The sequence below is a fragment of the Rahnella sp. WP5 genome, from assembly GCF_000745615.1.
In the GTDB taxonomy this organism is placed as follows: Bacteria; Pseudomonadota; Gammaproteobacteria; order Enterobacterales; family Enterobacteriaceae; genus Rahnella; species Rahnella aceris.
The window spans coordinates 1-47,444 of sequence record NZ_JQJR01000019.1; the positions used below are offsets into that span (position 1 = coordinate 1).

Annotated in this window: 43 protein-coding genes and 1 pseudogene; 20 read left to right on the forward strand and 24 right to left on the reverse strand. The window is 53.5% G+C overall.

Going from position 1 to position 47,444, the window contains the following annotated elements:
• Positions 1-151 (forward strand): annotated as a pseudogene (locus EX31_RS26020) (IS110 family transposase); the annotation flags it as partial.
• Between the two features lie 300 nt (positions 152-451).
• Here the strand turns inward: EX31_RS26020 and EX31_RS15520 are convergent.
• On the reverse strand, positions 452-1,657 hold the full coding sequence (locus EX31_RS15520; RefSeq protein WP_037035530.1) for a pyridoxal phosphate-dependent aminotransferase: 1,206 nt from the start codon (positions 1,655-1,657) through the stop codon (positions 452-454).
• 369 nt (positions 1,658-2,026) lie between these two features.
• Here EX31_RS15520 and nac point away from each other — a divergent pair, with 369 nt between their 5' ends.
• The 7 genes from nac to EX31_RS15555 all read left to right on the forward strand — a co-directional run bounded on the left by nac (position 2,027) and on the right by EX31_RS15555 (position 7,443).
• A complete protein-coding gene (nac, locus tag EX31_RS15525; protein ID WP_013576015.1) occupies positions 2,027-2,950 on the forward strand; it encodes a nitrogen assimilation transcriptional regulator NAC in 924 nt (307 codons plus the stop codon).
• Between the two features lie 140 nt (positions 2,951-3,090).
• Positions 3,091-3,531: an acetyl-CoA carboxylase biotin carboxyl carrier protein gene (locus tag EX31_RS15530; RefSeq protein WP_037035531.1), complete on the forward strand. Its 441-nt coding sequence runs from the start codon at positions 3,091-3,093 to the stop codon at positions 3,529-3,531.
• Positions 3,528-4,310: a LamB/YcsF family protein gene (locus EX31_RS15535; RefSeq protein WP_037035533.1), complete on the forward strand. Its 783-nt coding sequence runs from the start codon at positions 3,528-3,530 to the stop codon at positions 4,308-4,310. The genes EX31_RS15530 and EX31_RS15535 overlap by 4 nt, the downstream gene beginning before the upstream one ends.
• A 133-nt stretch (positions 4,311-4,443) precedes the next feature.
• Positions 4,444-5,193 carry an SDR family oxidoreductase gene (locus tag EX31_RS15540; RefSeq protein ID WP_013576018.1) on the forward strand — a complete coding sequence of 250 codons (750 nt, stop codon included), beginning with the start codon at positions 4,444-4,446 and terminating at the stop codon, positions 5,191-5,193.
• A gap of 50 nt (positions 5,194-5,243) precedes the next feature.
• Positions 5,244-5,939 (forward strand): amino acid ABC transporter permease, encoded by a 696-nt coding sequence (locus tag EX31_RS15545; protein ID WP_013576019.1) that lies wholly within the window; start codon positions 5,244-5,246, stop codon positions 5,937-5,939.
• 4 nt (positions 5,940-5,943) lie between these two features.
• The gene (locus tag EX31_RS15550; RefSeq protein WP_013576020.1) at positions 5,944-6,693 is read left to right on the forward strand and encodes an amino acid ABC transporter permease; all 750 of its coding nucleotides are present in this window, start codon (positions 5,944-5,946) and stop codon (positions 6,691-6,693) included.
• Positions 6,694-6,705: 12 nt separating this feature from the next.
• Positions 6,706-7,443, forward strand: a complete 738-nt coding sequence (locus EX31_RS15555) for an amino acid ABC transporter ATP-binding protein (protein WP_037035535.1) — start codon at positions 6,706-6,708, stop codon at positions 7,441-7,443.
• A gap of 109 nt (positions 7,444-7,552) precedes the next feature.
• Here the strand turns inward: EX31_RS15555 and EX31_RS15560 are convergent, their stop codons facing one another.
• The 3 genes from EX31_RS15560 to EX31_RS15570 all read right to left on the reverse strand — a co-directional run bounded on the left by EX31_RS15560 (position 7,553) and on the right by EX31_RS15570 (position 9,996).
• Entirely contained in the window at positions 7,553-7,906 is a 354-nt protein-coding gene (locus EX31_RS15560; protein WP_037035536.1) for an MmcQ/YjbR family DNA-binding protein, read from the reverse strand.
• 237 nt (positions 7,907-8,143) lie between these two features.
• Entirely contained in the window at positions 8,144-9,013 is an 870-nt protein-coding gene (locus EX31_RS15565) for an NmrA/HSCARG family protein (RefSeq protein ID WP_013576024.1), read from the reverse strand.
• Positions 9,014-9,042: 29 nt separating this feature from the next.
• Positions 9,043-9,996 (reverse strand): NADP-dependent oxidoreductase, encoded by a 954-nt coding sequence (locus EX31_RS15570; RefSeq protein WP_231576062.1) that lies wholly within the window; start codon positions 9,994-9,996, stop codon positions 9,043-9,045.
• Between the two features lie 84 nt (positions 9,997-10,080).
• On the opposite strand from EX31_RS15570, the gene EX31_RS15575 reads away from it, so the two are divergent.
• The gene (locus EX31_RS15575; RefSeq protein WP_037035538.1) at positions 10,081-10,956 is read left to right on the forward strand and encodes a LysR family transcriptional regulator; all 876 of its coding nucleotides are present in this window, start codon (positions 10,081-10,083) and stop codon (positions 10,954-10,956) included.
• A 225-nt stretch (positions 10,957-11,181) separates the two neighbouring features.
• A complete protein-coding gene (locus EX31_RS15580; RefSeq protein WP_013576026.1) occupies positions 11,182-12,495 on the forward strand; it encodes an NAD(P)/FAD-dependent oxidoreductase in 1,314 nt (437 codons plus the stop codon).
• 36 nt (positions 12,496-12,531) lie between these two features.
• Here EX31_RS15580 and EX31_RS15585 read toward each other — a convergent pair whose 3' ends face one another.
• From EX31_RS15585 to EX31_RS15625, 9 genes are all read right to left on the reverse strand, one after another.
• The gene (locus EX31_RS15585; RefSeq protein WP_013576027.1) at positions 12,532-13,188 is read right to left on the reverse strand and encodes a methionine ABC transporter permease; all 657 of its coding nucleotides are present in this window, start codon (positions 13,186-13,188) and stop codon (positions 12,532-12,534) included.
• Positions 13,169-14,323: a methionine ABC transporter ATP-binding protein gene (locus EX31_RS15590; protein WP_037035539.1), complete on the reverse strand. Its 1,155-nt coding sequence runs from the start codon at positions 14,321-14,323 to the stop codon at positions 13,169-13,171. The genes EX31_RS15585 and EX31_RS15590 overlap by 20 nt, the downstream gene beginning before the upstream one ends.
• Positions 14,324-14,334: 11 nt before the next feature.
• On the reverse strand, positions 14,335-15,177 hold the full coding sequence (locus tag EX31_RS15595; protein ID WP_013576029.1) for a MetQ/NlpA family ABC transporter substrate-binding protein: 843 nt from the start codon (positions 15,175-15,177) through the stop codon (positions 14,335-14,337).
• A 249-nt stretch (positions 15,178-15,426) separates the two neighbouring features.
• Complete coding sequence (opgB, locus tag EX31_RS15600; RefSeq protein ID WP_037035540.1) at positions 15,427-17,733, reverse strand: phosphatidylglycerol--membrane-oligosaccharide glycerophosphotransferase; 2,307 nt, start codon at positions 17,731-17,733, stop codon at positions 15,427-15,429.
• Positions 17,734-18,152: 419 nt separating this feature from the next.
• Positions 18,153-18,869 carry an ABC transporter ATP-binding protein gene (locus EX31_RS15605; RefSeq protein ID WP_013576031.1) on the reverse strand — a complete coding sequence of 239 codons (717 nt, stop codon included), beginning with the start codon at positions 18,867-18,869 and terminating at the stop codon, positions 18,153-18,155.
• The gene (locus EX31_RS15610; RefSeq protein ID WP_013576032.1) at positions 18,866-19,759 is read right to left on the reverse strand and encodes an ABC transporter ATP-binding protein; all 894 of its coding nucleotides are present in this window, start codon (positions 19,757-19,759) and stop codon (positions 18,866-18,868) included. Before EX31_RS15610 ends, EX31_RS15605 begins: the two co-directional genes overlap by 4 nt.
• The gene (gene livM, locus EX31_RS15615; RefSeq protein WP_173362108.1) at positions 19,756-21,042 is read right to left on the reverse strand and encodes a high-affinity branched-chain amino acid ABC transporter permease LivM; all 1,287 of its coding nucleotides are present in this window, start codon (positions 21,040-21,042) and stop codon (positions 19,756-19,758) included. Before livM ends, EX31_RS15610 begins: the two co-directional genes overlap by 4 nt.
• Before the next feature lie 13 nt (positions 21,043-21,055).
• A complete protein-coding gene (locus tag EX31_RS15620; protein ID WP_013576034.1) occupies positions 21,056-21,970 on the reverse strand; it encodes an ABC transporter permease subunit in 915 nt (304 codons plus the stop codon).
• Positions 21,971-22,159: 189 nt separating this feature from the next.
• Positions 22,160-23,284: a branched-chain amino acid ABC transporter substrate-binding protein gene (locus tag EX31_RS15625; protein ID WP_015690113.1), complete on the reverse strand. Its 1,125-nt coding sequence runs from the start codon at positions 23,282-23,284 to the stop codon at positions 22,160-22,162.
• A 415-nt stretch (positions 23,285-23,699) separates the two neighbouring features.
• On the opposite strand from EX31_RS15625, the gene EX31_RS15630 reads away from it, so the two are divergent.
• Positions 23,700-23,915 carry a YgdI/YgdR family lipoprotein gene (locus EX31_RS15630; RefSeq protein WP_013576036.1) on the forward strand — a complete coding sequence of 72 codons (216 nt, stop codon included), beginning with the start codon at positions 23,700-23,702 and terminating at the stop codon, positions 23,913-23,915.
• A 126-nt stretch (positions 23,916-24,041) separates the two neighbouring features.
• Here the strand turns inward: EX31_RS15630 and EX31_RS15635 are convergent, their stop codons facing one another.
• The 4 genes from EX31_RS15635 to EX31_RS15650 all read right to left on the reverse strand — a co-directional run bounded on the left by EX31_RS15635 (position 24,042) and on the right by EX31_RS15650 (position 30,776).
• Positions 24,042-25,871 (reverse strand): methyl-accepting chemotaxis protein, encoded by a 1,830-nt coding sequence (locus EX31_RS15635; RefSeq protein WP_037035541.1) that lies wholly within the window; start codon positions 25,869-25,871, stop codon positions 24,042-24,044.
• A 342-nt stretch (positions 25,872-26,213) separates the two neighbouring features.
• Positions 26,214-27,188 (reverse strand): porphobilinogen synthase, encoded by a 975-nt coding sequence (gene hemB / locus EX31_RS15640; protein ID WP_013576038.1) that lies wholly within the window; start codon positions 27,186-27,188, stop codon positions 26,214-26,216.
• A gap of 215 nt (positions 27,189-27,403) precedes the next feature.
• Entirely contained in the window at positions 27,404-29,503 is a 2,100-nt protein-coding gene (locus tag EX31_RS15645) for a peptidase domain-containing ABC transporter (RefSeq protein ID WP_037035542.1), read from the reverse strand.
• Positions 29,490-30,776, reverse strand: a complete 1,287-nt coding sequence (locus EX31_RS15650; RefSeq protein WP_037035553.1) for an HlyD family secretion protein — start codon at positions 30,774-30,776, stop codon at positions 29,490-29,492. The genes EX31_RS15645 and EX31_RS15650 overlap by 14 nt, the downstream gene beginning before the upstream one ends.
• A gap of 426 nt (positions 30,777-31,202) precedes the next feature.
• Here EX31_RS15650 and EX31_RS15655 point away from each other — a divergent pair, with 426 nt between their 5' ends.
• Positions 31,203-31,394: a hypothetical protein gene (locus tag EX31_RS15655; protein ID WP_037035543.1), complete on the forward strand. Its 192-nt coding sequence runs from the start codon at positions 31,203-31,205 to the stop codon at positions 31,392-31,394.
• 116 nt (positions 31,395-31,510) lie between these two features.
• Here EX31_RS15655 and EX31_RS15660 read toward each other — a convergent pair whose 3' ends face one another.
• From EX31_RS15660 to pspA, 6 genes are all read right to left on the reverse strand, one after another.
• The gene (locus EX31_RS15660; protein ID WP_037035545.1) at positions 31,511-32,578 is read right to left on the reverse strand and encodes a YcjF family protein; all 1,068 of its coding nucleotides are present in this window, start codon (positions 32,576-32,578) and stop codon (positions 31,511-31,513) included.
• Entirely contained in the window at positions 32,575-33,972 is a 1,398-nt protein-coding gene (locus EX31_RS15665) for a YcjX family GTP-binding protein (RefSeq protein WP_037035546.1), read from the reverse strand. Before EX31_RS15665 ends, EX31_RS15660 begins: the two co-directional genes overlap by 4 nt.
• Positions 33,953-34,198 carry a phage shock protein PspD gene (locus EX31_RS15670; RefSeq protein ID WP_037035548.1) on the reverse strand — a complete coding sequence of 82 codons (246 nt, stop codon included), beginning with the start codon at positions 34,196-34,198 and terminating at the stop codon, positions 33,953-33,955. Before EX31_RS15670 ends, EX31_RS15665 begins: the two co-directional genes overlap by 20 nt.
• 84 nt (positions 34,199-34,282) lie before the next feature.
• A complete protein-coding gene (gene pspC, locus EX31_RS15675) occupies positions 34,283-34,642 on the reverse strand; it encodes an envelope stress response membrane protein PspC (RefSeq protein ID WP_037035549.1) in 360 nt (119 codons plus the stop codon).
• Positions 34,642-34,869, reverse strand: a complete 228-nt coding sequence (gene pspB / locus EX31_RS15680; protein WP_013576050.1) for an envelope stress response membrane protein PspB — start codon at positions 34,867-34,869, stop codon at positions 34,642-34,644. The genes pspC and pspB overlap by 1 nt, the downstream gene beginning before the upstream one ends.
• Positions 34,870-34,958: 89 nt before the next feature.
• Positions 34,959-35,630 carry a phage shock protein PspA gene (gene pspA / locus EX31_RS15685; RefSeq protein ID WP_013576051.1) on the reverse strand — a complete coding sequence of 224 codons (672 nt, stop codon included), beginning with the start codon at positions 35,628-35,630 and terminating at the stop codon, positions 34,959-34,961.
• 232 nt (positions 35,631-35,862) lie between these two features.
• Here pspA and pspF point away from each other — a divergent pair, with 232 nt between their 5' ends.
• Entirely contained in the window at positions 35,863-36,870 is a 1,008-nt protein-coding gene (gene pspF, locus EX31_RS15690) for a phage shock protein operon transcriptional activator (protein ID WP_013576052.1), read from the forward strand.
• A gap of 220 nt (positions 36,871-37,090) precedes the next feature.
• Here the strand turns inward: pspF and zigA are convergent, their stop codons facing one another.
• Entirely contained in the window at positions 37,091-38,278 is a 1,188-nt protein-coding gene (zigA, locus tag EX31_RS15695; RefSeq protein ID WP_037035554.1) for a zinc metallochaperone GTPase ZigA, read from the reverse strand.
• Positions 38,279-38,522: 244 nt separating this feature from the next.
• On the opposite strand from zigA, the gene sapA reads away from it, so the two are divergent.
• From sapA to dtpA, 7 genes are all read left to right on the forward strand, one after another.
• Entirely contained in the window at positions 38,523-40,205 is a 1,683-nt protein-coding gene (sapA, locus tag EX31_RS15700) for an ABC transporter substrate-binding protein SapA (protein WP_037035550.1), read from the forward strand.
• Positions 40,202-41,167 (forward strand): putrescine export ABC transporter permease SapB, encoded by a 966-nt coding sequence (gene sapB, locus EX31_RS15705; RefSeq protein ID WP_037035551.1) that lies wholly within the window; start codon positions 40,202-40,204, stop codon positions 41,165-41,167. The genes sapA and sapB overlap by 4 nt, the downstream gene beginning before the upstream one ends.
• Entirely contained in the window at positions 41,154-42,044 is an 891-nt protein-coding gene (sapC, locus tag EX31_RS15710) for a putrescine export ABC transporter permease SapC (RefSeq protein WP_013576056.1), read from the forward strand. The genes sapB and sapC overlap by 14 nt, the downstream gene beginning before the upstream one ends.
• A complete protein-coding gene (gene sapD, locus EX31_RS15715; protein ID WP_013576057.1) occupies positions 42,044-43,036 on the forward strand; it encodes a putrescine export ABC transporter ATP-binding protein SapD in 993 nt (330 codons plus the stop codon). Before sapC ends, sapD begins: the two co-directional genes overlap by 1 nt.
• Positions 43,036-43,845 (forward strand): putrescine export ABC transporter ATP-binding protein SapF, encoded by an 810-nt coding sequence (sapF, locus tag EX31_RS15720; protein ID WP_013576058.1) that lies wholly within the window; start codon positions 43,036-43,038, stop codon positions 43,843-43,845. Before sapD ends, sapF begins: the two co-directional genes overlap by 1 nt.
• A gap of 207 nt (positions 43,846-44,052) precedes the next feature.
• On the forward strand, positions 44,053-45,255 hold the full coding sequence (locus EX31_RS15725) for a CMD domain-containing protein (protein ID WP_037035552.1): 1,203 nt from the start codon (positions 44,053-44,055) through the stop codon (positions 45,253-45,255).
• Positions 45,256-45,837: 582 nt separating this feature from the next.
• Positions 45,838-47,349 carry a dipeptide/tripeptide permease DtpA gene (dtpA, locus tag EX31_RS15730; RefSeq protein WP_013576060.1) on the forward strand — a complete coding sequence of 504 codons (1,512 nt, stop codon included), beginning with the start codon at positions 45,838-45,840 and terminating at the stop codon, positions 47,347-47,349.
• Positions 47,350-47,444: the final 95 nt, after the last annotated feature.

Below are 47,444 nucleotides of genomic sequence, written 5' to 3' on the forward strand. Positions count from 1 at the left end.
ACGACCTGAACACAATCAGGGGCGGCTGGCTGACTAGGTGAAGGCCCAGCTCTCGCGGCATCACTCGAACGTAGTGGCCTGCGGGTTAGCCAACAAACTGGCCCGAATAGCCTGGTCGGTGACAACCCATCGCACAGCTTTTATCCAATAAAAAGAGCCAACAGGGACGAACTGTTAGCTCTTAGGCATTACGCAGTGACTTTCTGGTTTTGCGACGACCGATTATTGATGACATGAACGGCACAGCGACCTGCGGATGAACCTGACATAAAAAATGGCTCTTTGAAGCCGTCCGCTTTTTAAGGTTCTGCAGGCGCGGACTTCATCATGGCGCGGGCAACGTAAGGTTGCCCATCAGACGCCGTATAGATTTAAGCAAGCCCATCATAAATCAAAATCAACGTTGCAAAAACGGGGGTGACCATAGATTTTTATGGTTCTGACTCAGACGTTATGACTTCAGCTCCGCACAAAACGCTGCTATCCGGTCGCAGCCGTCTTGCAAAACTTCCATGCTGGTCGCATACGAAATGCGGAAATACGGACTCATGCCGTAGGCCGCGCCCTGCACAGTGACGACGTGTTTTTCTTCGATCAGCGCCATCACGAAATCGGCATCGCTATTGATGTGACGCCCGCCTGCGGTGGTTTTCCCGATGCAGCCTTCAATGTTCACGAACAGATAGAACGCGCCCTGTGGTTTATGACAGCGCAGTTCATGCACGGACGTTAACCGCTCCAGCACGTAATCGCGGCGCTGGCGGTAGATTTCGGCGCGCTCTTTCAGTAAATCCTGCGGGCCGTTAAGCACCGCGACCGCCGCTGCCTGCGTGAGTGTGGTGACGCCGCCGCTGTTTTGCGTGTTCACGTTACTCATGGCTTTAATCAGATCTTGCGGGCCGCCGCAAAAACCTAAGCGCCAGCCGGTCATGGAATAGGCTTTCGACACGCCGTTGACCGTCAGCACGCGATCGAGCAAACGCGGTTCCACTTCGGCCAGCGTATAAAATGTCACGTCGTCATAGATCAGATGTTCGTAAATGTCATCGGTCAGGATCCACACGCCCGGATGGCGCAGCATTACCTCACCCATCGCCTGCAATTCCTGGCGGGTTGCCACGGAACCGGTCGGATTGCTCGGGTAATTCAGCAGCAGCCACTTGGTTTTCGGCGTAATCGCCGCGTCGATGTCCTGCGGATACGGCTTGAAATTGTTCTCCTCCGGGCAGGCCACCGGCACCGGAATACCGCCCGCGAATTTGACGATATCCGCATAGCTAATCCACGACGGCGTCGGGATCACCACTTCATCGCCCGGATTAATCGTCGCCAGCATCGCGTTAAAAATAATTTGCTTCGCGCCGCCTGCGGTGAGGATCTGGCTCACGTCGTAATTCAGGTTGTTATCGCGCTGAAATTTACGCGCAATGGCCGCCCGCAGCGCCGGGGTTCCGTCAGTTGGCGGATAACGGGTATCACCGCCGAGCGCGGCGGCGTAGGCGGCTTCCGTGGCGTGAGGGGGCGTCGGGAAATCCGGTTCACCGGTAGAAAGCGCAATGACGTTCACGCCTGCGGCTGCGAGGTCACGGGCCTTTTGCGTCATGGCGACGGAGGCAGAAACAGAGACATTTTTTAAGCGATCGGCGATATCAGGCATGGTCCTGGGGTTCCATTGTTTTTATCGAACGTAAAAAGACGGACAGCGATGAGGCACTTCAGGGGAAAGAGTAATGAGGAACGGACCGCGCCGACCAATAGCGCTTTGTTGTGGTGACATAACACAAAACAATGGCTGAACGCGCAAATCAGGCAATTTGCACCGGCGCAGTGCAGGCAGGGATTTTCATTATTCGGGAGGCTGCGCAAAGGCAGAAAACATCCGGCTATACAGTGAATAAATCGGCGGGTAAATCAGAAGGAAAACCGGATATCGGACATAAATCAGCCTGTTAGTGCGTGTTGGCACTCATCTTGCTTCATACACATTACTTATAACACCACTTGTTTCCGTGATGAGGATGCCATCGTGAATCTCCGCCGCCTTAAATATTTTATCAAGATTGTCGATGTGGGTAGCCTCACTCAGGCCGCAGATATCCTGCACATTGCGCAGCCTGCGCTCAGTCAGCAACTCGCGACGCTGGAAGGCGAAGTGAATCAGCAACTGCTGATCCGCACCAAACGCGGCGTGACGCCGACCGAAGCGGGCAAGATTTTGTATATCCACGCGCAGGCCATTTTGCGCCAGTGCGATCAGGCCCAGAGCGCGATTGACGGCTCGGCGCTGGCGCTTTCGGGCAGCGTTTCCGTCGGGCTTGCGCCGGGCACCGCCGCACAGCAACTGGCATTGCCGCTGATGGAAGAAGTCCACCGGCAATATCCGGGCATCGTATTGTATTTCAATGAAAACTTCGGCACCACGCTCAGCGAGCTGATCATGAATGGCCGGATGGATATGGCGGTGATTTACGGCAACCGGGAAATTCACGGATTACGGTTTATGCCGCTGATGAAAGAAGAGTTGTATTTCGTCTGCCCGCACGCGCTGAGCAAACCGCTGAAATCCGTCAGCCTGGCGCAGGTAGCAAAGTATGACCTGTTCCTGCCGCGCATTTACAACATCATGCGTAAAGTCATCGACGACGCGTTTATCCATGAAGCAGTGACGTACCGCGTGAAGTGCGAAATCGAATCGCAAACCACCCTCAATGCCGCGCTGGCGGCGGGGTTAGGCTGCACGATCATGCCGGAATCCGCCGCCCGCGCGATGCTCAAAGCCTCGGATTCGTGGATGGCGAAAATTGATAAACCGAATATTCAGGCGGCGCTGTCATTTTGTATGTCCGACCATCTGCCGCTGTCCCAGCCCGCCGAAGCGGTCAAAGCGATTTTGCTGTCGCTGATGGCCAGCCGCACGGTGGATAACCGGCCACTGACGCTGGTGGGGTAATAAGCGCACCTTATTACCGCAAAGCGAAATCCTCTTTCCTGACGTCGGCAGTGACACGATAGAGTGCTTTTACCGCCCGCAAAGCGGGTCGTTTTGTCGTCGTTATTGCGCGGGGACACTCTCTCTTCGACGGGAAGGATATGGAAAAAAAAGCACCAGCACTCAGCGAGTTGCGAGATATCGCACGAAAGATGCGTAAGTCCGGCCTGAGCCAGATTGAACTCAGCGGAAACGGCTTTCGGGTCAGCATGAAATACGCGCCAGTCTCCCCCGCCATTTTGCCATGCCGCAGGCCGGACGAAACGCCTGCGCTTCCCGCGCTGACCGCCCCCGACGCGGTGTGTGCACCTTTCCCCGGCATCGTGTTGTTACAGCATCCGCTCAACAAAATTCCGTTCACACAACCGGGTGAAAAAGTCGGGAAAGATGCGCTGCTCGGGCTGCTGAAAGTCGGCGTGATTTATCTGCCGCTGCGCAGCCCGGTGCAGGGCGTGGTGGCATCCCTGTCCGTGGAAGACGGTGACTGCGTGGAATACGGCGCGGAGATTTTCACTTTACGCTGCGAGGAGCTGGCCGCATGAAATACATCGATTTAAACGCCGATATCGGCGAAGGCTTTGGCGATTACACCATCGCCGACGACGCCGCGCTGATGCCGCTGATCACCTCCGCCAACGTGGCCTGCGGGTTTCACGCGGGGGACGCGGTGATTATGGCGAAAACAGTCGCGCTGGCGAAAAAGTATCAGGTAGATCTCGGCGCGCACGTCGGATTCCCCGATTTGTCCGGGTTTGGCCGCCGCCGGATGCACATCGAACCGGAGGTGATGGCGCATTACGTCACCTATCAGCTTGGCGCGCTTTCTGCTTTTGCGAAAGCGGCGGATTACCCGCTGACGCACATGAGTTTCCACGGTGCGCTGGGCAATATGGTGTCCGAAGACGCCCGGCTGGCGCGGGTGTTATTGCAGGCGGTGAAGAATTTCGATGCACAAATGATCATCAGCACGATGCCCGGCAACGCCGTCGAGCGCATGGCGCGGGCGCTGGATTTGCCGGTGATTTGTACGTTTCTCGCCGACCGCGCCTATGAAAGCAACGGCCTGCTGGTCAGCCGGACGAAACCGGACGCGGTTATTCATGACAAAGAACAGGTACGCGCGCGCATCCGCCAGTTGCTGCGCGAAGGCACGGTGCAAAGCATCGACGGCGTGACGTTGCCGGTGGATGCGACATCGATTCTGGTTCACGGCGATACGCCGGAATCCCTCGAAATGGTGCATACGCTGCGGGAAATTATTGCCGAAATGGACATCGCGCTGATGCCGCCAGCCCGGCAACGCCGCCTGATGGCAGGGTAAAACACGCTGTTATAAGCCCCTCTTATCGCCTCACACGGTTTATGTCTTATACCGTCTGAGAATTACTGGATACAGTCAGAAAACACCCACCGGCAGAACATGATGGAGCCGGCGGTTTAACAGGAGAGTCGCAATGCCATTTTCAGATTACAAAACCGCGCTGGTGACCGGCGCATCAGCCGGAATGGGTGAAGCCATTGTCGAACGCCTTTGTCAGGAAGGGATCACCGTTCATGCCGTCGCGCGCCGCGCCGATCAGCTGGCCGCCCTCGCCGCCCGCACCGGTTGTATTCCGCATGCGCTCGACGTCAGCGACCTCGACGCGGTGACGCGCCTGTGCAGCGAGATCAGCGTGGATATTCTGGTGAACAACGCCGGTGTTTCCCGCCCCGGCTCTATCCTGAGCGCCGATGAAGAATCCGTGGATACGCAGGTGGATGTGAATCTGCGCGCCGTTTTGCATCTTTGCCGCCTGCTGGTGCCGGGCATGATGGAACGCGATCGCGGCCACGTCATCAACATCACCTCGATTGCCGCGATTTATAACTTCGGCGGCAACTCGATTTATCACGCCACCAAAGCCGGGGTTCACGCCCTGTCGCGCCAGCTACGCGTTGACTGCTACGGCAAGCGTGTGCGCATCACTGAAATCTGCCCGGGTCGCGTGGCGACTGACATTTTCGGCAATGTTTCCGGCGATCACGAAGAAGCCCGCCGCCGTTTCATTGACGGTTTTGAACTGCCCGAAGCCAAAGACATCGCCGATTGCGTGGCGTTTGCCGTTTCTGCGCCGATTGCCGTCAACATCGGCAACATCGAAATCACCCCGACGTTGCAGGTTCCCGGTGGCCTTTCCACCATGCGCCCCGGCGAAGGTCTGTGATCTTTTTCCTATAAACCCACAGTTCAACCATTCAGGAGGGTGAAAATACGATGACGCTCGATTTCAGCAAAGTCCTGACCGGTCAGTTCGGGCAGATGATCGTCGATGGCATGGTTGTCACCCTCAAGCTGGCGCTGGGGTCCTGGCTGCTCGCGATGTGTATTGCCCTGCTGCTGGTCGTCATCCGGCTGACGCACAAACGCGCCGCCGAATATTTCGTCCGCGCCTATGTGTCGTATCACCGCAATGTGCCGACGCTTATTCAGCTGATGATGTGGTATTTCGCCATTCCGACGCTGCTGCCGGAATCTGTGCAGATGTGGATTAACGATTTCAACGCCGAGTTTCTGTTCTCGATGTTTGCGCTCGGATTGTGTCAGGCGGCGTATTTCTCCGAAGACATCCGCAGCGGATTACGCGCTATTCCTGAAGGGCAAACCGAAGCATCACGCGCGCTGGGCATGAGTTACACCCGATCGCTGCGTTCGGTTATTTTACCGCAGGGCATCCGCAACGCGCTGCCCTCGCTGCTCAACCACACCGTTTTACTGTTCAAAAACACCAGTCTGGCTATGGTCATTGGCGTAGCTGAACTGACTTACGTGACCCGTGATATTGAAAACCAGACGTTCCGGACTTTCGAATCGTATCTGGTGGCCTCTGCCGGTTATCTGTTCTTCTCTCTGCTGCTGATGGGTGCTGGCGCGTTGCTGGCCCGCCGGTTCCAGCGGGCCTACGCGAGGTAATCACATGCTCGAGATGTTCACGATTTTGCACGACAACGGGATGCTGTTCCTGATGGGGCAATATCCGCAGGGACCGCTTGGCGGGATACTTTGTACGTTACTGATTTCCCTGCTGGCCGTTTTGTTTGCACTGCCGGTGGGTATTCTGCTCGGGCTGGCGCGTTTATCGCCTTTCCGCTGGCTGAGCTGGCCCGCTGCCTGCTGGGTCTACGGCTTACGCGGCATTCCGCTGCTGATGGTGGTGTTCTGGACATATTTCTGCGTTCCACTGTTAATCGGTCACAACATCAGCGGCTTCAGCACCATGCTGTGTACGCTGGTGATTTATGAAAGTGCGTATATCGCCGAGATCGTGCGCGGCGGTATTCAGGCGCTGCCGGGCGGCCAGTACGAAGCGGCGCGCGCTTTAGGGATGAGTTATTTCAAAACGCTGCGTCTGATTATTCTGCCGCAGGCGTTATACAACACGCTGCCAAGTCTGGTCAGCCAGCTGGTTTCTATCATTAAAGACAGCACGCTGGGTTACGTCATTAATGTGCCGGAGCTGACCTTTGCCGCTAATCAGGTGAATAACCAACTGCTGACCAAACCTTTTCAAGTCTTCGCGATTGTCGCGATTGGCTATTACATCATCTGTTTCAGCCTGACGTGGCTGGCCAATAAGCTTGAAGCCCGTATCACGCGCAAACGGCAGAACCGGATGCCGGAAGCGGAGAAAATGACGAAGGCTCCACTGCTGAAGACTCAATCATAATAAGGAACGACGATGCGACCGATGATCTTATTTAATCAGGTTAATAAATGGTATGGCGAATATCAGGCGCTGACCGACCTGAGTGCAGAAATTAGAAGTGGTGAAGTCGTGGTGGTTTGCGGACCGTCCGGCTCGGGCAAATCAACGCTGATCCGCACCGTGAACCGGCTGGAACCTATTGAAGAGGGCCAGATCCTGTTCGATGGCATGGATATTCATGGCACCAGCACCCGCCTGAATCAGTTGCGCACGCGTATCGGTTTTGTCTTCCAGAACTTTAATCTTTTCCCGCACGTTTCGGTGCTGGAAAACATCATGATGTCGCCGGTAAAGGTACTCGGCGTGAAACGTCAGGAAGCGCGCAAGCACGCGGGTGAACTGCTGGAACGTGTCGGATTATCACACAAAGCCAATGCCTATCCGGCACAGCTTTCCGGCGGGCAGCAGCAACGTGTTGCCATCGCCCGGGCATTAGCCATGAAACCGCCGGTGATGTTGTTTGATGAACCGACGTCGGCGCTTGATCCGGAAATGGTCGGTGAAGTCCTGAATGTGATGCGCAGTCTGGCACGTGAAGGTATGACCATGATGTGCGTCACACACGAAATGAATTTTGCCCGCGACGTGGCGGACACAATCTGGTTTATGGATCAGGGGAAAATTCTGGAAAAATCCAAACCGGAAAACTTCTTCAATCATCCGCAACACCCGCGTGCCAGGAAGTTTTTAAGTGATCTGTTGCACCATTAATTATGCACGTGGCGTATTCCTTTGCAGCGCCTCGCCGCTCAGAGCTTATCCATCAAAGGGGGCTTAAGAAATAACGCCTGCATAGGTATCTCTGTCTTTGAATATATTATCAGCATGTCAGTTCATGACTGTCGGCAAGCAGCTCGTGTATTTCATCTGCCGACAGCGGTCCGGAAAGGATCACACTGACCCAGTGCTCTTTATTCATATGATAAGCAGGCAAAATGCCGTCTTTCTGACGTAATGAGCCGATGTGCTCCGGCCGGACCTTAACCTCAAGTATGTCGACTTTATCTTCCGTTTTCAGCCCCAGCTTGGTACCGGGTACATTCATCACGAGACCAAACCATTTATCACCATTGTGATGACGAAGCACGGCATAATCCGGCAGGTTACGCCAGAGATATTCCGGCTCCGAATTATAGTGTTCCCACGCGTACCTGAATAACGACTCTCTTTTCATAATCACTCCCGTATCGTCGGTTTATACCGTTCTGACCAGCCCGTTCCAGCGCCTGCGCGGGTATGCACAGAGTCGTATCCGGGGTGAAGCCTGTGCGGATGAGGAACTGCCGAACCCAGTACATACCGTATCCTCCTGAGAAGATGCCTGCAAGGTAACAAGTGCCTGACTGGGTTACGTTTACCGGTTGTTCGGCGGCGTACTGCCTGACAGTAAACCGCCCCTTTGCCTCGCGGTTTAGCTCCCGGCAACAGACTCGCGAACGAAATCTTCATAAGTGCGCAGCGGGTGCCCAATGAGAGCCTGTAGCTGTTCTGCGGTTCCTTCAGCAGCTTGCATGCCGAACGTCTGAATACCAGCCATCATCAGGCTCATGTCATAAGCCAGCCAGTTGGGACCGTACGAGGCGAGTTGCCCTTCAAACGCGGTGACGTCGTCTCCCCCGTAGGTAATCTCGCGACCCAGGGCTGAACTCCAAATCTTCGCCACGGACGCACCGGTCAGCGGTTGCGGCCCAATCAACTCCAGCGTGACAGGATCCAGCGCAGACGATGCCTTATCGCGTCGCAGCAACTCAGCCACGGCGACATCCGCGATATCGCGCGCATCAATCATTGAGACGCCCGCCGAGCCGACAGGCATCGGGTACACCGCGTAGTTCTGAATCGTCTGTTGAACCATCAGGTCGTTTTGCATGAAATAAGCCGGACGCAGAATGGTGGCGGGAATGTCATGACTTTTGATCATGCGTTCAACCGTATGCTTGCCGGTAAAGTGCGGAACGTTGGTGAATTTATCAGCATGGATCACCGACAAATAAACGATACGCTCAATGCCCGCCTCGCGGGCGAGGTTCAGGGCGATCAGGGCCTGAGTAACCTCATCGGGCGTAACTGCATTCAGCAGAAACAGCGTTCGTACCGATGACAGCGCGGCACGCATCGACGCGACGTCGGTCAGGTCTGCAACGACTTCCGTAACCCCTGCCGGAAACTCGCGCTTACCCGCCTGGCGTACCAGGGCTTTGACCCCGGCGCCAGCGTCAGCCAGACCCTGAATGATAAGTGAACCAATGGTGCCCGTGGCACCGGTAACGAGAATGCTCATATTTAACTCCTGCAAGATAGTGATAATGGTTAACGTGAGAAATCCGCAACGACCTTACCGGTCCGTGAAACGGTACGATTACGTTCGATTGCGTTGGGAATATCAGCGAAGCCCACTACGCCGCCAATTCTGGACTGTAGCGTGCCGCTGGCGACGTCGTTGGCCAGCTTCCCGAGTAATACCGGATCGGGCTTATTCATAAACCAGAGACCCCGGCGGTTTGCCGGCGTGCGGGCCAGAATGTCCGGCGACGATGTTCCGACCACAACGCCGTCCTCTGCCAGTACCGGCCAGGAACGGTCCAGCACTTCACCTCCGACGTAATCGAGCACCAGATGTATGTTTCGGGCGATGTCTTCAAAACGTTGGGACTGATAGTCAATGACATAATCGGCGCCCAGGCTGCGTACGAAATCCTGATCAGCCGTGCCCGCCGTGGCGAAGACCTCGGCACCGGCCCGTTTAGCAAACTGCACGGCGTAAGCTCCCAGTCCACCGGCTGCGCCATGAATGAGGATCCGCTGGCCCGGATAGAGCGGCCCTGCGTGGTGTAAGCTGTTCCAGGCCGAGACGGCGGCGACGGGAATGGCGGCGGCATGGATATCGTCCAGACCCTCAGGTGTCGGTGAAAGGTTTGCTTCATTGATCGTCACGAACTCGGCGTACGCGCCCAGCCCGCCGATTGCCCCCATGACGCGGTCACCGACACGAAAACGAGAGGCACCGGGGCCCACAGCGTCGATGACCCCGGCCATCTCGGCACCCAGGACGATGGGTAAAGGAACCGGAAAGGCATTACGTACCTGACCTTCACGGACTTTCCAGTCAATACCGTTCACGCCAGCGGCGAGAACCCTGACCAGAACCTGACCTTGTCCCGGTGCTGGCTTTTCAATCGCGGCCACTTGCGCGGCATCTGCCCCGCCGTAGTGCCGGATCAGTACGGCGCGTTGTAAGTTGTTCATTGCGGTTCCTCGTAGCAAGTTCTGATAACGAGACAATATTCCGTTGCAATTAAAAAACAAAGATCCTAAAACTTAGACACCTTGTCTCATAAATGGAACACCATGAACCTGAACGCGCTGTCTGATTTTATATTCGTCGCCACAAATGAAGGGCTGGGTAAGGCAAGCCGCGCAAGCGGCATTTCCAAAGCCACGCTATCGCGACGCATCGCAGATCTTGAGGAGCAACTGGGTGTGAGGCTGATCGAGCGAAGCGCTCGCGGTTTGAAGCTCACCGAAGCCGGGGCGACGCTGATCTCCCGGACTGAAGGCCTGCTGAGTGAGGTGACCGAAGCCATGACGGCGGTCGGTGATGGTGTTTCGACGCCTCGCGGACGTTTGCGTGTCGCCGCTCCGGTCCTGTTTTCCCAGCTTGCGATGGGGCGCATTGGTGCCGAATTCTGTGCGGCCTACCCGGAAATTGAAATTGAAATCGTGGCGGAAGATCGCATGGTAGATCTCGTCGAGGAACAATTTGACGTCGCAATCCGCATCAACCCAAGCCCCGACAGCAATTTAGTCGGACGGTGTTTCGCCAAAGACAGGCTGGTTGTCGTGGCCGCTCCTGAAATAATCAGGCCACTACCCGGCGCAATCAGGCCAGTGCCCGGCATCGTAACGTCGAGTTTCCAGCCTGCCCACTGGAGTCTCGATGGCGGGCAACTGGTCCTGGAGCCGATCCCAAAATTGCGCTTTTCTTCGTTACTGATGGTCCGCGATGCGGCAATCGCCGGCGGTGGGGCTGCCCTCATTCCGCAATCCATCGCATGGAACCAGCTTGCCCGCGGCGATTTAGTTCAGTGGGGCATCGTGTCGGGGGCAGAGCGGGAACTTTGGGTTTTGCATACTTCCAGGCGGCTTGCTGCGCCAAAAGTTCGCGCATTCGTCGATTTCCTGTGCGCCCGATACCCGGACATGTCTCTGGTTCTCAACGGATAGCGCTCTCAATTTTTTCTTTCGCGCAACAGGAGGATTTCATAGCCAACTTCCGGAGACAGGCGACCGGTCACCGGCAAAATTCTCAGGGGGTGGCAGACAGACCAGATTCAGCCGCTATCTGTGCAGTATTCAGCTCACCTTCTTTTGATAGCATTAATCCGCATTAGACATCTATACGTCTATCCCTTAGGATCATTGCACCCGGGATAACCACCTGACAGAACAATGAAAATTAAACATTTACCTCTTGATCAAAATATTAACGGCTGGGCGGCGCTGCGGGGTGATATTCCCCGCCATCCGGCTTTACGTGGAAAAGTCACGGCAGACTGGCTGGTGATTGGCGCAGGCTTTGCCGGGCTGGCATTTGCCCGTCGTATTGCCGAGCTTCGGCCGCATGAGCATGTTGTGGTACTCGAGGCGCTCGACGTGGCCGATAACGCTTCGGCCCGTAATTCGGGTTTTGTGATTGATTTACCGCATACCGTCGGCAGCACATCGGCTGAGCTGGAACACGCCAATGCGTACCGGCGTCTTTTACAGTACGGATTGCATCATCTGAAAGAGACCGTCGATAAACATGATATTGCGTGCGACTGGCTGAATTCAGGCAAATACCATTGCGCCGTGAGTGCGCAGTTTGACGGTGAAATCGCGCATTATCAGCAGGAACTCACCACGCTCGGCGAAAGCTTTGAGCTGCTGGACAGAGCCGCACTCCGTCAGCGTTTGGGCACCGGTTTTTACCGCAGCGCGGTGTACACGCCCAACTGTATTCTGGTGAATCCGGCGGCGCTGATCAGCGGGCTGGTGGCCACGTTGCCGGCAAACGTCACGGTCTATGCCAACTCACCTGCGTTGCAGATTGACACTCAGGGCACTATTCATGCAGAAACGCCGCACGGCGAAGTGCGTGCCGGTAAACTGATGCTGGCGATCAATGGAGCAGCACGCGGGTTACCGCTGTTCAAAGGCAACGTCTTCGCGATGTCGACGTTTGCAACACTGACTGAACCGCTGTCACCCGCACAACGTCAGCTTATCGGTGATATTGCGCCGTGGGGCTCGACGCCGGTGAATGCACTGGCGGGTGCGACGTTGCGCTATACCTCTGACCATCGCTTCCTGATCCGTGAGCACGTCAACTTTACGCCAGGTCTGGTGACCCGTGCGGTAGAAACCGGCCGTCATGCCCGCCGCCATCAGGCATTATTTGCCCGTATTTATCCGCAGTTACAGGACGTCAATATGGCGTACACCTGGTCGGGGCTGATCAGCATTACGCGCAACGGCGCGCCGGTATGGGGAAATATTGCGCCGAATGTGTATTCGTCAGCGGGATGCAATGGTTCCGGCAGTTCCAAGCAGAGTGCGTTCGGGCGGTTGCTGGCGGAACATGCGCTGGGAGAGGACAATCCGTTGCTGGCCGATATGCAGGGCATCGGACGCGCCAGTTATCTGCCGCCGCGCCCGTTCCTGGATGTCGGTGTGAAAGGATTTATGGCCCGTGAACGCTGGCGTTCACGCAGCGAGTTGTAGAGACTGAACATAGCCGGTTGCCGCATAACCGGCTTTTTAATGACGTTTATCGACGCGCGCCACGATACGATCCCCCAGCCACTGAATGCCGCAAACCATCACAATCAGCACGACGATCACTTCTATCATCACCACCGTTTCGAAACGCTGATAACCGTAACGGATTGCCAGATCACCCAGTCCGCCTGCGCCGATAGCGCCCGCCATCGCCGATGCGCCAATCAGCGCCACCAGCGTGACCACAAATCCGGACAAAATACCGGGCAGCGCTTCCGGGATCAGCACGTCCCAGACAATACGCAGTTTACTGGCACCCATCGCGCGAACGGCGTCAGTCAGTCCGCGATCCACGTCGCGCAGCGAGACTTCTGCCACGCGGGCGAAATACGGCGTGGCGGTAATCGACAGCGGAACAATCGCCGCCCAGGTGCCGAGCGATGTGCCCACCAGAAAACGGGTTACCGGGATCAGCGCCACCAGCAAAATGATAAATGGCAGAGAACGGAAACCATTGATGACCAGCCCGAGCGAGCGGTTAACCCAGCGATTTTCGGCAATGCCGCCGGGACTGCTCATCACCAGAATCAGGCCCAGCGGCAAACCCGCGATCAGCGAGAACAGGCCGGAAATTGCCGTCATCAGCAACGTTTCTTCGACGGCGTTAATCAGTAAATCAATCATTACCGGAGACATAACCTGTCAGCTCCACGGTGGCCTGGTGCTGTCGCAGCCAGTCTAAAACAACCTGCTCAGATGCCGTATCGTTTACCGGCACTGAGAAGAAGAAACGCACAACGGCATAATGCTGAATATGATCCACGCCGCCCTGGATCAGCCGGAATTTGCCCGGTAATGCCGTCGCCATTTGAGTGAGTATTTCGCCCTGCCGCCCCTGCTCCGCATACTGGACGCTGTAAATGGCCTCGCCCTGACGTACCGGCGACAACCGTTCAGCCAGCGCTTCCGGCAGTTGCGGCAATAATCCCTGTAACAGCGTACGGGTCAGCGCGGACTGCGGATGCGCAAACACCTGCCACACCGGCCCCTCTTCGATAATTTCACCGCCATTAATCACCGCCACGCGATGCGCGATTTTTTTAATCACCTCCATCTCATGGGTGATCAGCAAAATGGTGATGCCGAGTTTCTGATTGAGGGATTGCAGCAGTGCCAGAATCGAACGCGTGGTTTCAGGATCGAGCGCTGATGTCGCTTCATCGCAAAGTAAAAGTGCCGGACTGGCTGCCAGCGCACGGGCAATACCGACGCGCTGTTTCTGACCGCCGGACAACGCCGCCGGGTAGTTCTTTGCCTTATCTTCCAGCCCGACCAGCGCCAGCAGTTCGGCGACACGCGCCTGACGCCTTGCCTTGTTGTATCCGGCGATTTTCAATGGCAGCGCGACATTCTGCTCAACCGTTTTGGCCGACAGCAAATTGAAATGCTGGAACACCATCCCCACGCGGCTGCGCACTGATTGCAAGGCTTTCTCGCTCAGGCCGGTGATGGCATGGCCTTCGATTTCAATCACGCCGCTGTCCGGCTGTTCCAGTCCGTTCAGGCAGCGGATCAGGGTGGATTTCCCCGCACCGCTGCGGCCAATAATGCCCAGGATTTCGCCCCGCCGGACCGTCAGCGAGACATCTTTCAGCGCCTGAATTGTGCCGAACTGACGGCTTACATGGTCAAGGCGCACGACGTCATGCACCTCATCCTGATGCGTTTTCAGAGTGCCACCGGCAAACTGCCCGGCGTTAGCCGGGCGTGGAGGGACTTTTTCTGAAGGCGTCGCCGTGAACTGCGCACCGGTTTCAGAGATGATCGTCATGCTTTACATCCTTACCAGGCCGTCACGCCGGTGCCTTTATAGACCTTATCAAACACCTGTTTGACAGCCTCGTTCTGGTAAGAACTGACCAGCGTTTTCACCCACGGCGCATTCACATTTTCAGTTTTCACCGCGATGAAGTTGTTGTAAGGATTATTCTTTACCGGTTCCTGCGCGATACGATCCGCAGGCGTCAGGCCACTTTTCAGCGCCCAGTCGGTGTTCACAATCGCAGCATCCAGATCCGGCACGGAGCGGCCGATAATGCCGGAATCCAGCTCTTTAATGGTGACGTGGCGCGGGTTCTCAGTGATATCCGCCGTAGTGGCGAAAATACCGGCGCCCGGTTTGAGTTTGATCACGCCAGATTGCTGAAGCAGGATCAGCCCGCGCGCTTCGTTCGCCGGGTCATTCGGCACGCCAATCACCGCCCCTTCTTTCAGCTGGTCGGCAGATTTTACTTTTTTAGAGTACAACCCGATTGGCCACACAGCGGTATCACCCACGCGCACGATGTTGTAGTGATTCACTTTGATCTGGTTATCGAGGAAAGGCTGATGCTGGAAGGCATTGGCATCCACTTCGCCGTTTTGCAGGGCTTCATTTGGCTGGTTGTAATCGTTGAAAATCACCGGTTTTACCGTCAGACCTTTTGCTGCGGCCTGTCTGACCACTTCACGCCAGACATCTTCGTCCTCCCCGCTGATAATTCCGACCTTAACCGTGGTTTTATCGGCGGCCTGTGCCGCACTCAGCGGCGCCAGCACGCTGCCGGAAATGATCACTGCCGAGGTCGCAGCCAGTAAAACAGCACGGTGAATACGGGTCTTTGTTTTGTTGAATGTCTTGCGCATACGCTATCCCCAAAAGTGTGATGAGATGCCTGCTCCGGGCTGTGTTTCCGTGCAGGAATTTGGCGAGTATACCGATCGGCTTATTTCTTTATAATATTGTTTTAATGATAGTTATTCTTGAAATGAATAACCGAAATGGGATAGTAAAGCGATAAAAATGCTAAGTGTTTTTTCAATTGCCATTTCCCCAATTTGCTTCCAATAAAAAACCCGCCGGAGCGGGTTTTAGCGTTTAGGGTAAACAGCGGATTAAGACTGCGGATCCACCGGCTGAACTTCAAGAGAAACCATGCCGATGCCCAGTTTACGAGGCTGGAAGCCGCCGCTGGTGCCTTCAGTAGGTTCGGTCGGTTCCGGCGGCGTGATGACGATACTTTGCTCCGCTCCCGGATTGGTGAACTGTACTTTCACGATACCGTCTTTATCGCCGAAGGTGACAAACTGCTCCTGATCCCCGACACGGACGGAAACCGGCTTATCGATGTTATTGCCGTAAGCCCGTGCGCGGATCACCACATCAAAGGTGGCGGGCAGCGGTTTAACGTAATCAATTTTCACCGACGGTGCCAGATTAGCATCTGACCAGCGTCCCCAGTTTTCAACGGCTGAAACACCGGTAATCGCTTTTACCTGCTCGGGCAATCCCGGCACCATAAAAGCGATGGCTTTCGACTGATAAGTGGTGGCGGAATCATCAATGTTCAGCGTCTTCAGGGTTTGCTGATAAATCGCATTGCTGCCCGAGGTGTCTTTCACGAAGTCCACTTTACCTTTGAAGGTATCGCCGGTGACCTGCACGATCGTCGGCTTCGCCCCGAGGTTCCCCGATGCAACGCACAGACCGGTATTGAGCGACAACTCTGGTGCCCAGACGCGTCCCATTTCGTAGCATTTATCAACCCAGACAAAGTTATCGCTGGTCGCCAGTCCGGCCAGTTGTTTTTTCAGCGGCGTGGACAGATAGACATCAAACATCGGCTCAATTTTGTCTGCCGTGACCTTCAGAATAAACGGCGTTTTGATGGTCATGCCGGAGAAGGTGAAAGTGCTGTCTTTGGTATTCACCGCATAGTCTTTGATGCTGTTCGGGAAGCCCCACTGTTTGATGACCGCCGGTTTCCAGGCATTCACTTTGTCATCAATATTGAGGAACTGCGCAGTCATCGATGTCGCAGAAACACCGCTGCGTCCAAGACCGATGTAGTTGTCGCCGCCCATCATATCCAGTACGGTCGCGCCATTATCCAGGGTGCTGCGTTTCGCACCGTTCAGCTCCCCTGCCGGATGACGCCCGTCGAGTACGAAGAACAGGTCTTTACGGTTCTGTTTGGTCAGAATGTTGTAAGCCGTGTTGTTCATCGCCAGATGATCGGAAGACACCACAATGATGGTGTTATCGAAATAACCGGACTTTTTAATCTTATCGATAAATGCGGCAATCAGTTCCTGACTACAGGACACGGCGCTGAGTGACTGGTTGGCTTTACCGTTCACTTTATATTCCTTGCGGGTACAGCCGCGGGAAATAAAGCCGTCCGGATGATGCGTATCAACGGTCAGCGTGAACAGTGAGAACGGCTTACCTTCCTGACTCAGCGTCACGAATTTTTTGTACACCTCATCCAGCAAGGTGTCGTCATACCAGCCCCAGTCATTTTTATAAGACGGGTCCGCCACAGTCGGACGCAATTCGTTGTAACCATAAAGATGGTCGAAACCATGGGATTTCAGGAAGGTCCCTTTGCCTGCGAAAGCCAGTTCAGCGCCCTGATAGAAATAGTTGGTATAACCTGCACCTTTGAGCACATCGCCAAGACAGACGTTTTCAGGGTAGAAAGTCGCCAGTGCGCTGGAGGCATTACCATCAAACGGCGCAAACAGCGGGATCCCACACTGAGAAGCCACCATACCTGCGATGGTATAGCCAGTGCCCGGCAACTGTTTGGTGTTCGTAAAATCGGTACTCTGCGCTTTATGGCGGTTTAATTCGGTGGTCAGGCCGGGGAAGACTTTGTCATCAAAATACGTGCGTTCCAGACTCTCGCCGTAGATATAAACCAGGTTAGGCTTTTTCGCGCCTTTAATGGCTTTTTCGGGCACTTTGTAATAGGTACTAAAATCTGCACCGCTGCCTGAGATTTGCGTTTTGACCAGACGGGAGATGTTCTGGAATGCCTGTGTGGAACCGACAGAAAAGACCGCCAGCACCACGGCCAGCGCACTGTAGACCGCGCTGCTGTTTTTGGCACGACGCTGCTTCAGCCCCCACGCCAGCAAAGCAAATACGCTGACAAGCCCTGCCAGTAAACCGATAAATGGCAGGATATATTTATTGAGCCCCGCCCCTTTCAGGCTACTGGTGACGGTATATAACACCGCGTCCGTGATGCCTTCACCGGTGAAATAATTGCTGCCGATCAGGATGACGTTAAGAATGACGTAAAGCCCGAGGAAAAACAGCACCAGTGAAAACCAGACACGGCTGGCCGACGCCCGCGTGACGTAGAGAAAAATAGAAGAAAGAAATAATACGAAGGAAATTATCTCAGAAGCCATTTCAGCACCCTGTCTGATTTAAACAATAAACTCTACGACCCATTTCTGCTGTTTTGCGAGCAGCGCCGACGGTTCAACTCATCGAGCGAATGACCCGTTTGTCATTCACTTACTTCATCCCTGAGACAGGAAAATTCATGCCAAAAACGGATAGCGCTATATAGCCTGTTGATCCTGGTGGGTCAACGCCTTAACACGGCTTCAGGCCACTGATGTGCCCAAAAAAACTGACGTTTTACAAATTCATGACAGCTAATTCCGCATGATACCTCAGAAAATTAACTTTCCGGTCACCTTTCTGTAAGAATTGCATGATAGCGGAATACTGTGGGCGAAATGTGGAGGCAGGTTGAAAATGCGGAAAAAAGTTGGCGGGAACGCCCGCAATACGGGGTATCGCGGGCATTGAAGATGAAAAATCAGATTCCTCCGAGATAAGCTTTCCGCACCTCCTGATTATGTAAAAGTTCCTCGCCTGAACCGCTAAGACGAATTTGTCCGTTGACCATCACATAACCCCGGTCAGAAAGCCTGAGCGCATGATGCGCATTTTGCTCCACCAGAAAGATAGTCATGCCGTTTTTTGCCAGTTCGCGTAAGGTCTGGAAAATCTGTTTAACGATAATAGGCGCCAGCCCAAGACTCGGTTCATCGAGCAGTAACAGCTTCGGGCGACTCATCAGCGCACGGGCAATCGCCAGCATTTGCTGTTCACCACCGGACATGGTCATCGCCCGTTGTTTACGGCGTTCCTTCAGGCGCGGGAATAACTCAAACATGGTGTGCAGATCTTCTGCCGCGTGTTTATTCCCGACGGGAATGGTGCCCATCAGCAGGTTTTCTTCCACGGTCATATCCGGAAAAACACGTCGCCCTTCCGGCGATTGCGCTATGCCAGCCGAAGCCACAAAGTGTGTCGATTTGCGGCTGATATCTTCCCCGCGAAACAGGATCTGCCCGCTCTGTATACGTGGCTGGCCGAATATCGACATCAGCAGCGTTGATTTCCCGGCACCGTTGGCACCAATCAACGCCACCGTTTCCCCCTCACTGACCTGCAAAGAGACCTGCTGTAATGCCTGAATCGCCCCGTAATACACATTCACATCACGAAATTCCAGCATCGCGTCGCTCATAAGCTGACCTCGTCGTCTTCATCAGCACCCAGATACGCGGCAATGACTTTCTCATCGTTCTGAATAGCCTGCGGTATTCCTTCGGCAATCACGTCGCCGTGGTCGAGCACGATAATGTGGTCGGAAATGTCCATCACCATGCCCATATCATGTTCGATCAGCAGCACGGTGATGTCGTGATGATCACGCAGGAAGCGGATAATTTTGCTCAGCGTACGTGTTTCAACCGGATTCAGACCGGCTGCCGGTTCGTCCAGGCAAATCATTTCCGGCGCGGTACACATCGCACGGGCGATTTCCAGCCGGCGCTGCTGACCGTAAGACATTTCCCCTGCCAGCCGGTTGGCACAATCCACCAGTTCCACCACTTCCAGCCAGTAAAATGCGCGGTCCAGCGCCTGATTTTCCGCACGGCGATAACCCGGCGTATTGAGCACACCGGCAATCAGGTTGCGGTTGGTTTGCATGTGCTGAGCCACCAGCAGATTTTCAACCACCGACATTTCACGAAACAGCCGGATATTCTGAAAGGTACGCGCCAGCCCGGCGCGGTTAACCAGGTGTGTACCGCCGAACATTTTGTAGAAAATACGTTTGCCCAGTTGCGCCGGTTTTATCCAGTCATCAGGCTGAAATTTCTGCCCGAGCACCTGGATTACATTGGTCGTCCGGCGGCGCGTATTGAGCAAAATATTGCCGCCGGACGCTTTATAAAAACCTGTCAGGCAATTAAACACCGTGGTTTTTCCTGCGCCGTTCGGGCCGATCAGCGCGGTAATCGATCCGCGTTTCACCGCAAGATTCACATCGTTCAGCGCCTTAATGCCGCCGAAATGCATGCGCAAATGCTCGACACTCAGGATGTTGTTATCCGCTAACGCTTCGCTCATGGCGCGACTCCTTTACGCACGGCAAACCCGCTGCGGCTGATGCGGATCAACCCGCGTGGCCGCCAGATCATCATCACCACCATTAAAACGCCGAACAGCAATACGCGATATTCGGCAAAGCTGCGCAACAGTTCCGGCGCGACGGTCAGCACAAATGCCGCCAGCACCACGCCGATGGTTGAGCCCATACCGCCCAAAACCACAATAGCGAGAATCAGTGCAGATTCGAAAAAGGTGAAAGAGGTCGGATTAACGAAGCCCTGATACGTGGCGAAAAACACGCCCGCAATTCCGGCCGTGGAAGCCCCGAGGGTAAAGGCAGACAGCTTGACCAGCACATGATTCAGCCCCATCGCGCGGCAGGCAATCTCATCCTCACGCAGCGCTTCCCACGCGCGGCCAATCGGCATGCGGGTCAGCCGGTGTTTGATAAACAACACCAGCAACACCACCAGAACCAGCACGGCATAGATGAAGATAAATTTCATATTCGGGTTGTAGGTCAGATGGAAAAACTCGTGGAACGGCACGCCACCCTCCTTCGCCCGCCGGCCAAACTCCAGCCCGAAAAAGGTGGGCGGAGGCGCGGAAACACCGTTCGGGCCGCCGGTAAACGACAACCAGTTGGTCAGCACCAGCCGGATGATTTCACCGAAACCTAACGTCACGATCGCCAGATAGTCGCCGTGCATACGCAGCACCGGGAAACCCAGCAACGCACCGGCCAGCGCGGCCATCACCGCCGCCAGCGGCAGCATCGACCAGAAGCCGAGGCCGAGATACTGATACCCCAGCGCCAGCCCGTAAGCCCCGATGGCGTAAAACGCCACATACCCCAGATCGAGCAAACCGGCCAGTCCGACCACGATATTCAGCCCGAGGCCGAGCAACACATAAATCAGTCCCAGAATGGCGACCGTCAGAATGTATTTGGTGGCGACGAACGGGAAGAAAATGGCCAGCACAATCAGCAGCGGAATAACCCAGCGCAGATGACTTTTATAATCCGGCGACCGGACATAGACGCCCGCGCTGTCGGATTCGAAACGCGCACGCATTTTCTGCCCGGCCGTGGTTTCTAAAAATGCACTGAGCAGGAAGCGGCCCGTCATCACCGCAGCAATGATCCAGACCAGCCTCTGGCTATGAAAGTTAAAGCTGTAACCATCGAGCACCACGCCGACCACCGGCCCGAAAATAATCAGCGCCACCAGCCCGGCAAAAATGGCATCCAGCAGACAGCGTTTAAATGAAAATCCGCTGTTCACAGCAGTTTGTGACATCATTTTATTTCCCTCACACTTTCGTCACGACCGGACGGCCCAGCAGGCCCTGAGGGCGGAAAATGAGGATCACCACCAGCAATCCAAAGGAGAACACATCTTTGTAATCGGAATTCACCATGCCCGAGAACTGCGCTTCGGCAATCCCCAGGATCAGCCCGCCCAGCATCGCGCCGGGTAATGAACCAATGCCGCCGAGCACCGCCGCAGTAAAAGCTTTGATGCCGATGATGAAACCGGCGTAGAAATCAAACGTGCCGTAGTTCATGGTCACCAGAACCCCGGCCAGTCCGGCCATCGCTGCGCCAATCATGAAGACCAGCGAGATAATGCGGTCAGTGTTAATACCCAAAATGGAAGCCATTTTTCTGTCCTGCTGCACCGCACGACACATACGACCAAGTTTGGTATTACTGATAATCCACGATAAAACCAGCATGCCAGCCAGCGACGCCACCAGAATGAAAATTTTGGTGTAGGTCATCTGGACAAAACTTTCGCCGATATGAAAACGGAATGCGCCATCCAGCATGGTCGGAATGCCCTGCTGTCGCGGCCCCTGACTGATTTGCGCGTAATTTTGTAAGATAAGTGACATGCCGATAGCAGAAATCAGCGGTGCAAGACGGGTCGAATTACGCAGCGGCTTATAGGCAATGCGTTCAATCGCCCAACCATACACGCCGGTGACCACGATGGTGAACACCAGCGTGCCCAGGATCAGTAGCGGAAAAGAGTGAAGCCCGAAGAAGGAAAGCAGCGCCAGCGCGATGGCACAGAGGTAAGCCGAAATCATATACACTTCGCCGTGTGCAAAGTTGATCATGCCGATAATGCCGTAAACCATGGTGTAGCCGATGGCAATGAGACCGTAGACAGCACCGAGCGTAATGCCATTAAACAGTTGTTGCAGGAAGAATGAATCCATAAATACGCAGTCTCTTTTTGTGACCGCGCCTGGCTAAGGGCGCATTCATTAAAGCTGATAAAGCGTTATCGTTGCAGCCAGTTTGGACCCGGCCAGCGCACAAGAGCCGGAGCGTACATTAAGTACGTGAGCCAGTTCTTTCATAAAGAGTGAGCACTGCCCGGGTTCAAAATGGCAAATAAGAGTGCTTTATTCCTTAACTTCCTGATATTTGCCTTTGTCATCCCATTTATAAACCACGTAATCAGAGACTTTCAGGTCGCCTTTACTGTCCCAGGCTTTTTTGCCCATGACGGTATCGACGCTGTTGGCTTTAAGCCAGGCGCTGGCTTTGGCGGAATCGCTGCCGCCGGTGGCTTTGAATGCCGCGGCAATAGCCTGAACGGAGGCATAGGAGTAAAGGGTGTAGCCTTCCGGCTCGAACTTGCTGGCGCGGAATTTATCGATAACGACTTTGCCTTCCGGGATCAGACGCGGGTCTTTGCCGAAGGTCATCAGAATCCCGTTGGTATATTGCGGGCCGCCTGCGGCGGTGACCATTTCTTCGTTGACGATACAGTCGCCGGAGAAGAACGTGGCCTGCACGCCCTGCTCACGCATCTGGCGTACCAGCGGACCGGCTTCAGGATGGCAACCGCCGAAGAACACCACATCCGGTTTCTGCGCACTGATTTTGGTGACCAGCGCGTTGAAATCTTTTTCGCCGCGCGATAACCCTTCATACATCACTTCTTTCACGCCACGCTTGTTGAGCGCCGCTTTGGTGGCATCCGCCAGCCCCTGCCCGTAGGTGTCTTTGTCGTGGATAATGACCACTTTTTTGGCTTTCAGCTTGTCGATGATGTAATCACTGGCAACCTGCCCCTGCTGGTCGTCACGTCCGCACATGCGGAACATGTCGTTCATGCCACGTTCGGTGATTTGCGGGTTAGTGGATCCCGGCGTGATGGCGATAATTCCGGCATCGTTGTACACCTCAGATGCGGGCATGGTAGAAGATGAACAAAAATGCCCGACCACCGCCTGCACTTTATCCTGATCAACAAGACGGTTAGCGACCGCAACGGCCTGTTTCGGTTCGCAGGCATCATCGCCCTGCACCAGTTTGATTTTCTCGCCGTTGATTCCGCCAGCGGCATTAATGTCTTCAGCGGCCTGTGTGGCACCATGCCAGTACTGATCGCCATAGGTGGCATTCGGGCCGGTGAACGGGCCAGCAACGCCAATCACGATATCCGCACGCGCGGTAAACGCAGTGACCAGACAGCCTGCCAGCAATAAAGAAAGAGGACTTTTAATAAATTTCATCGACATCATCATGATCCTTAGGACAGAGTTTATGCAAAACGGGTTATGGAAAACGCATGTAGCAAAAACACCAACACGAAGTCGTAATCAGAAAATCTGAAATTTAACGCTTAAGCCTTAAGACTGAGGGTTTCCCGCTTATCTCCGGGGGTGAAAACATCAAAGGTAAAAAAACATAAGCAAAATATCTGCCATTGTTACTCAACCTCTGAGAATGTGACGGGTTATGTGAGTATAGATAGCGACGGGAGAGCGTTACGGGCAACTGACAGAAACAACGACGGGATCACATCGCACCGTGCTGGTGCACAAGCACGGTTTTGCACGCACGCTTACGCCTGGTGACATTTTTATTCTTTGCTTCTTGCGGCGGGTTGTTTTGTAATATGGGCAGATGATTGCAACGGGAAACTACTGAACAATGAAGAAATTATCCTGCCTGACGGCTGTGGTTCTGGCTCTGTCGTTAACTGGCTGCGCCAGCGATTATGTGATTAACACCAAATCCGGTGACCAGTTTTTCGCCCACGGCGAACCGGATCGTGACCGCAATACCGGCATGACCAGCTACACCGACATGAATGGCGATTATCATCTGATGAACACCAATGATATTGCGGGCATTGTGAAGAAGTAGGGTTACGGATGGGAATTGCATTTATCTCAAAACCTGGCCGACGACACGCATGGTCGGCTTAACAAAACAGTCATGCTATGTGGTGCACAAACGGCACGCAATATCACGACTGTTTTGAAAATCAGATTACTCAGTAATAAAACGTGAAACAGACGCAGCAAGATTTTGTGCCTGATCTCGCAGCGCATTGGCGGCAGCAGAAGACTCTTCCACCAGGGCCGCATTTTGTTGAGTCACGCTGTCCATTTCCACTATTGCCTGCCCTACCTGAGATATTCCCCTGTTCTGTTCATCCGATGCCTGAGTAATTTCATTCAGTATTTCGGTAACATTAGCCACTTTGGTCACTATGTCATGCATGGTAGTCCCCGCCTGTTCTACCAGATCTGACCCTGCATTAATTCGCTCTACCGATTCACCAATTAAACCTTCTATTTCTTTTGCAGCCTGAGCGCTTCTCTGCGCAAGGCTTCTCACTTCGCTTGCCACAACAGCAAATCCCCGCCCCTGTTCGCCAGCACGCGCCGCTTCAACAGCCGCATTGAGAGCCAGAATATTGGTCTGAAAAGCGATGCTATTAATTACCGTCGTAATCTCAGCAATTTTTGCTGAGCTTGCAGTAATTTCATTCATAGTTTTCACCACATGAGAGACGAGTTGCCCGCCTTTATTCGCCGTTTCTGAAGTACTGCCCGCCAGGCGGCTGGTATGATGAATATTGTCCACGTTCTGTTTAACCGTCGCAGTTAACTGCTCCATGCTCGCTGCCGTTTCTTCAAGCGCAGCAGCCTGTTCCTCAGTGCGTGCGGATAAATCATTATTACCTGCCGCAATTTCTGCGGAGGCATGGCTCACCTGCGTCACACCGGTACGAATATCCCCGATGATACGGCGGAGATCGGTGTTCATCTCATCTACAGCTTGCATCAGTTCTCCCAGTTCATCACGACGCGTGGTATTGAGATGGGCTCTTAAATCACCGCGCGCTATCTGTCTGGCGACGTCAAGCGTGTCAGCCAGAGGCTTCACAATTTGGCGGGAAATAATCAGTGCAATGCCAATACTTAATAAGACTGCTGCTACCAGGAGTGAAGTCATCCATATAACTGCATTTCTGATATCGTCATGCGCCGCGCTCAGCTCCGATTCAAATATATTGTCACTCAGGGTAGTCAGCTTGCCGCCTGCTTTCGCAAGCAACTGAGTCGCTTCCTGCTCAGCAATATAGGATTGGAGGTAGTTTCCGGCACTCGCCTTTTTGGCCGAGACCGAGCGTTCAATTTCTTCAAGTATGCTGACATCAGCCGGATTTAACTGGGATTTGACGGCATCCATTTGCTGAATCGATTCATCCATAAAACCTGTTAAAGCCTGAAGGGATTCCTCAGTATTCTCAAACTGGAGGAGTTTTACACGTGTCGCCACCCCATCAATGTGTCTGACGATATCCCCTAACGCGATCGCGGTGACAGCACGTGCGGGATCTCGTGCATAGGACTGAGCCAGACTGTTAATCTCAGATTCTTCGCGTGTCAGCACAAAACGACTGACAACAAGATCACGTTGTTGGGTCTCGCGGACCGTTTGAGCACGCTTGTCACGATACGTCTTCATGACCTCTGACATTTCATTAAGCATCTTCAGGTGCTCTGTATCCCAACGAAGCAACCTGAGACTTTCAATTTTTTTATCAACCTGCTGTAAGTTCACCTCATTCATTGTGATGTATTTTTCATCGTGCGTTTTCACATATTCCAGTCTTTCAGACTTCGCCATAGCAAACTGGTCAGTTATCACTTTAAGCTGGCTTATTTTCTCAGCTCGAATGGAAATATCATTCAGATTTTTAATACCACATAAAGCAACTGCAATACTCAGCAATAAGATAAGTCCGAAACCTAATGCTAATTTTTTCCCGACTTTTAGATTTTCAAAATATGACATAAATATTTTCATAGCGCATGGCTCTCCATTATTTTTATAAATACAATTGTATGTGAAGCACATGGGGTATCGGCAGGCTATAAAAATTAGTTAATAAAAAACTCAGTTTATTAAGTTACAAAAGTCAGTAATTTAACCGCTGTAAAACCTTATTCTTTGTATGAATACTTTTTTATTAATTACACCCTATTAATGGTGAGGTAATTCTCTATAAAAAAGCATTATTTTAATTTTCTGCTATTCTTAAATATTAAAGACGTTATCTGAACATACATCGCGCAGTATCAGCTTCCGACGCGAGGACATAAAAAAACCGGGCGGAAGCCCGGTTTTGGTTTGCAGCGAGAGCAAAAATTACAGCCCGTTTTCGGCAATATCCATCGCGAAGTACGTCAGGATAATATCTGCGCCCGCACGTTTAATCGCGCCCAGACTTTCACGTACGACGGCACGCTCATCAATAGCACCGGCTTGTGCAGCGAATTTGATCATCGCGTATTCACCGCTGACCTGATACGCCGCCAGTGGCAAACGGGAGGCTTCGCGGATATCGCGGATCACGTCCAGATACGCACCGGCCGGTTTCACCATCAGCGCATCGGCGCCTTCCTGCTCGTCCAGCAACGATTCACGCACGGCTTCGCGGCGGTTCATCGGGTTCATCTGATATTGCTTGCGGTTGCCTTTCAGTACACTGCCGCCCGCTTCGCGGAAAGGCCCGTACAGGGAAGATGCAAACTTGGTGGAATACGCCATGATTGAGGTATCGATAAATCCGGCTTCATCCAGCGCACTGCGGATGGCCTGCACCTGACCGTCCTGCGCGGCGGATGGCGCGATGAAATCTGCACCGGCGGCCGCCGCCACGACAGCCTGTTTACCGAGGTTGACCAGGGTTGCGTCGTTATCCACGCCGTGGTCGTGCAACACACCGCAATGGCCGTGTGAGGTGTATTCGCAGAAACAGGTGTCGGACATGACAATCATTTCGGGCACGGTGTCTTTACAGATACGCGCCATTCGCGCGACCAGACCGTTTTCGTTCCAGGTATCGCTGCCGGTGGCATCCATGTGATGCGAAATACCGAACGTCATGACAGAGCGGATACCGGCGCGGGCGTAACGTTCGATTTCAAATGCCAGGCGGGATTCAGGGATGCGCAACACACCCGGCATGGCTTCGATGGGTACGTATTCAGAGGTCTCTTCTTCTACGAAAATCGGCAGTACCAGATCGTTGACGCTAAATTCAGTTTCCTGAAAAAGAGTGCGCAGGGATTCGGACTGTCTCAGGCGGCGAAGGCGTGAGCTCGGGAACTGATTCGACATGAAAACTCCTAAAAATTAATCTGTTGTGCTGATATTTTTTAGAAACAGGAGCACAGACAGTTCAGACGGCAGGAGGCGATGCAGCGCCGTCAGACGATGAAGCCCGCATTTTATAATAACTTTTAAACAAATGATGAACTTTCCGTGAGGAGATGTAACAGAGGCCGCAATTTTGGAAAGGCGATCCCGGAACAGGGATCGCCTTAAGGAAGGATTTAACCGAGCTTGATCTCGCGATCTGCTGAGGCAATCGTAGACGGACGGTGGGCGATAAATATCCGCGTAATGTCCAGTTCGCTGATCGCCTGATTGATGCGCATTTCATTGTCCAGATCCAAATGGCTGGTGGCCTCGTCGAGGAACAGTATCGCCGGACGGCGGTACAGTGCGCGGGCAATCAGCAAACGCTGTTTCTGCCCCCCCGACAGGCTGCCGCCCAGTTCGCTGATCAGCGTTTCATAGCCCATCGGCATCCGTTCGATATCGTCATGGATGTTACAACGGCGGGCGCAATCAATAATACGCGCTTCATCTTTCTGCTCATCAAAGCTGGCAATGTTCTCGGCGATAGATCCGGCGAACAACGTGTCATCCTGTAACACACAGGCGATGCAACTGCGGTAATTGTTCAGTCCGGCGGTGGTGATATCCATACCGTTAATCAGAATGCGGCCTTCGGTGGGCGTCAGCAAACCGGTCATGATCTTCATCAGCGTGGTTTTACCCTGCCCCGACGGCCCGGTGATCGCCACACTTTCGCCCGCTGCCACCGACAGGTTCAGCCCGTTGATCAGCGGTGCGGAAAGGCTGTCGTACTGAAACACCAGATCCCGCACCTCCAGCGACGCTGCCTCGCCCGCCCGCAGCAGCTCACGTTCCGGCAGTGATTTCTCGGTGCCGGTCAGCGCGATATCCGCGATACGGTCGCGGTGCAGGGAAAGCATCCGCAGTTGCAACACCATATTCAGCAGACTGGCAGCACGTTCGGAGAACTGCCCGCGATAGGTGTTGAAGGCCACAAACATCCCGAGCGTCATATGGCCGTCAATCACCTGCGTCGCCCCCAGCCACAGCAGCGCGACCTGATCGAGCGTGGCGATCAGCGTGTTGCCGCCGGTAAACATCATCTCAAACTTAGTTTTGCGCACCGTCGCATTGGCGTTATCAATGTTCAGATTGAGCCAGAAATTGGCGCGAGCTTTCGATAAACCCAGTGCTTTCAGCGTGCTGATGCCGTAGAGCGTTTCCATAAAGTGCGAACCGGCACGCGCACCTTTAACGATTTGCTCCTCGGAAACCTGGCGGTAAGCGTTATACGTGGTCAGGCGGAAGATGACATAAATCGCCGTGAAGCCAAGAATCACCCAAATCAGCCAGCCGCCATACAGCACCATCATCACGATTAACCCGACCGACATAATGCCGTCGATAATACTGTTGACCACGTTGGTGGTCAGCGTGGTGCGCAGCGTATCGAGGGAAGTAAAACGCGACTGAATATCCCCGAGTTTGCGTTTCTCAAAATAATCGAGCGGCAGTTTCATCAGATGATCGAACAGCCGCGCTTTCCATTGCACATCAATCAGCGTACTCATCACCAGCGATGTCCAGGCGCGTAACATGCTGACGCCGGTGCGGAAAATGATGAAGAACAGTAAGCCAAGGCAAATCAGGGTCAGTAAATCCGGGTCTTTCGCCGGGATCACATGGTCCATCACCAGTTGCATGCCGACCGGCAGCAGCAGGTTGACCGATTCGATCATCAGCGAGAGGCAGAAGATTTTGGTCAGCGCCGGAATAAGGCCGCTGACGTTGCCCATCATTTTGCGCAGATCCAGCCGCACACGCGGTTTCTCGGAGGTAAAACCGTTGTCCGGCCACAGCTCGAGTGCCACGCCAGTGAAGTGCTCGGACACCTCGCGCATGCCAAGCGAACGGCGGCCAAAGGCCGGATCGTGAATAATCACTTTGCCCTGTTTAACGCCAACCAGCACCACGAAATGATTGAGATCCCAGTGCAAAATACACGGCGTTTTCAGCGCGTTCAGCTCATCGATATCCAGCTTTAATGCGCGGGATTTCATCTCATTCGCTGCCGCGATATCCATCAGCGTGCGCAGCGTCGCGCCCCGTGAAGATATGCCATAGCGCTGACGCAGGCTTTGCAAATCGACGTGTTTGCCGTGATAGCCAAAGACCATTGCCAGACTGGCCAGTCCGCACTCGGCGGCCTCGGTTTGAATAATCTGCGGCACCCGGTGGCGCCAGCTAAAGTGCAGGCGGTCAGCCAGCTCCCGTACGTTATCGAGATTCATTGATTGGCCCCACCACGCTTTTCTTCATGCTGTAATACGGAGACAACATCCACTGATACAGCGGCCTTTTCTCCAGGAATAACGTCGACTCGGCTTTCATGCCGCTGGATAAATTCAGCGTTTCGCCATGCCAGTTCATGGCTTTTTTATCCAGTGAAACAATCACTTTGTAATACGGCCCGCTGACCGTGCCATTGGCCGTTCTCGGCGCACTGGCGTAAGAATTCAGCTCCTGTTCGGAAACCGGCGCAGAGGAAATCGATTCCACCTTGCCGGGGAACTGACCATATTTTTCAAACGGATAGGCTTCGTACCGAATATTGATGTGCTCGCCAGCTTTCACGTACGGCACGCTTTCATTAGGCAGCCAGGCAACGAGAAAGAACGGGGAATTACTGGCAGGCACCAGTTGCGCGAGGCTGTCACCCGCATTAACCATCTGACCGGGCGTGACACTCAGCGAAGAGATTTTGCCGGAGGTCGGCGCGGTGATCAGCAAGGAACCTTTAGCATCGGCCTGCGCCAGCTGGCGTTCGAGGTCATTGCGCTGGTAGCCGTACTGTGAAATCTGGTTATCAAACTCGGCGGCGCGGGTGACCAGTTCGCTGCGCAGATTGGTGATTTGCAGCGCTTCCTGAATCGCCTGGGTGTTCAGGCTCTGGAACGATGTCTGCTGCTGGTAAAACAGGTAACGCTGATTATTCAACTGGTCAGTATTGATCAGGCCCTTCTTCTGATATGCCCCGTAGTTCTGCATGCTCTTTTTCATGGCATCCAGCCCTTCCTGCGCCGAATCCACCATGCTTTGTGAGACTTCATGCGCCTTCTGATATTGATCGAGTTGCTGTTGCAGGTTTTGCAGGGTTTCCTGCTTATTGTGTTCCAGCTGGGCAATAATGGAATCGATTTGCTCGCGCTGCTTTTTAATAGCAGCGAGCGTGGTGGTACTGACATTCCCCGCCTGCGTCACACGGCTGACGTCGATTTCATATAAAGGCTGGCCTTTTTTTACGGGTTTGCCGGTATCGACATACAATTTGGTGACCACGCCCTGCTCAGGGCTGAATAAATTAATGCTGTGCGGCTGAGTAATGATTTCACCGCTGACGTTGATGCGACGTGTGTAGTTAGCGAAGATCAGGAATATCAGTAAAGCAAACAGGAAGAGGGCCGTGAGTGTCGTGACAATCCATAAAGGCCAGCCAGCGAGCAATAAAGCCTTACCCGCCCAGTGACTTTGCTGATGTTCATTTACCTCTTTACGAAAGAGCATATTTAAGCGTTCCAGAAAAACCGGCTGTAAAAACAGAATCTTTGAAAGATAGCAGCACATAATCACGCTGCCACCGCGATTACTCTGAAACACCGGATGAAGTTATTACCACGCAGGGATAATTGCGCAGTAATATTAATTTCAATGTCTTATAAAAAATAACCACCTGACGTCTGGTTCGATTATTTTTTGCACATTGCATTAATTATTCAGATTTAAAAATATCTTAATAATGTTTTCAAACAATGAGTTACATATCTAAATCCACATAGGAGATTATTCCTAGTCAAATTCCGTCCGCAGTACTCTAGGCTTAATCCCTGTGAAGACATTGCGTAGAAATTATCTCTATAGACTTACTCAATGTTTTCATCGCCCCCGTTATTTAAGGGGACTTGCTTTAACAGATTAAAAGGAAGGCCTAAGATGAAACAATTAACAGAACATGATATTGAAATGGTTAATGGTGCGGGTTGGTCGGAAGATGTTAATAAGGTTGCCGATCGCCTATCAAACTTTGGTCAGGACACGGTGAGTGACACCAGTAATGCGGTGAACAAGGCGTATTCACAAATTTCCGATGGTCTTGCTAAAGCACAGAACTATCTGACAACCTAAGTTTATAAACAGCTTTTGTTGTACCGAAAGTTAATTTATAAGCAACTTAGTCAGAGTAATACAAGCCCCCGTTAATTTGGGGGCTTTTTTATTGGCAGTTTAAAACTGCAGAAATATCAGACGCCTGATTTAGTTTTATCGCTTTTCACCATGCTGTTTTTCAGCTTGCCGACAAGCTCACGGCGAAAATCACCGAGTTTAGGTTTATCGCCTTCCAGCCACGGCAGCGGACGGCAGAGTTCCATGGTTTTGATGCCCAGACGCGCAGTCAGCAAACCGGCACCGATGCCTTGTGCCGCACGGGCTGAAAGACGGGCAGCAAGGTCCTGTGACATCCAGTCCATGCCCACTTCACGCACCAGTTCGGATGCACCGGCGAATGCCATATTCAGCAGCACCAGACGGAACAAACGAATACGGCTGTAATAGCCAAGTTCGATGCCGTACAGCACCGCGATACGGTTAACCAGCCGCAGGTTGCGCCAGGCGATGAAGGCCATATCCACCAGCGCCAGCGGGCTGACAGCGATCATCAGAGCAGATTCGGCTGCTGAATGACTGATTTCACGCCGTGCCTGCGCATCGAGAACCGGCTGAACCAGACGGGCATACAGTTCAACCACTTCCCTGTCATTTTGGGTTTCATGCAGTGAGGCCTGCCAGCGTTGCAGCGCCGGATGGCTGTTATCCAGCCCGGCCTGCGCCGCCAGTTTTTCGCAGAATACACGTCCCTGCCCTAATCCATGACTGTGCATTAATTCGCGTGCCGTATTGCGCTCGTCGGCGCGCTGACGCAGGCGGTACAAGCGTCGCCATTCGGTCGCAACGGAACCGACACCGGCGACAATAATCAGCCCGCCTGCGGTGCAGGCACCAAGCGCCACCCAGTCCTGCTGGATCCACGCTTCGTGTACCCATTGCACGCCCTGCGCGACCACGCTGATGCCCAGCACCGCCACGCCGAGGCGCACAATTTTTCCCCACAAACTGCGACGCGGTTTCAGCGCACGGTTGAGCACCGCTTCCGCCTCGCCCTCTTCCTGCTGTTCATCCGTTTCAACGGAAACCGGAATAAAACGTTCTGACATTTGCTCATCAAACGCCAGCGCCGGTTTGATCACCGGATCGACCGGGGCCTTTAATTCCGTTTCAAAATCGATACGCGGTTTAATCGGTTCGCTCATCGCATTTTATCTCCCAGTAAAAACTCCATCACCGCATCCAGACGGATGTGCGGCAACGGGGTGTCCACGCTCATTTCACGCGGACGAAACTCATCAAAATGGAAGCCCTGTTTTTGCCAGAACGCATGACCCGGCAGACGTGCAGGCACTTCGCCGGGGAACACGGTCAGCGGCGCGCCATCCTGCAAACGGTGGCCTTTCAGCGCGGGCAGACTTTGCCCCTGATATTCCACCATGCCGGTTTCCGTCGCCTGCACCGAAGCCAGCCCGGCGCAATCCATACTGATGCCTTCGAACGCCGCATTCTGCCAGGCCTCCTGCACCAGTTGTTGTAACAGCGACACCAGATTAGCGTGCTGATCGCCGGTAATATGGTCGGCTTTAGTGGCGGCGAACATCAGTTTATCGATGCACGGATTAAACAGACGGCGGAACAGTGTGCGTTTACCGTAATGGAAACTTTGCATCAGCTGCGTCAGCGCGAGGCGCATATCGTTAAATGCCTGCGGCCCGCTGTTAAGCGGCTGCAGACAATCGACCAGCACAATCTGGCGGTCGAACTTCACGAAATGGTCTTTATAAAAACCTTTCACGATGTGCTGACAGTAATAGTCGAAACGTGCGCGCAGCATGCCGAGATTGCTGTTTTTATATGCCTGCGCCAGTTGCGCATCGGAATAGCGGTTCAGCTCCGGCCACGGGAAAAATTGCAGCGCAGGCGCACCGGCCATATCTCCCGGCAGAACAAAACGCCCCGGCTGGATAAAGTGCAAACCTTCGGTCTTGCAGCGCACCAGATAATCGGTGTAGGCCTGTGAAATTGTGCCCAGCAGATTTTCATCCGCCGGGGCCAGCGGATCACATTGTTCACACAGCGTCAGCCACGGCTTCGCCCATTCTGCACGATCGCCCTGCAACAGCCCCGCCATCTGGCGCGACCAGTCGAGATAGTTTTGCTCCAGCATCGGCAAATCCAGCAGCCATTCGCCGGGATAATCGACGATCTCCAGATATAACGTGGAGGTGTCTTTGAAGTGACGCAGCAGGGAATCGTTGGATCGGTAACGCAGTGCCAGACGGATTTCGCTGACGCCACGGGTCGGCGTGGGCCACGCAGGCGGCGTGCCGTAGAGTGACGCCAGCCCTTCGTCATAAGCAAATCGCGACACCCCCAGATCACGCTGGGGAACGCGTTTCACGCCAAGCAGACGCTCTTCGCGGGCAGCCGAAAACAGCGGTAAACGTGCGCCGCTGTGCATGTGTAAAAGCTGGTTAACGAAGGCGGTGATGAAAGCGGTTTTTCCGCTGCGGCTTAAACCGGTGACAGCCAGCCGCAGATGTCTGTCCATGCCGCGATTGATCAGTGAATTAAACTCATTTTGTAGTCTTTTCATTGCTCTCCCTGGCGTAGCGCCCAAACAGCGCGGTCAAAATACGTTTGAATAATGGTTCTAATAATAGTGCTAAAACATACCTCATTGGCCCTTTTCCCACCACGCCCAACACACGCGCTGCCAGCCCGGCAGGGCCAAAGGTCAGCGCCAGCGTAATGATCACGCTGAAAATTTTCGAAAACAGGCTGCGCTTACCCGGCAGCGAGGAATTCAGGTAACGGGTCATAAAGATTCCTTAAGCGGGAGATGAGAAGGAAAACAGCAGCCGGAGCAACGTCCGGCGGCCAGAGGCAAAGCGATGAATAAAGAATTAAAGCTGGCGGAACCGGCTACGCACCCCGAAGGTTTCAGAGGTGACATAGCGTTCGACCTGGCGTAAACGCTGCTCGCTGGCTTTCAGCTCGCGGTCGGCTTCTTCCAGCAAGTTACGCGGCGATGGCGCAGTTTCATCGTCATATTCACTGGCCGGTACCGGATCCAGCACGTAGCTGAGAATGATATACGCCAGGACGGTGAACATGAATAAACCAAAGAAAATCGACAGCACGGCCATAATCCGCAGCAATTTTACCGGCACGCCCAGATAGTGCGACAGCCCGGCCAGTACGCCTTTTATTACGCCCTCTTCCGGCACGCGGTAGAGTTTTTTCTCAGACAGACGGGTCGCCATTATGATTGCCTCCAGCCCGGATGTTCGGCATCAAGAATTTCTTCCAGTGCCTGAATACGTTCGCGCATACGTTGCGCTTCATGAGTCAGGCTGGTGAGATTTTGCATTTCATGCTGACTAAGCTGACTGCCATTTTGCTGGCGATTGCTGTAGTGAAGCCACAACCAGACGGGCGCCACGAATAAAACGAAAATAGTCAGCGGAATAGCTAAAAACAGGAAGCTCATTGTCTCTCCTTATGAGTCTTATTTATTACCGGTTACGGCGTTAATCCTGCAACAACCTGCCTGCGAACAGGCAGGTTTAATGGCAAACATTATGCGTCCTGATTGCCGTTCATTTTAGCTTTCAGCGCAGCAATTTGTGCGCTGATTTCATCGTCGGCTTTCAGTTCGGCAAATTGCTGATCCAGCGATTTCTTTTTACCAATGCTGACGCTTTCTGCTTCCGCTTCCATATGATCGATGCGGCGTTCGAACTGCTCGAAACGCGCCATCGCTTCATCAATTTTACCGCTGTCGAGCTGACGGCGGACGTCACGCGAGGACGCGGCGGCCTGATGACGTAAGGTCAGCGCCTGCTGACGCGCACGGGTTTCGGTCAGTTTGCTTTCCAGCTCACCAATTTCTGACTTCATGCGATCCAGCGTTTCTTCTACCACGTTCACTTCGTTTTTCAGCGTGGTCACCAGCTCAGACAGCTTTTGCTTTTCGATCAGCGCCGCACGCGCCAGATCGTCTTTATCTTTACGCAACGCCAGTTCGGCTTTGTCCTGCCATTCACTCTGCTGGGATTCACCCTGATCGATACGACGGATCAGTTGTTTCTTTTCTGCCAGCGCACGGGCGGAGGTAGAACGCAGTTCCACCAGCGTGTCTTCCATTTCCTGAATCATCAGACGAACCAGTTTTTGCGGATCTTCTGCTTTATCCAGCAAGGTGTTGATGTTGGCGTTAATGATGTCAGCGAAGCGAGAAAAAATACCCATAATCGAAATTCCTCTTTGTTTCTGTTGGTTTCCGGCCAAATGATTACCGGTTAAATCCGCAGGATAATTTTTCACTGCGGCGATAAACCTATATCAGGATCCGTGCCAACTTTTTAAAATCATTATCTGCATGAATAAATTGAATTTTTTACTTTTGTCTCTGCTATGCTTATTTTTCGAGATGATTATTTTCACTAAGTGTTAGTGTGTTTCACCACACAAGGAAAGCCAAATGACGGATAACACAGACAATTTACTCGGTGAAGCCAACGCCTTCATCGAAGTGCTGGAACAGGTCTCACAACTGGCGAAGCTGAATAAGCCGGTTCTGGTCACCGGCGAACGCGGCAGCGGAAAGGAACTGATTGCGCATCGTCTGCATTATCTGTCGCCCCGCTGGCAGGGGCCGTTCATTTCGCTCAACTGTGCGGCGCTCAATGAAAACCTGCTGGATTCCGAGTTGTTCGGCCATGAAGCCGGCGCGTTTACCGGCGCACAGAAACGTCATCTCGGACGCTTTGAACGTGCGGATGGCGGCACGTTATTTCTCGATGAGCTGGCGACAGCGCCCATGCTGGTGCAGGAAAAACTGCTGCGCGTGATTGAGTACGGTCATCTGGAGCGCGTCGGCGGCAGCCAGCCGTTACAGGTGGATGTCCGGCTGGTGTGTGCGACCAACGATGATTTACCGGTGCTGGCCGCTGAAGGAAAATTTCGCGCCGACCTGCTGGACCGGCTGGCGTTTGATGTGGTGCAACTGCCGCCGCTGCGTGAACGCCAGCAGGACATCATGTTGCTGGCGGAACATTTCGCCATTCAGATGTGCCGCGAACTGTCTCTCCCGTTATTCCCCGGCTTTACCGACTATGCGCGTCAGACGCTGATGGCCTACCGCTGGCCGGGCAATATCCGCGAGCTGAAAAACGTCGTCGAACGCTCGATGTACCGCCATGGTACCAGCGATTTTCCGCTCGATAATATTATCCTGAACCCGTTTGCGCAGCGCACTGCCACCGTGGAAACGGCTGACGTCAGTCCACACGACACGCTGCCGACGTTACCGCTGGATCTTAAGCAATGGGTGACCGGACAGGAAAAAAATCTGATTGAGCAGGCTTTACGGCAGGCACGCTTTAATCAGCGTAAAGCCGCAGAGTTGCTGAACGTGACTTATCATCAGTTGCGCGGAATGTTGAAGAAACACGCGATTCAGGTCAATTCGCAGGAAGGGGCTGAATAACAGGCAAAAAAAAGCCAGCACCCGAGCTGGCTAAGTAATACTGGACGCAATGTGAGCAATGTCGTACCTCGCGATTAACGTCCCTGGCGGGCCGCCTCTCGTCCGGTGAAAAGAATGATAATAGTTCTCAGTATCGTCTGTAAAGCACTTTGTTGAGAATATTTCTCATTACCACACTGATATTATGGCTACTTTATGAACACCTTAAGGTCACTAAGGACTACCATTCGGGGAACGGATCGGCCATGTTGACCCAGTGTTCGATGCCTTCTGCCATCTGCTCTTCGCTTAACAGACACGCATCCAGCTGCCGGATAATCTCTTCTTTATTCAGGTGCTGGCCGATAAACACCAGTTCCTGGCGCATATCGCCAAACGGCTCAACCCATTTCTCCATAATGTGTTCACGGGTCTCCTCGTCCTGCGGCCAGTCGCTTTCCGGCAGCGAACGCCAGAAAATACCCGCCATGCCATAGCGCGCTATGCCGCCCGCCTGACTCCACTGCCCGGCAAAGCGCGGACGCGACGCCAGCCAGAAAAAGCCTTTGGAACGCAGTAAGGTACCGCCCCCCCAGTCGCCGTGCACCACGCGGTAAAACTTATCCGGATCAAACGGCCTGCGGGCGGTGTAGACAAAACTGCTGATGCCGTACTCTTCGGTTTCCGGTGTGTGTTCACCGCGTAACTCTTTCAGCCAGCCCGGCGCCTGCTGTGCTTTGGCGAAATCAAACCGGTACGTATTAAGCACGGCTTCAAGCGGCAGGCTGCCGGGGGAAATCGGTATAATGTGCGCATCGGGATTGAGGCTTTTCAGTAGTGCAATCACTTCCCGCTGTTGCAGGCTGTCGAGAAGATCGGTTTTGCTCACCAGCAGCACGTTGCAGAATTCTATCTGGTCGATCAGCAAATCCGTCACGCTACGCGCATCGTCCTCGCCCAGACTTTCACCGGCCTCCTGCACACTGCGCGCTTCCTGATATTGCTGCATAAAGTTGACGCCATCGACCACGGTCACCAGCGTATCCAGTCGTGCGAACTGCGACAGACTTTCACCGTTTTCATCTTCGAAAGTGAAGGTTTCCGCCACCGGCAGCGGTTCTGAAATACCACTCGATTCAATCAGCAGATAATCAAAACGTCCGGCCTGTGCCAGCTCACGCACTGAAATCAGCAAATCTTCCCGCAGGGTACAGCAGATGCAACCGTTGCTCATTTCCACCAGTTTTTCCTGCTGACGGTCGAGCGTGATTTCACTGGCGACCAGTGCGGCGTCAATATTCACCTCGCTCATATCATTGACGATCACCGCCACGCGCAATCCCTGACGGTTGTTCAGAATGTGGTTGAGAACGGTAGTTTTACCTGCGCCAAGAAAACCGGACAGCACGGTAACAGGGAGTAAGGACATCATTAACCTCATATCTCAGGACAGTGCAGGAATACTTCGCCTGCGATTATTGTTATAATATAATATAACATAACAATAGCAATCCAATTTCAAGGGTTTTATTGATACATGCTCTTTTTTTGCCGGAAAACGAACGGTTTTTGCGCGAAGTGCCGCAGTCCCGCACGCTGATTTGCTCAATGGATTGGGGTACCTCGCAGAGTACGGTACACTTAAGCTATTGCACCTTAACTTTGAAGCCTTTATGCGTCGTCTAACTTTGTGGATGATTTTACTGAGTGGCTTGTCCACGACAGTTTTTGCTGAGACTGCTCCAACACACGCCAGCCCGCCAGTCGTCAGTGCGCCGGTGAAAGATATTCGCCAGAGCGGCTTTGTCTATTGTGTTAACGGCATGGTCAATACCTTTAACCCGCAGAAAGCCAGCAGCGGGCTGATCATTGATACGCTGGCCGCACAGTTATATGACCGCCTGCTGGATGTCGACCCTTATACCTATCGCCTGATCCCCGAACTGGCACAAAGCTGGGAAGTGCTGGATGATGGCGCAACCTACCGTTTCCATCTGCGCAAAGATGTGCCTTTCCAGAAAACCGGCTGGTTTTCACCGTCGCGCAAGATGAACGCCGACGATGTGGTGTTCAGCTTCCAGCGCATCATCGACCCGAATAATCACTACCACGCTGTAAACGGTGAAGAATATCCGTATTTCGACAGCCTGCAGTTTGCCCATGCGGTGAAAAGCATCAAAAAACTGGACGACTATACCGTTGAGTTTCGCCTCAATAATCCTGACGCTTCTTTTCTCTGGCATCTTGCCACGCATTACGCACCGGTGCTTTCGGCTGAATATGCCGCGAATCTCATCAAATCCGGCAACGAAGAAGAGATTGATCGCCAGCCGGTAGGCACCGGCCCGTTCCAGCTTGGTGAATACCGTACCGGGCAATATGTGCGGCTGGCGCGCAACGGACAGTACTGGAAAGGCACACCGCGTATGGCACAGGTGGTGATTGATATGGGCGTTGGCGGCACCGGGCGTTTGTCGAAATTGCTGACCGGTGAATGTGATGTGCTGGCGTATCCGGCGGCCAGTCAGCTGTCCATACTACGTGAGGATCCGCGCTTGCGTCTTTCCCTGCGCCCGGGGATGAACGTTGCCTACCTGGCTTTCAATACCAACAAAGCCCCGCTCAATGATCCGCGTATCCGTCAGGCGGTGGCGCTGTCGATCAACAATCAGCGCCTGATGCAGTCGATTTATTACGGCACCGCTGAAACCGCTGCGTCTATTTTGCCGCGTGCGTCCTGGGCTTATGACAGCAACGCGCAGGTAACGGAATACAATCCGGATAAAGCGAAGCAAATCCTGAAAGACCTCGGGCAGGAAAAGCTCAACCTGCATTTATGGGTGCCGACGGCGTCGCAGTCCTTTAACCCCAGCCCGCTGAAAACCGCCGAACTGATCCAGGCCGATTTGGGACAGGTAGGGATTAAAGTCACCATTGTCCCGGTCGAGGGACGTTTCCAGGAAGCCAAGCTGATGGAGATGAATCACGACCTGACGCTGTCTGGCTGGTCAACGGACAGTAATGACCCGGACAGTTTCTTCCGCCCCATGCTCAGTTGTGCAGCGATTCATTCGCAGACCAACTATGCTCACTGGTGTAACCCGGAATTTGATGAATTGCTGCGTCAGGGGCTGTTGTCACAGCAACTTTCCCAGCGTATTGAGTTTTATCAGCGGGCGCAAAAAATCCTTGAGCAGGAACTGCCGGTGTTGCCACTGGCGTCTTCCCTGCGTCTTCAGGCTTACCGTTACGACATCAAAGGGCTGGTACTGAGCCCGTTTGGCAACTCCTCGTTTGCCGGCGTCTTCCGTGATGATGAAAAAAGTCGTGATAATGAAGGAAGGAAAGTTCCATGATTATCTTTACGTTACGCCGCATTTTGCTGCTGCTGGTGACCCTGTTCTTCCTGAGCCTTGTGGCGTTCAGCCTGAGCTATTTCACGCCGAATGCGCCACTGCGCGGCGCGTCCTTGTGGGACGCCTACCGCTTCTATTTTGCGGGTCTTTGCCAGTTTGATTTCGGTGTGTCGAGTATCAACGGCGAAGGCATCTCTTATCAGTTGAAAGCGGTTTTCCCGGCCACGATGGAATTGTGCGTGCTGGCCTTTGCGCTGGCATTAGTCGTCGGGATCCCGCTGGGCATTCTGGCGGGAGTGATGCGTGGAAAATGGCCGGATGTCGCCATCAGCAGCATCGCCCTGCTCGGCTTTTCCATTCCGGTGTTCTGGCTGGCGGTACTGCTGATGCTGTTCTTCTCGCTGCAACTGGGCTGGCTGCCGGTTTCCGGTCGCCTGGATTTACTCTATCAGTTGAAAAGTGTCACCGGCCTGACGCTGGTTGATGCGTGGCTTTCTGATTCGCCATACCGCCATGAGATGATCATGAGCGCTATCCGCCATATGATTTTACCGATCGCCGCGCTGGCCGTGGCGCCGACGACCGAAGTGATCCGCCTGATGCGCATTTCCACCGACGATGTGCTGGAGAAAAACTATGTGAAAGCCGCCGCAACGCGCGGTTTATCACGCTTTACGATTATCCGTCGCCATGTATTACACAACGCGCTGCCGCCGATTATTCCCAAGCTCGGCCTGCAATTTTCGACCATGCTGACGCTGGCGATGATTACTGAGGTGGTCTTTAACTGGCCAGGCATCGGGCGATGGCTGATTAACGCTATCCGTCAGCAGGATTACGCGGCGATTTCAGCCGGTGTGATGGTCGTTGGCTCGCTGGTAATTGTGGTTAACGTGCTTTCAGACATTCTGGGCGCACTGATGAATCCATTGAAACATAAGGAATGGTATGCCCTTCGATAATGTATACCGCGAAAAACAGGTCCCGAGTCCTCTGCGCCATACGTGGGGGATTTTCTATCGCGACACACTGTCGATGATCGGTTTCTACGGCGTGCTCGGCTTGTTATTGCTGTGCATATTTGGCCATTTATTAGCGCCTTACGCGCTCGATCAACAATTCCTTGGTTATCAGTTGTTGCCGCCCTCCTGGTCGCGCTACGGCAATGTGTCGTTCTTCCTCGGCACCGACGATCTTGGCCGCGATTTACTCAGCCGGATGCTTACAGGCGCTGCGCCGACGATTGGCGGCGCACTGGTGATAACCCTCGCGGCGTCTTTATGTGGTGTGATCATCGGCGTACTGGCGGGGATCAGCCGTGGCCTGAAATCGGCCATTCTGAACCATATTTTCGATACGCTGCTGTCTATCCCTTCCCTGCTGCTGGCGATTGTCGTCGTCGCGTTTATCGGGCCGAAACTTGAGCATGCGATGCTGGCCGTCTGGCTGGCGCTGTTGCCACGCATTTCGCGCACGATTTACAGCGCCGTGCATGATGAGCTGGAAAAAGAGTATGTGGTCGCCGTACGACTCGATGGTGCCTCCACCTGGCAGATTCTGCGTTATGCCGTTCTGCCAAATATCGTTGCGGTGCTGGCAACGGAATTTACCCGCGCACTGTCGATGGCGATTCTGGATATCGCCGCGTTAGGCTTTCTGGATCTGGGCGCACAACTGCCGTCACCGGAATGGGGAGCCATGCTCGGCGATTCGCTGGAGCTGGTGTATGTCGCACCGTGGACCGTCATGCTGCCGGGTGCCGCCATTCTTATCAGCGTGTTGCTGATCAACCTGCTGGGTGACGGTGTGCGTCGGGCGATTAATGCGGGAGTGGAATAATGCCGTTACTCGATATCCGCAATCTGACCATTGAATTTATGACCGCCGATGGCCCGGTCAAAGCTGTGGATCGCGTCAGTATGACGCTCAACGCCGGGGAAATTCGCGGGCTGGTGGGCGAATCCGGTTCGGGTAAAAGCCTGATTGCCAAGGCGATTTGTGGCGTTACCAAAGACAACTGGCGCGTGACGGCGGACCGGATGCGCTTTGATAACATCGAGCTGTTGCAACTGACGCCACGCGAACGACGTAAACTGGTCGGGCAAAATGTGTCGATGATTTTTCAGGAGCCGCAGTCCTGTCTGGATCCTTCTGAAAGCATCGGCCGCCAGCTTATTCAGGCCATTCCCGGCTGGACCTACAAAGGCCGCTGGTATCAGCGCTGGAAGTGGCGCAAAAAACGCGCCATCGAGCTGCTGCACCGCGTCGGCATTAAAGATCACAAAGACGTTATGGCCAGTTATCCGTATGAACTGACCGAAGGCGAGTGCCAGAAAGTGATGATCGCCATCGCGCTGGCGAATCAGCCGCGTCTGCTGATTGCCGATGAACCGACTAACGCCATGGAGCCGACGACGCAGGCGCAGATTTTCCGCCTGCTGGCGCGACTCAACCAGAACAATAACACCACCATTTTATTGATCAGCCACGACCTGCAAATGATGAGCAAATGGGCGAACCGTATCAACGTGTTGTATTGCGGACAAACGGTTGAAAGCGCAGCGTGTGAAGAATTGCTGGCCACGCCGCATCATCCTTATACGCAGGCGCTCATCCGCGCGATGCCTGATTTCGGCCGCTCACTGCCACATAAAAGCCGTCTGAATACGCTGCCAGGTGCCATTCCTTCGCTGGAACATTTGCCGATTGGCTGCCGTCTGGGGCCACGCTGCCCTTACGCGCAGAAAAAATGCATCGAAACGCCGCGCCTGCGTCTGGCAAAAACACATGCTTACGCCTGCCACTTCCCGCTGAACATGGAGGAGCAATAATGGGCGAAACCCTGCTCGAAGTCCGTAATCTGAGCAAAACGTTCCGTTATCGCACCGGACTGTTCCGCAAGATGAATCTCGAGGCCGTGAAACCGGTCAGCTTTACCCTGCGCGAAAAACAAACGCTGGCGATTATTGGCGAGAACGGTTCAGGCAAATCGACGCTGGCTAAAATGCTTTCCGGCATGGTCGAGCCGAGCGACGGCGAAATTCTGATTGATGATCATCCGCTGACGTTTCGTGATTATCGTTTCCGCAGCCAGCAAATCCGCATGATTTTTCAGGACCCGAGCACCTCACTTAATCCACGTCAGCGTATCGGGCAGTTACTCGAAGCCCCCCTGCGACTGAACAGCGAAATGGATGCACAACAGCGCGAACAACGCATCAACCAGACATTGCGGCTGGTCGGCATGCTGCCCGATCACGCCAATTATTACCCGCATATGCTGGCGTCGGGTCAGAAGCAGCGCGTGGCACTGGCACGTGCACTTATCCTGCAACCCAAAGTGATAGTGGCTGATGAAGCGCTGGCGTCTCTGGATATGTCGATGCGTTCACAAATCATCAATATGATGCTCGAATTACAGGAAAAACAGGGCATCTCGTACATCTACGTGACGCAGCATCTGGGCATGATGAAACACATCAGCGATCAGGTACTGGTGATGCACGAAGGCGAGGTGGTGGAACGCGGAAATACGGCCGAAGTTCTGGCGGCACCGCTGCATGACCTCACCAAACGGTTGATTTCGAGTCACTTTGGCGAAGCGCTGACTGCTGATGCCTGGCGTCGTGACGGTAATTAACGCCCTTTCTGCATAATAAACGGGCAGATTCACCCCCTGAACGGTGTCAGGAAACTGATGCCGTTTTCTTTATTATGCAAATCCACCCTCTTCTATTCCTTTTCGATATGATTTATCGCTTAACATTATTTTATATCGGCAGCAGTATCGGCAACGATAGGGTCTGATAATTTGCCTGAGTAGCAGGCTTGAAGAAAGGACCCGTTCATGGAACAACAACGCAAGGCCGCGCACAGCGGCTGGTATCATGAAACACAATCCAGCCAATATGGTCATCTGCCGCTCGATCCGCACGCTGCGTTGGTACAGGATCGCTTTCTGCTGGGCCTTGATGCTCAACTTGACCCGACACTTCGCCAGTTACTTAACGACCGCCAGCGACTACTGAGAGCCTCCCGCGCCTGTTATGAGGTACTGTTTCCTGACAATCTGCAGGTTTCACGTACCGAAACATTATCCTTGTATGACCGTCTCTGTAGTGCGCTGACGGTGGCACAGGTCAGCGGCGTACAGACACTTTGTAGCCATTACGCTGCCCGTCTCGCCCCGCTTCCCAGCCCTGACGCCTCCCGTGAAAGTAACATCCGCCAGACCCACATTACCCAGTTCGCACGATTACTCGCAACCCAGCCAACGCTGATTACTGCACCGATGCTGCATCAGCTTTATGACGTGGGTTTCAGCACGCGCGATATCGTGACCTTTACGCAAGTGATTGGCTTTGTCAGCTATCAGGCACGCGTACTGGCGGTTCTGAATGGTTTACGTGGTCGCGCCGCCGCCGTATTGCCAGGATTTCCTTCGCCGGAAGGTTGCGGGCAGAAAGGGTTTTCACTGGCGATGTTGCAATGGACGTCGCGTTTACCTGAAGTGGTGCCGGAAAATGCCAGCCAGCATCAGCAGGATGTACTGGATTTAATCGCGCCAGATGCGCGTTCTTCCTCTTTCTATACATTGCTGGTGCATGACGCCGACGCGCTGAGCGAATTTTCTGCGGTATTTAATAATATTATGCAGGCAGGTGCGCAGCCGGTAGCCGCGTGGCGTGAACTGGCTGCCGTAGCCACGTCGCAGCTGAACGGTTGTCTGTATTGCGCCGGGATCCACGGACGTTTGTATCTTGAAGCGGGTGGGAATGAGCTGCTGATTAACGAATTATTCGCAGAAAATCACCGCGATGATGCCGTTGATACGCTGTCGAAAAATCTGCAAGACAAAAAAGAGATTGCTTTGCTGGAAACGGTAGTCGCCCTGACCCGTACCCCGGAACGTTTTGATGCACGCCAGCTGCATAGTTTGTCTGATGCAGGTTATACGGCAACACAATCTCTGGATATTCTGCTGACTGCGGCGCTGTTCAGCTGGTCAAACCGTCTGATTCAGACGCTGGGCGATACCCTGAATCAGTAGTTCTTCACCTGTTTACCTTCATTCTTTCTCCCCTCATTCCGGCAGGATATTCCCCTGCCGGTGATGCCAATTGTAAATACCTGCACCACCTAACCGGCATAAGTCGTATTAATCTTATTTTCAATCGAAAATTTAGTGTTAAAACGAGAAACGGATCACATTACACTGTGCGCCGTTCTGGTTGCGTCTTCAGCAGCAAACAAGCCATTCATAAACCACCATATAAAGCACAACACACCAGAGATATTCACTACATAATCACGCCAAATCAGACAAATAAACCACTTAAGTATTTCCCTGTAAAACAATGGCACTATAAGAGTAGTGATTACAATTCGTGCAACATATTCATATTGTCTATTTAGAAAACATAAACATTAATTCTGCATAACATTTCGAACATAGTTTAATCACGTCGGATAAGTTAAATGTAACAGCATATGTCAAACTCCTTGCCACATTTACGAAGATAGTGAACATTACTTGCCGTCATCCCATCTTATAACAATGCAAAGGGTGCTTATTTCGCGCCACTTATGCGTTTCCGCCACATACGGCCGGAAGGAATAAACAGAGGTACGAGTGTCAACTGCAAACAAAACACCAAACAATGAAAGCGTGAGTCTTAACGCCTTCAAACAGCCAAAAGCGTTTTACCTGATCTTCTCCATCGAATTGTGGGAACGTTTCGGTTACTACGGCCTGCAAGGGATCATGGCGGTTTACCTGGTCAAAATGCTTGGCCTGAGTGAAGCCGACTCCATCACCCTGTTCTCATCATTCAGTGCGCTGGTCTATGGCTTCGTCGCTATCGGCGGCTGGCTGGGCGATAAAGTGCTGGGTTCAAAACGCGTGATCGTGCTTGGCGCGATTGTGCTGGCGCTGGGTTATTCATTCGTTGCCTATTCCGGCCATGAAATTTTCTGGGTTTATCTGGGTATGGCGACTATCGCCGTCGGTAGCGGCTTGTTTAAAGCAAATCCATCCTCACTGCTTTCTACCTGCTACGAAAAAGATGACCCGCGTCTCGATGGCGCATTCACCATGTATTACATGTCGGTGAACATCGGTTCGTTCTTCTCCATGCTGGCAACACCATGGCTGGCCGCGAAGTACGGCTGGAGTGTCGCGTTCTCCCTGAGCGTTGTGGGTATGCTGATCACCATCGTGAACTTCCTGTTCTGCCGCAAATGGGTCAAACGTCAGGGGTCAAAACCAGACTTCGCGCCGCTGCAGTTCAAAAAACTGCTGATGGTGCTGGTCGGTGTTGTCGCGCTGGTGTTCCTGTCAAGCTGGTTACTGCATAACCAAACCATCGCACGTATGGTTCTGGGTGTGGTTTCCGTCGGTATCATTATTGTGTTTGCGAAAGAAACGTTCTCAATGAAAGGCATCGCCCGCCGGAAGATGATTGTGGCGTTCCTGCTGATGATGGAAGCGGTGGTGTTCTTCGTGCTGTACAGCCAGATGCCAACGTCGCTGAACTTCTTCGCTATCCACAACGTAGGCCACGATTTGCTGGGTATCAGCTTCCAGCCTGAGCAGTTCCAGGCGCTGAATCCATTCTGGATCATGGTTGCCAGCCCGGTTCTGGCGGCGGTCTACACCAAGGTCGGTGACCGTATGCCAATGCCGCACAAGTTTGCGATGGGTATGGTGCTGTGTTCCGGTGCGTTCCTGGTGTTGCCGTGGGGTGCGAGCCTGGCGAATGAGCAAGGCATTGTGTCAGTAAACTGGCTGGTACTGAGCTACGCGCTGCAGAGTATCGGCGAACTGATGATTTCCGGTCTGGGTCTGGCGATGGTTGCTCAACTGGTTCCGCAGCGTCTGATGGGCTTCATCATGGGTGCCTGGTTCCTGACCACCGCAGCCGCTGCAATTATCGCGGGTTACGTGGCCAATCTGACTGCCGTGCCTGCTGACATTGATGACGCGCATGCTTCACTGGCAATTTATAGCCACGTGTTCCTGCAGATTGGTATTGCAACGGCTGTGATTGCTGTGCTGATGCTGGTCACTGCATCTAAACTGCACCGCATGACGCTGGATCGTGAAACTGATGAGAAACAACCTGAACTGGCTTCTGCTCAGTAAACGCGCAAGCGTCTGATGAGGGCTGACGAACGCCTCCTCCGGGAGGCGCTTAATAAGATGGTCACCCCCACCCTGTGAGCGGTACGCTGACAGGG

Coding starts and splice junctions, on each gene's coding strand:
- EX31_RS15520 (WP_037035530.1), bottom strand. CDS start 1,657: ATGCCTGATATCGCCGATCGCTTAAAAAATGTCTCTGTTTCTGCCTCC.
- EX31_RS15530 (WP_037035531.1), top strand. CDS start 3,091: ATGGAAAAAAAAGCACCAGCACTCAGCGAGTTGCGAGATATCGCACGA.
- EX31_RS15535 (WP_037035533.1), top strand. CDS start 3,528: ATGAAATACATCGATTTAAACGCCGATATCGGCGAAGGCTTTGGCGAT.
- EX31_RS15540 (WP_013576018.1), top strand. CDS start 4,444: ATGCCATTTTCAGATTACAAAACCGCGCTGGTGACCGGCGCATCAGCC.
- EX31_RS15545 (WP_013576019.1), top strand. CDS start 5,244: ATGACGCTCGATTTCAGCAAAGTCCTGACCGGTCAGTTCGGGCAGATG.
- EX31_RS15550 (WP_013576020.1), top strand. CDS start 5,944: ATGCTCGAGATGTTCACGATTTTGCACGACAACGGGATGCTGTTCCTG.
- EX31_RS15555 (WP_037035535.1), top strand. CDS start 6,706: ATGCGACCGATGATCTTATTTAATCAGGTTAATAAATGGTATGGCGAA.
- EX31_RS15560 (WP_037035536.1), bottom strand. CDS start 7,906: ATGAAAAGAGAGTCGTTATTCAGGTACGCGTGGGAACACTATAATTCG.
- EX31_RS15565 (WP_013576024.1), bottom strand. CDS start 9,013: ATGAGCATTCTCGTTACCGGTGCCACGGGCACCATTGGTTCACTTATC.
- EX31_RS15575 (WP_037035538.1), top strand. CDS start 10,081: ATGAACCTGAACGCGCTGTCTGATTTTATATTCGTCGCCACAAATGAA.
- EX31_RS15580 (WP_013576026.1), top strand. CDS start 11,182: ATGAAAATTAAACATTTACCTCTTGATCAAAATATTAACGGCTGGGCG.
- EX31_RS15585 (WP_013576027.1), bottom strand. CDS start 13,188: ATGTCTCCGGTAATGATTGATTTACTGATTAACGCCGTCGAAGAAACG.
- EX31_RS15590 (WP_037035539.1), bottom strand. CDS start 14,323: ATGACGATCATCTCTGAAACCGGTGCGCAGTTCACGGCGACGCCTTCA.
- EX31_RS15595 (WP_013576029.1), bottom strand. CDS start 15,177: ATGCGCAAGACATTCAACAAAACAAAGACCCGTATTCACCGTGCTGTT.
- opgB (WP_037035540.1), bottom strand. CDS start 17,733: ATGGCTTCTGAGATAATTTCCTTCGTATTATTTCTTTCTTCTATTTTT.
- EX31_RS15605 (WP_013576031.1), bottom strand. CDS start 18,869: ATGAGCGACGCGATGCTGGAATTTCGTGATGTGAATGTGTATTACGGG.
- EX31_RS15610 (WP_013576032.1), bottom strand. CDS start 19,759: ATGAGCGAAGCGTTAGCGGATAACAACATCCTGAGTGTCGAGCATTTG.
- livM (WP_173362108.1), bottom strand. CDS start 21,042: ATGTCACAAACTGCTGTGAACAGCGGATTTTCATTTAAACGCTGTCTG.
- EX31_RS15620 (WP_013576034.1), bottom strand. CDS start 21,970: ATGGATTCATTCTTCCTGCAACAACTGTTTAATGGCATTACGCTCGGT.
- EX31_RS15625 (WP_015690113.1), bottom strand. CDS start 23,284: ATGTCGATGAAATTTATTAAAAGTCCTCTTTCTTTATTGCTGGCAGGC.
- EX31_RS15630 (WP_013576036.1), top strand. CDS start 23,700: ATGAAGAAATTATCCTGCCTGACGGCTGTGGTTCTGGCTCTGTCGTTA.
- EX31_RS15635 (WP_037035541.1), bottom strand. CDS start 25,871: ATGAAAATATTTATGTCATATTTTGAAAATCTAAAAGTCGGGAAAAAA.
- hemB (WP_013576038.1), bottom strand. CDS start 27,188: ATGTCGAATCAGTTCCCGAGCTCACGCCTTCGCCGCCTGAGACAGTCC.
- EX31_RS15645 (WP_037035542.1), bottom strand. CDS start 29,503: ATGAATCTCGATAACGTACGGGAGCTGGCTGACCGCCTGCACTTTAGC.
- EX31_RS15650 (WP_037035553.1), bottom strand. CDS start 30,776: ATGCTCTTTCGTAAAGAGGTAAATGAACATCAGCAAAGTCACTGGGCG.
- EX31_RS15655 (WP_037035543.1), top strand. CDS start 31,203: ATGAAACAATTAACAGAACATGATATTGAAATGGTTAATGGTGCGGGT.
- EX31_RS15660 (WP_037035545.1), bottom strand. CDS start 32,578: ATGAGCGAACCGATTAAACCGCGTATCGATTTTGAAACGGAATTAAAG.
- EX31_RS15665 (WP_037035546.1), bottom strand. CDS start 33,972: ATGAAAAGACTACAAAATGAGTTTAATTCACTGATCAATCGCGGCATG.
- EX31_RS15670 (WP_037035548.1), bottom strand. CDS start 34,198: ATGACCCGTTACCTGAATTCCTCGCTGCCGGGTAAGCGCAGCCTGTTT.
- pspC (WP_037035549.1), bottom strand. CDS start 34,642: ATGGCGACCCGTCTGTCTGAGAAAAAACTCTACCGCGTGCCGGAAGAG.
- pspB (WP_013576050.1), bottom strand. CDS start 34,869: ATGAGCTTCCTGTTTTTAGCTATTCCGCTGACTATTTTCGTTTTATTC.
- pspA (WP_013576051.1), bottom strand. CDS start 35,630: ATGGGTATTTTTTCTCGCTTCGCTGACATCATTAACGCCAACATCAAC.
- pspF (WP_013576052.1), top strand. CDS start 35,863: ATGACGGATAACACAGACAATTTACTCGGTGAAGCCAACGCCTTCATC.
- zigA (WP_037035554.1), bottom strand. CDS start 38,278: ATGTCCTTACTCCCTGTTACCGTGCTGTCCGGTTTTCTTGGCGCAGGT.
- sapA (WP_037035550.1), top strand. CDS start 38,523: ATGCGTCGTCTAACTTTGTGGATGATTTTACTGAGTGGCTTGTCCACG.
- sapB (WP_037035551.1), top strand. CDS start 40,202: ATGATTATCTTTACGTTACGCCGCATTTTGCTGCTGCTGGTGACCCTG.
- sapC (WP_013576056.1), top strand. CDS start 41,154: ATGCCCTTCGATAATGTATACCGCGAAAAACAGGTCCCGAGTCCTCTG.
- sapD (WP_013576057.1), top strand. CDS start 42,044: ATGCCGTTACTCGATATCCGCAATCTGACCATTGAATTTATGACCGCC.
- sapF (WP_013576058.1), top strand. CDS start 43,036: ATGGGCGAAACCCTGCTCGAAGTCCGTAATCTGAGCAAAACGTTCCGT.
- EX31_RS15725 (WP_037035552.1), top strand. CDS start 44,053: ATGGAACAACAACGCAAGGCCGCGCACAGCGGCTGGTATCATGAAACA.